The organism is Roseateles sp. FW305-36 (genome assembly GCF_058787015.1).
The window spans coordinates 1-57,503 of the sequence record NZ_JBYSZK010000012.1; the positions used below are offsets into that span (position 1 = coordinate 1).

The following is a 57,503-nucleotide window of genomic DNA, read 5'->3' on the forward strand; positions in this document are numbered from 1 at the left end:
ATCCTCGGTGTCAGGGGCTGGGAATGCGCACCGTGCTCCGGAGTGCAACCGTCAAGGTGTGTTCACCGCCCGCTTACCGACATCCCGCTGCTGCGCGCGCGCAGCGATGCCGCCCATGCAGAGGACCCGGCAGCGATTCTCGAATCGAGCGACTGGGTGCCCGTAGCGGCTGAGGCTGCATGGCTGGAATCAGAGGCTGTGCAGCGGCTGGACTCGATATCGGAGGCACTGTTGCGGGCAGGCGTCCGATGGCCGCGTCATAGGGTCTGGGCGCGGCTGAGACAACGCGTCAGACGGCGGGGCATCCGTCTGACGGCAAGCTCGCGTGGCGAATGGTTGTCGGACGAGATCTGGAAGACATTTCCGTCCAGCTTCCTGATCGACAGATTCCCGAGCTTTCGCAAGAAGGTGTGCGGTCGTCCCATCGCGGCCGTCGACGGGGTGATCTACAACAAGCACCAAGCCCTTTCACCGCACCTCAGCTTGGCCCTCGCCGTACTGTACCGGTCAGCAAACACCGCGCTGCGCGATCTCAGCACCTCGTTTGATCAGAGTGCGGAGAAGAAGGGTCCGCTTCTGAACTGGGAATGACGAGATCATTCAAGTCGCAACCGTGCATGAAAGTCGCGACTAGACAGGAGGCTTAGATATGCAATTGCTGGCGCCAATCGGCTATCCCCCGTCGCCCTCAGCGAAGGCACTGTGGCAGTGGTCTGTGTTGGAGGTGGAGGACGACGATGGCTCTCCCGTGCGCCTGTTGACCGGTCTGCTGGATGGTAGTCAGACCAGAGTGAGGCTTACCAGCCAGATCGAACATGTCGAAGGCGGACAGGTGCTCACCCGGTCCGGGAGCATCTACACACTGCTCGGGCCACCGGCCACCCAGGATCAAGTGGTCGCGCAGGCCAGTCGCCGCAATGCGTTGCTCTGCGGACGATGCGCGAAGGACGTGACACACGACTACGTCGAGCGCTGATAGAGACTGTGGGCTGCTGGAGATGTACGGTAAGGACCCAAAATCAGCGCGAGGCTCTTGAACGCGCAGCAGACGCTCGCAGAGCTGCTGACAGATCCGACGAATCGCGGCAACCTCAGCCCCGCCTTGGCGGATCTCATGCAGGCGAAGGCAGTGGGGGGTGCGGCGATCTCGTTCGGCGTGCGCGAGACATCGAATGCACATGCGGTCGCCTTCTCGTCCGCGTCCGTCACACCATCGACCAGTTGATCGAGCGCGAGCGCCGTTTCGCTCGACACGAATCGGATCTTCCGGAAGTCGATAGGTTGGCCGAGTGGTTGCGACAGCGCGCGCCACCGGCTTGTAGCGTACCTGGGGGAAACACTAAAGCCTCTTTTCAGTCGAAGAACTACCATCGATAGACATTTCAGGCCTCAACGGGTCTTTCTTCTCCCCAAAAATGACCATCGATAGTCAAAGCCAGTTGAGAATCGCGATCCGCGCTTCGACGGCCGGCACCTCCCTAGGCAGCGTTGATCCGCGTGGCATGGTCACTTGCGCATCAATGCCAATTGCTCGCTCAAAATGTCTATCGATAGCCAACCGGTCTGGCGGAGCCTCCTTGTTTATCGTTGCCATAGGTGCTTCACGTGATCTCGGCTGACGACGCCTTGAAGGCGCACGCTCGAACCGGCTCTGAGCCGGCTCATGCGTCGCTGCGCGATCACCTGATGCGAGGCACGCTGGTCACGATAGCGCTGCTGGCATGCGTGACGAGCTCAAACGCCGTCATGGCGGCGCCGACATTGCCTGACCCAGTCATGCACGCCGACTTCGACGAGCTCTCGGCTGGAAAGCTGCCAGGTGGCCTGCAAATCAAGACACAGTTCTCGGCACCTGACGTGGTGCCAGGTGTCGCCGGCAGCGCCTGGCGAACTGACGGTTTCTCCAGCTACGCCGAAGGCAAGCTCTCCCTGAGCCCGAGCAGCGGCCTCACCGTGTCCTTGTGGGTGGCCCTGGAGAGCTATCCGTCGGACCTCGAGGTGCCGGTCAAGGACATGGTGCCGTCATCATTCATTCAGCAGGCCGCAGATGGCAAGGGTTTCGATCTGTACATCGACGCTTACGGACGGTGGGGATTCAAAGTGGCAACCTCCGGCGGCGTTTTGCGCATCCAGGCCAAGTCGAAGTTCCCCCTTCGGCGGTGGGTGCACCTGGTGGCCACGGTCGACGTTTCCACCGGCGTCGCCTCGCTCTATCAGGGTGACGAGCTGATCGGCACCGGACGAGGTGTCCCTGGCATGACGCTGGAGTTGGCGTCGACGCCACTGCGGCTGGCTGCAGCGCCGACTGACACCAAGATCCTGGACTTCACGATCAATCAGCTCAACGGTGCGTTCGACCAAGTCGCCGTGTACGCGGCTGCGCTCAATGCCGAGCAGCGCCGTTTGCTGTCGGGCCCGTCATCAACCACGAGCGCGGAGCCAGCGCTCGTGGTGCCGGCAACACGCTTCGCCAACGACACGTTGCGTCCTCGCGTGCATCCGCTGCCGCCGGCCAACTGGACCAACGAACCTCACGGCCTGATCCGTATTGGCGACACCTGGCACGTCTTCTACCAACGCACGCCCAACGGCCCGTTCAAGACGTTGATGCACTGGGGTCACATGACGAGTCGAGATCTGGTCGTCTGGGAGAGCCAGCCTGACGCGCTGATGCCCGAGTTGCAAAGCGACGACTTCGGCTTCGACATGAAGGGCATCTGGTCGGGGCATGTCATCGCAGATGGCGGCAAGGCCTTCGCCTTCTATACGAGCGTCAACCATGGCGATCGGCTGGCGGCGAGCAACCCGGGCGTGGCGATGGCCATCAGCGAGGACCCGCAGCTGCACGAATGGAAGAAGACCGGCCCCATCCTCAACTCACGTGGCGCCCGGGACATGCGCGACCCTTTCCTGTGGAAGGAAGGCGGCGCCTGGCACATGATCATCGGCGCCGCGCTCGATACCGGCGGTGGCCTGCTGTACTACGTGCTCGAACCGGGCGACAAGGGCGGACGTTGGCAGCCCAGGCCCCGGTTCACGGATCCCAGCTATCGGATGCTGGACATCGGCTCGGAGATCTGGGAAATGCCGGTGTTCGAGCGGCTGTCTGACGATGTGTGGATTCTGTTGGTCAACCCCATCGGCGGCAAGGTCAGCAAGTACGGGGAGCCGAGCACGCGTGCGGTCTACTGGACCGGCACCTGGTCCGACGGCACGTTCAAGCCGTTCTCGCCGACGCCCAAGCTCTTGGATCTCGTCCCAGGCCATCTCGCGCCGACCGTAGGCCGGGCCGACGATGGCAGCTTACGGGCCATTGGCATCATCGATGAGCGCCGAACGCCGCTCGCGCAGAGGCAAGCGGGCTGGGCGCATACCTTCAGCCTGCCGCGGACGTGGTACCTGCTCGGCGACAAGCGCACCTTGGGCCAACGACCCGCGCCCGAGCTGGTAAAGCTGCGTCAAGGCACGGTCGTCGACCGATCCGGCGTATCGATCGGCCGGGATCCAGTCTCCCTCGACGCAGGCCATGGGGCCTACGAGCTGCTGATCGAACTTGACGACGCACCTGCTGATGCGGCGCCCGTCCAACTCGATGTGCTCGCTTCGCCGGACGGCCGGGAGTTCACCCGGCTGATCTTCGACCGTGTACGCGGCGAGGTGATCGTGGACAAGTCGCGTTCGACGTTGTCTGCGGATGGCGAAGGTCCCCAAGTGATGAAGGGTGGCTACGCCGCGGAATCGTTTGGCGCCATGCGCCGCCTAAGGGTGATCGTCGATGGGTCGGCGGTCGAGGTATTCATCAACGACGCGGCGGCCTACTCGGTGCGCAGCTATCCGTCGTTGGCAAACAGCACGGGGATTCGGATCGGCGCAGACACCGTGCCGCCAATGAAGGCGGCGGTCAAGGTCTGGCCACTGCGATTGCCGCAATAGACGCGGCGACCGCCCGCACGCCGAGATGCGGGCATGAACTGTTGATTTATCGGAACGGGCGATTCGGGCCGGGCGAGAAGCGGCTGGCCGACATCGAAGCGCCAAGCACTACAACTAGGAGCGAGACATGAGATTGAAGCGAGGCGCGCTGCGCCTGTTGCCCTTGGTGTTGTCCCTTCAGGTCGCATTTGCGCAGGAGGCGCCCGACACGACTTCGAAGCCGACGGAACGCCTGGATGACGTTGTCGTCACCGGCAGCGTCAAGAAGACGCTGAAGAAGGACTCGACCAACACCATCAACACGCTGTCGGCGGAAGAAATCCGCCGGCTGGCGCCGATCAGCACTGCCGACCTGCTGCAGAACGTGCCGGGCATCTTTGCCGAGGGCAGCACCGCCGGCGAGGCCAGCAACAACATCACGGTCCGCGGCCTGCCGGTCACTGGCGGCTACCGCTACGCCCCACAGCTCATCGACGGTCTGCCCTGGTTCGAGGAGCCGGAAGTACCGTTCATGAACAACGACGTCGCGGTGCGCGACGACCTGATGACCAAGCGCGTTGAAGTGGTCAAGGGAGGCACCGGCGGCATCCTGTATTCGAACGGCCTTGGCGCCACGGTCAACCACATCACCCGTACGGGCGGCCAGACCCTGGAAGGCGGCTACAAGCTGGAGGTCGCCGACTACAACTTCCTGCGCAACGACTTCTTCCTGTCGGGACCGATCAACAAGAACCTGACCTTCGCCGTCGGCGGCTTTTATCGCACGTCGGACGGTTTGCGCAACACCGGCTACACGGCTGACAAGGGTGGGCAGCTGCGCGGCAACCTCGTCTACCAGACAGACGACGGCCGCACCGAGGTCCAGCTGCACGCGCTGAAGATCAACGACCGCACGGCGTTCTATCAGAACGTGCCGTTCCAGATCCCGGCCATCTCGCAGCCCGGCACGCCGGCCAACCCGGTGAAGATTCGAATGGATCAGGTGTGGCCGATCGGTATCGACTTCGCCCATGGGACCGTCGCTTCGCCGTCCAACCGCCGCTTCCGGATGATCGGCGAGTACGGTGAGCGCGAGGTGGACATGGCCGACGGCATCCACCCGAATTTCGATATCTACACAGTCAAGCTCAGCCACGAGTTCGACTCGGGCTGGACCTTCGACGGCGGTGTGCGCCATTCGTCCGGCAGCAGCGGCTTCAATGGCCTGTTCACCGGCAACGACACGACCACGGCGGCGCGCTTCAACAACGCCCGCTACAACAACGATGTGCTGCGCTTCGGTGCCTTCTACCCGACGGCCACCGGTGTGGCGGCCTACGGACTGAACGGCGACGCGCGCGTAGCCGACAACGCATACCTCGACTTCCTGATCCCCTTCATCACCATCACCGACGCCAAGAGCACCTCGGTCGACCTGAAGCTGGGAAAGACGTTGCAGTGGCTGGGCGAGCACCGGGTGACGCTGGGCGGCTACTTCACCGAATATTCCAACAAGCAGAACTTCCAAGCTTCGTTGCTGGTTTCAACGATCGGCGAGCATCCGGAACTCGTGGACCTGCGGGCCATCGATGGGTCCGGAAAGCCGGTCGGCCCGTCCGTCACGTCCAACGGCGTCATGCGATCAGGCTTCTTTGGCTACCTTGCGGACTCCAAGGTCAAGGGGGAGTCCATCTACCTTCACGACCACTGGGAGGCATTGGATCGTCGTTTGAAGCTGGACATCGGGGTGCGCCACCAGACGCAACGCGCTGACGTCGCCTACAACAACCGAGATCAGACCACCAACCTGACGCCCGCCGGCGTGGTGCCCGGCAGCACGGCCGACACCATCTCGGATGACGAGGTGCTGCTGCCTGGCGCGAACCAGTACCTGAAATCCAAGGTCAGTGGCACCGGCTGGTCGCTGGGCGGTAACTATTCGGTCCGCTCCAACCTGGCGGTGTACGGCCTGGTGTCCCGATCCTTCCGTCTGCCCAGCCTCGAGCAGCTCAATCAACTGCAGTTCGACCCCAACGCACCAGGCAGCAAGGTCGAGAGGATCATGCAGTACGAGACGGGCCTCCGTCTCTATGCGGACACTTGGGACACGCAGGTCGCGCTTTTCTACAACAAGTTCAGCCCACGCGACCAGTACGTCGATTACCGCGACTTCACCTCCTCACAGTGCAAGCAGGCCGGCACTGTGGTGGACATCAACAGTTGTCCCCTGGTGCGCGAGTTTTACCGCCGCGGCATCCAGAACATTGGCCTGGAACTCGAAGCGGCCTGGCGGCCGCGCGCCGTGAAGGGGCTCGAGCTCCGCTTCAACGGCGTGATCCAGGACCCCAAGGTCGTCGACGCGAACTACCGGACCGTCAAGGAAATCCGCGTCAACGACGTCGTCACGGGCTACACCTTCGAGCAGATTGGGGAAGACGGCCGGCGCCCGCGTCGTCTCGCCCAGGTCATGGCCAACGTGCAGGCCAGCTGGGACCTGAAGCCCTACACCGGTCTGCCGCTCAAGCCGTATGCCAAGTACACCTACTTCGGCAGCCGCTTCTCTGAGTCGCAGGACGTCAACGTCACGCTGTACCCCGCGTACTACCACCTGGACGGTGGCTTCATCTGGGACTTCAACAAGAACAGCGCGTTCCAGTTCCACGTCTCGAACATCACCAATCGTCTCTCGTTCACCGAGGGCGATCCCGTGTTCATCGACCTGAAGGGCCCCAACGGTGCCACGAACCGAGGCGTGAGTCGTCCCCTGTTCGGCCGCACGGTGCGTGCCATGTACACCTACTTCTTCTGATCCAGGAGAACAACGATGAAAAAGCTCCTGAGCCTTCTCTCCTTGACTGTCGTGCTGGCCTCCTGCGGTGGCGGCAATGGTGGCGACCCCAGCGCGTTGCCGCAGCCCCATTCGCCGGTCATTGCCGACCCTGGCGCGATCAGCGTGCCTGAGCTGACGCGCGACGTGACAAAGCTGTCGGTCACCAGTCCGGACGGCAACGCCTACAAACTGTCGCTGATCGGGCCTGACGCGGCGCTGTTCTCGATCAGCGGCGACGGCTCGATTCGCTTCGCAATCCCGCCGAATTTCCTGGCGCCGGCCGACGCCGACAAGGACAACACATACCAGATCACCGCCGTGGCTGATGACAGCTACTCGACGCCGTCGAAGCTCGCGCTGTCGATCAAAGTCACGTCTTGTCCGACCTGCCACGTCGCCAACAAGTCTGCTCACGTCACGACCGACGACACGACATTCGTCGATGAGAACGTCATCGCCAGTTTCGAGTTCCCGGCGCAGATGCAGCAGGACAAGGTCAAGTTCACGCTGACTGGTGTCTTTGCCACGACCACCAACTGGAACAACCTCGAGTACAACAACGCGACTCTGGCGCCGTTGGCCGCGCGAATTGGTGACGCCTCAGTGACGACTTGCGAGATCGGCGGCGGTGGATGCGATGCGCCGACGGGCAGCATCACCATCAACAACGTCACCATCACCAAGGACTCGATCACCTTCCTGATGTCGGGCGGAAACGGTGGCCCGGACGTGGGCGCGCAGGTGCTCTACACGCCGCCGGGTTCCTCGGTCAGCCAGGTGCTCGGTACCTACAACCCCAATAGCTGCGGCGACCCCGTGCTCAAGGGCGATCAGCACTACGTCAACTTCGACACCAGCGGGCTGATCGGCGAGAAGGTCCAGATCAAGATCTTCGACAACGCCTCCTCGGGCTGCGGTTTCGTCGCCTTCGACCACTTCTACCAGACCGACAAACCGCGAGGCACGAGCGCCGGTGTGCTGACCAAGCCGCTGACGCCCGTCAAGGTCACCGTGGAAGGCGATGTGACCTTCCAGAAGATGATCCCGTTCGCCAGCTTCGAAAATCCGGTCGACATGGTTGCCAAGCGCGGCTGGGTGGGCACGGGTGTCTTTGCCTCGCCGACCGCAACGAGTTGGCAAGGCACCACCGGCACCGACGCGAACGCAGCACGAGTCGGTGACAAGGCGATCAGCACCTGCGAGATCGGAGGACCCGGAACGCCTTGTGACTCGCCCACCGGCACGCTCACGTCGCCGGCGTTCAAGGTCACCGACGCCTATTTCAACTTCCTGATGCATGGTGGCGGCGCGGGCAAGAAGGTCGGCATGCGCATCATGGACACCCTGGGCAACGTCCTGCTGAGCTACAGCCCTGACAGCTGTGGTCCCTCCTTCATCCAAAACGATGACGACTGGACGCATATCGACGTCTCGGCACTCAACACGGCATACATCAAGGCTCAGCTGTTTGACGAGGAAGCCAGCGGATGCGGCTTCGTCAGCACCGACCAGTGGTACCAGTCAGCCAATGCCTGGAATCCCTCCGGCAAGGGTAAAGATGGCGGCAAGGTCACGCTGACGCCGGAAGCCACGGCCAAACTGGGATTCAATGTCACGGTGACGGCCGATGCCTTCACTCAGGTGATTGGCGACTTCGATGACGCCGTAGCCGCAGCTCAGGTGTGGACTGCGACTGGTGACTTCGCCAACCCCGCGAACGCAGATGCCTGGAAAGGGGTGTCCGGCGGCGCGCGAGTGGGGGCACGAGCCGTCAGTACCTGCGAGATGAACGGCAACAGCAAGGGCTGCGACGCGTCAACGGGCACCCTGACCTCGCCTTTGTTCACGGTGGATGCCAGCCGGCCCTTCCTGAACTTCCTCATGTCCGGTGGGAATGCGAACGGCACGGTCGGCCTCAAGGTGCTGGACGCGTCGGGCTCGGTGCTGGCCACCTACGCGCCCAACTCGTGCGGACAGTCCTCCATCAAGGACGACGGCAACTGGGTCACGATCGATCTCACGGCCCAGGCTGGCAAGCAGGCCAAGGTGCAGATCTTCGACAACGAGTCCGGCGGCTGCGGCTTTGTCAGCTTCGACCACGTCTACATGGGCGCGGTCCGTAAGAAGTAGTCGGTGCAGGCTGGGCGGGCGCATTGCCCGCCCTGCAAGTCATCGCAGAGGCGCCGCAAGGCGCCTTTTCGTTGAGGTTCCGGGTAAACCCGCGCAGCGACTTAACGCAGAAGAATTACTATCGATAGACAAATGGCTACCGATGGTCATTTGCTCAAAAAGAATGATGGAGACATGACTTCTTCGGCCACGATATACGAGGTTGCCGCTGCCGCCAATGTGTCGGTGAGGACGGTGTCCCGCTACCTCAATGATCCCAACTGCGTCTCCAAGAAGACGTCGGCCTTGATCGTGGGTGCCATGCAGGCGCTCAAGTACCGGCCTTCGATCGCCGCGCGTTCTTTGAAGGGCGTCAAGACCAACCTGATCGGCGTCGTCTCTGACCGCATTACCACCAGCCCGGATTCATTCGAGCTGATCAAGGGCCTGCAGCTCGCCGCCAAGCAGCAGGGCAAGCGCCTGCTGATTGCCGAGAGCGGCGGGTCGGACGAAGACATCCCCTCCCTCATCGACGAGCTGATCGAGCACCGGGTCGACGCGCTGATCTTCGCCACTCACTTCCATCGTCCGATCGACGCGGCGCTGCTCGAGCGTGCCGACGACCTACGGATGGTCTTGCTGAACTGCTATGCGCAACGCGGCGAGTTGCCGGCAGTCGTCCCCGACGATGAGCAGGGCGCGCGAGAGGGCCTCGCGCACCTGTATGAGCTCAAGCACAAGCGGGTGGTGGTTTTCGAGCTGTATCCGGACATGCGCGCCACGCAGTTGCGCCACAAGGGCTACCTCAAGGCCGCCAAGGACCACGGTGCCCCCGAGCCGATCTTCGTGCAAGGATCGCAGGGCGGCAGCCCGGACGACGAGTTCGCCGCCATCGATGCGTTGGTCGGTGAGGTGCTGCGCGTGCACAAGCCTACCGCCATCGTGGCCGGCAACGACAAGATGGCCGCGCGCATCATCCAGTGCCTTCACAAGCGCCAGATCGCCGTGCCCGATGAGGTGTCCGTGCTCGGCTTTGACGATCACCCGATGCTGGTGCATGCCACCGACCCGCCGCTCACGAGCGTGAAGCTGCCCTACCTGCAGATGGGCATGCGTGCCGCACAGTTGGCCTGCGACCCGTCGCAGACGGGCAAGGTCAAGGAGCGCTGTGATGTTCAAACGCGCGCATCGGTGGCGGGCGTCGCAAGCGGAGGGCGACGGTGAAGTGGTTCATCCCGGCGGCCTTCTTCCTGGCCGTTGGCGCCGCACTGGCAGCCCCTCAAGAGCTGCATGTCTGGCGTCATGAAACAGGCGACAGCGAGATGGTCGCGAGCGCTCACGCCGTGGAGCGCTTCAACCGAAAGCAGAGTCGTTGGCACGTGGTCGTCGAGACGCTGCCGCAGGGGTCGTATCAGCAGGCCGTGATCGCCGCCGCGATGACCAAGAAGCTGCCCTGTGTGCTCGACCTCGATCAGCCCTCGGTCCCCAACTTCGCGTGGGCCGGGCATATCCAGGCGCTTGAGGGGCAGCTGCGCCCGGCCGGTGCCGACAAGCTGATCGCCGGCGGCCGCTCCACGCTCAAGGGCAAGCTATACGCGGTTGGTCAGTTCGATGTCGCGCTGGCCTTGTTCGCCCGCAAGAGCGTGTTGGCGAAATACGGCATAAGGTTGGCTACGCTGGAGCAACCGTACTCGGCCGACGAATTCCGCGAGATCCTGCGCCGGCTCAAGAAGCAAGGCGTGAGGTATCCCCTGGATCTGAACGGTCAGCGCAACGGCGAGTGGGTGACGTACGCCTTCTCCCCTTGGCTGCAAAGCGCGGGCGCCGACCTGATCGACCGACGGAATTTCAAAGTGGTGGACGGCGTCCTGAACAGCGACAAGGCGCTGGCGGTGCTGGACTACTACCGCAGCCTGTTTGATGAGCGCCTTGCGTCACGCAGGCCGGTGGATGAGCAGGCTTTCCTCAGCGGCCGCGCGGTATTCAACTACAACGGATCCTGGGCGGACAGCGAGTACCGCCGGAAGTTCAACGACGACCTGGCTGTGCTGCCGCCGCCGGCGTTCGGCGACAAGCCGCGCATTGGTGCTGGCTCCTGGCAATGGGCGGTCTCCAGCAGTTGCCCTCATCCCGACGGCGCCCGGCAGTTCATAGAACACCTGATCAGCACTGACGAGATTGCCAAGTTCTCGATCGAGACCGGCCTGATGCCCACCAGCGAAGCCGCGGCAGGCGCTACGCCGATGTACCGCGTCGGTGGCTATGGCCGGGACTACTTCGAGTTCGCGCGCCAGTTCGGCGTGCTGCGCCCAGAGACGCCGGCTTATCCCCTCATCAGCAGCAGTTTCGAGCGCGCCTTGAAGGAGGTTCGCGAAGGGGGCGATGCGGCCGAAGCGCTGGACCGAGCCGTCGAGGCCATCCAGCAGGACATGAAGCGGAACCGCGACTATGGCTTCTGATACCCAACATTTCGGCCACGCCCGCTGGGGCGAGGTGGCCACCCTCCTCGGCCCCGCGATGCTGCTGTTCGCGGGCTTCGTGGTGCTGCCGTTCATCATGGCGGTGTGCTTCAGCTTCACCAACGTCAAGCTGCTGCAGACGGACAACGTGGAGTGGGTCGGCCTCGACAACTACGTCCGGATGTTCTCGTTCAAGGTCGTCGAGGCGCCGTCTGAGGCTGAGGCGCAGACGCTGACTCCCTCGCGCCAGTGGCGCCAGCTCAAGCGCGCCGAACCCACGGCGTTTGAAGGCTTCCAGTACCTGACCGACGTCCAGCTGGCCGGGTCGCACTACCTGATCGGCGCCCGGGATCCGCAGTTCCTGCGGTCCATTGCAAACACCTTTTTGTTCGCCCTATTGGTCGTGCCGCTGCAATGCGGCCTTGCTTTCGCGATGGCGCTTTGGGTGAACCAGAAGTTCCGTGGCCGCGTCGGATTGCGAACGGTGTTCTTCTCCCCTGTCGTGACTTCGATGGTCGTCGTCTCAGCGATCTGGGGGCTGATCCTGCACACGGACGCGGGCCTCTTGAACCAGGTGCTCCGCGCCATCTTCGGCGAAGACGCTGCGCAGCCCGACTGGCTCGGCGACCCGCGGCTGGCCATGCTGTCCATCGCCATCATGTCCGCGTGGCAGGGCGCAGGCTTTCAGATGCTGATCTTTCTGTCCGGCCTGCAGGGCATATCGAACGACCAGTACGAGGCGGCGAGCGTCATGGGCGCCAACGCCTGGCAGAAGTTCATCTACATCACGCTGCCTGGCCTAAGGCGCACGCTGGTATTCGTCATGCTGTCCACCACCATCATGGCCTTCGGCCTGTTCACGCAGGTGGATGTGCTGACCGGTGGCGGGCCGCGTGACTCGACCAGCACCATCATCTTCCACGCAGTCCGCGTGGGCTTCAGGGAGCAGGACATTGCCTATGGCTCCGCGATGACGCTGTTCTTCTTCCTGTTCGTGCTGCTGTTCTCCTTCGGTCAGAAGAAGGTCATGGAAAGGTTGGGATCATGAGCCGATCCACCGAAGGGGCGCGGGTGGCCGGTCGGCTCCTACATGTCGCGTTAATGCTGCTGGCCGGCGTCGTGTTCGCCTACCCGATGCTGTTCATGTTCGCCGCCGGCTTCAAACCAAGCGAGACGATCTTCGCGGACCTGGGCAGCCCAACCGCGCTGATCCCCGACGCCAGCTGGACCCTGGACAACTACCGTGCGATGTTCGAGAAAGGCGCTATCGGCTCCTACCTTTTCAACTCGGGCGTGGTGTCGCTGGTGACGGTCGTCGCGGGCATCTTCATCAACAGCGCTGCCGCGTTCGCGCTGGCCAAGCTGAAGTGGCGCGGCCAGGGTCTGGCGCTAGCCATCGTGATCGGCCTGCTCATCGTGCCGTTCGAGGTCTTGGCCATCCCGCTGCTGCTCATCGTGTCCAAGCTGCCCTGGATCGACATCGCCACGGGTGCCGTTGTCGTGGGCTGGCTGGACACCCTGCACGTGCAGTTCATGCCTTTCCTGGCGAACGCCTTCTGCGTCTTTTTGTTCTACCAGTTCTTCAAGGATGTGCCCGACGAGCTCCTGGAGGCGGCGCGCATGGACGGCGCTGGCGCGCTGACGATCTACCTGCGTGTGGTCCTGCCCGTGTGCAAGCCCGTCATCGTGACGGCCGCGATCATCCTGTTCCTGGGCATGTGGAACCAGTACCTCTGGCCGGTGATGACCGTTCACACATCGCAGGCGCGTACCGTGATGGTCGGGCTCCAGCAGTTCTACGGCCGCACGACGCAGTGGGGCGAAATCATGGCTTACGCCTCACTGATCACGTTGCCGGTGCTTCTGTTCTTCCTGGCGTTCCAGAAGCACTTCATCCGGTCGGTCGTGGGCGCGGGCATCAAGGGCTGATACCCCACCTCCAGGCCAACTAGCCCCGTTTTTTTACCTGCCATGTCTATCGGTAGCCATCGCGGAATGTTCCGAGTCTCACCATGCCAAACATAGTTTTCGACCAAGTCGACAAGCGCTACGAGGAGCACTCGGACCGCTACGTCTTCCAGGGGCTGAACCTGCACATTCGCAAGGGCGAGTTCACCGTGCTGGTGGGTCCATCAGGTTGTGGCAAATCCACCCTGCTGCGAATGATTGCGGGCCTCGAAGCCGTCAGCGGCGGCGAGTTGAGCTTCGACGGTGCGAGGGTCAATGAGCTGCCGCCGGTGGAGCGCGGTGTCTCCATGGTCTTCCAGAACTACGCGCTGTATGCCCACATGTCTGTGTACGACAACATCGGCTTCGGCTTGAAGATCCTCAAGACGCCCAAGGCCAAGCGCCACGAGATGATCATGAGCGCTGCGCGGCAGCTCCAGCTCGAGGATCTGTTGCAGCGCAAGCCGACCCAGCTTTCCGGTGGGCAGCGCCAGCGCGTGGCCATTGGCCGAGCGATCGTGCGGGAACCCCGAGCCTTCCTGTTCGACGAGCCGCTGTCCAACCTCGACGCGAACCTGCGTGGGCAGATGCGCACGGAGATTGCACAGCTCCACCGCCGCCATGGCATCACCACGGTCTACGTGACCCATGACCAGGTCGAGGCGATGACGCTCGCGGATCGGATCGTTGCCCTCAGCCGCCAAGGGTTGGAGCAATTCGGCACCCCCGACGAGTTGTTCGATACGCCTGCCAACCTGTTCGTGGCCGGCTTCATGGGAACGCACCGGATGAACCTGGTCAAGGTCGCCCCCACCAACGGTGCTCTGCTGCAAATGCTGACGGGCCGAACACATGCCGAACTGGCCGCGGCCGGTATCGGCACGGTCGGAGCTCGTCCTGAACACATTGATCTGGCGCCCGGCGACGCCACGACCGTGCGGCTGGTGGAGCGGTTGGGTGCTGAGTCCCTGGTGCACTTGGGCATGCCGGAGATGCCCGATGACATCACGGTGCTGACAACCGACAGGACCACAGCCTTTGGCCAGGGCCGATCACTGAGGATCGCGCCCGAACGGCTTCACTACTTCGATGCCAGCGGCGCCCGCCTCGCGCCGTGTTGACCCGGCGCGTTTTCTACCTTGGCACTTTGGCGCTTGCCGGTTGTGGCGGCGGCGCGTCTACCAACTCTCCTGAGACACCCCCCATCGTGAATCCCCCCGCACCGTCGCCCCAGCCCCCGCTCTCGAAGTCGGAGGCCTGGCGCCCCCGCTTTCACTACAGCCCGCAACGCAACTGGATGAACGACCCCAACGGGCTAGTCCTGTTCGACGGTGAGTACCACCTGTACTACCAGTACAACCCGTTCGATGCGCAGTGGGGCAACATCAGCTGGGGCCACGCCGTCAGTACAGACCTGGTGTCCTGGCGAGAACTGCCTGTGGCGATTGCTGCGACCGAGCATGTCATGGCGTTCTCCGGCTGTGCCGTGGTGGACCACGACAACACGGGGGGCTTCGCCCCGGCAGGTTCGTCGAGTCCAGCGCTGATCGCCTTTTTCACGGGCTTCGATCCGGCCACAAAGATCCAGTCGCAGCACCTCGCTTACAGCCTTGATCGCGGACGGACCTTCGTGCCGTACGCCGGCAACCCGATCATCGACATCGGTTCGACCGAGTTTCGCGACCCCAAGGTGTTCTGGCACGAGCCGACGCGCCGCTGGGTGATGCTGGTCGTGGCAGCCTTGCTCCAGGAGGTCTGGTTCTACACCTCGGCCGACCTGAAAAACTGGAGCAAGGTTTCGACGTTCGGGCCAGCAGGCTCGGCGGCGAACAACATTTGGGAGGTTCCGGATCTGTTCGAGCTGCCGGTGGTGGGGGCACCGGGCTTGAAGCGCTGGGTGCTGATCGTCTCGGTCAACCTGGGCTCCATCTGGGGCGGCAGCGGCGTCCAGTACTTCGTCGGCGATTTCGACGGCACGCGTTTCAAGGCCGATGCCAGCGACACCGTCGATGCCGTCACGCCGCCCTCAGGCGACCTGGTAGCCGACTTCGAAGGTGACCGCTTCCCAGCGGGATGGCAGGTCAGCGGCACGGCGTTTGGCACCGGACCTGCCGGTGGTTCGCTCGCAGGGCAGCAGCACGTCAGTGGCTTTCTGGGCCGCGGCTTCGCTTCATCTTTCCATGGCGGCGATGGGAGTACGGGGACGTTGACGTCGCCGGTCTTCACGATCACGAAGCCGTTCCTGTGCTTTCAGATCGCGGGGGGACGCGGTCACGCGACGCGCATCGAGTTGGTCATCGGTGGGCGGGTCCTTCAACAAGCCTCGGGCGACGACACGGAGATTCTGAAATGGGTGTCCTGGGATGTCGCGACGCTCATTGGCCTCGGAGCGCAGCTGCGTATCGTCGACGAGGCGACCGGCGGATGGGGGCACATCAGCGTCGATCACGTCGTCATGACGGACCGGCCGATACGCCAACCCAGCAATGCCGAAATCACGCTATGGGCGGACCATGGACGCGATTTCTACGCTCCGATCACCTTTGCCAACATGCCAGCCGGCCGGGTGGTCTGGCTCGGCTGGATGAGCAACTGGGACTACGCGCGGGTGATTCCCACGCAACCTTGGCGCGGCCAGCAGTCGTTGCCGCGCGAGTTGAGCCTCGCGACCACGCCACGAGGTCTGCGCCTTTGTCAGACCGTCGTCGAAGAGGCGAGGGCGTTGGTCAATCCGCTGCCGCTGCAGCGTGCCTCCGATGCTCCCGCCAGCCAGGTGGCCGCCATGCTGTCGGGCACCGCGGGTGCCGGCCGTCAATTGCGGCTGAAGCTGCGGTTGTCGCGAGCGGCGATCGGCGCACCCATCGGCGTGGAACTGTTCAAAGGCGCCGCCCGCGCGATCAAGGTTGGATTCGACCCGGCGGCGGAATCATTCTTCATTGACCGCACGACAGCTTCGCCCGAGTTCGCGGGCCAGTCCGAGCGACACACGGCGCCGCGCGTGCTGACTTCTGATGAGCTCAGCCTGGAGATCTGGGTCGACGGCAGCACGCTGGAGGTGTTTGCCGACTACGGCCTGGTCGCCCTCTCCGACCTCGTCTACTGCGACCCTGCCGACATCGGCCTGGGCCTATTCCATGGCGCCGAGGACCCGCGCGTCGGGCTCCTTGAGCTCTGTGCCGTCCGCGGCACGATGTACGGCGCAGGCGCCTGACTCAGCAGAAAGGGTTCAACGATGTTCTTGGTTTGTGGCGAAGCACTGATGGATGTCTTCGCGGAGCAGGAGACGGCCTCCGGCGTGGTGCTCGACGCGCGCGTTGGCGGCTCGCCGTTCAATGTCGCTATCGGCTTGGCGCGCCTGGGACAGCCCGTGGCGTTCTTCGGTGGCATCTCGAAAGGCTTTCTCGGAGATCGGCTGCGCAAGGCCCTGACCTCCGAGGGCGTGAATGTCGACTTTTGCCCGCTCGTCGACGCGCCCACGACACTGGGCCTGGTCGGCCTGGGGGCGGACGGTTCCGCTTCGTACGCTTTCTATGGCTCCGGCTGCGCCGACCGCATGGTCACCGCCGATGATCTTCCTGATCTGGGCGACGACATCCGTGCGCTTCACTTCGGTTCCTATGCGACTGTCGTGGAGCCGGTGGCCTCGACGCAGCGCCTGCTGGTGGAGCGTGAGCGAGGCCGGCGTTTGATCGCCTACGACCCCAACTTGCGCCTCAATGTCGAGCCCAACATTGAGCGCTGGAAGGAGATGACAACCTGGATGGCGCGAAGAGCCCACATCATCAAGGTGAGCGCCGAGGATCTGCATGTGGCCTTCCCCGGCGTTCCGATCCAAGAGGTCGCAGCGGACTGGTTGCAGTCTGGGTGCCGCCTGGTCGTCGCCACGAAGGGGGGGATAGGCGTGGCCGCTTTCAACGGGGAGGGCGAAATCGAAGTGGACGCGCGCCGGGTGGATGTCGTCGACACCGTCGGCGCAGGTGATACTTTTCAAGCGGCCCTTCTCACCTGGCTTGCGGAGCGAGGCTTGATGTCAATTGACGCTGTGGAATCGCTCAACATTGACCAGCTGCGGCACGCCCTCGAGTTCGCTGCCACAGCGGCTTCGATCACGTGCACGCGGCGCGGTGCTGATCTTCCGCGGCGAGCTGAGCTTGCATGACCATCAGACCGAACGGTCAGGGTTTACCTGCCAGCGATGCCTTCGCGAAGTACGCGCCTTCACGCATGCGGGACAGGTTGGGTGCTATGTATCACTGTCGCTTGCCCGCCGAAAATTCGGCGGCGACCTCTTTCTGGTACTTGTCGATCAGCCCCTCGGCCTTCATCTGGCGAAGCACCGCAGAGAGTGTGGGCTCCAGATCTGCACGTCGCTTGTTCAAGTAGGCATGGATGGGCACCCGCTCCAGAATACAGACCTTATTGATTCGCTCTCGGCCTGGAAAATCGCTGGCCTTGAGCAAGGACTCGACGTTGTCTTCGAAGTCGATATAGACGTCCGACCTGTCGATGGCCAGCTTCTTGAGCCCCGACAGCGATGTAGGCGCGCTAGAAAGCAGCTCGTGCCGAACCAGGCCGGCCAGTCTGGATGGGGGAATCTGCATTCCGAACCGATGTTCGACACGGTATTCAGTGTTCCTAAAGCTGTCCCAGCTGGTGAGTTTGATGGACGGCGAGGCGGCATAGGCCGCAACGCGCAACGTCATCGCTGATTCGTCGACTCGGACCAGGTTCGGATGCGACGAGGCGTAGTCCCTAGCGCGCCCGAGTTCTCCGTCGACGTTGCCGGTCTCAACTTCGATGCTGCTTCGTTTCGGGGGCAAATAGACGTTGACGAGCGTGAGCCCCATGCGGCCGAAGGCCTCGCGATAGATGCGGAGCGCGAGTTGCCCTTCCGGCGCCTCACCCTCCCGAAACATCATCGTCATGGCGATCTCGTCGCGGGCGAACGCGGGCGTCAGCGTGATCAATAGCCCCCAGCCGACGAGCCCCGCCACAAAGCGGCTCAGCCGCTTAAGACTTGTCCCTGCCATATGGCCTCCGAATCGTTATCGTTTTTGACGCCGTACCCAGACGGTGCGTCCCCGCGCTGCACCAGGTAGAACGCCGCGCGCCCCCCCCGGACGCTACGCGACCAAGGGCCACCGCACGCCGAACCGGCGGCCTGACATCAATCAGATCTGACACTACTACCGCCGGAAGGCCTTGACCACCTTCCCAGCCTTCGCGGCTTCGGCAGCACCGTCTCCATGGCCGTGTCGCCTCAGTACGCCCCTGCTCAAGCGCTTGCAGCCGCTGATAGATATGATGACCGAAATATGATGGGCGTCATGTCTGGAGCAACCACCCGCAAACAGCAGACCCATGACCGCATCCTCGATGTGGCATCCCGGGTCATCCGCCGTGCCGGCTATAACGGTGTCGGTCTTGCCAACATCATGAAAGAGGCGGGGCTGACCCACGGCGGTTTCTACGCGCACTTCCCGTCCCGCAACGCATTGCTGGTCGAGGCCACGCAGCGTGCTGGTCGAGACACTGGGGCCGTACTGCTCGAGCGAATGGGCCAGGCCCAGGCCAAGGGCATGAGCCCGTTCTCGGCGTTGGTCACCACCTATCTGGCCGACGACCAGCTCGACAACGCGGAATGTGGGTGCGTCGTCGTCGCTCTGGCCTCTGAGGTCCCGCGTCAGACTGACGATGTCGCGAGTGCAGCCCGGGCGCGCGTGATGGCACTGGTCGCGCTGGTGCGACGCAGCCTCCCGGCCGGTGCCGAGCCAGGCCACGCCCAGATGGCTGTCGCCACTATGGTTGGCGCACTGCAACTGGCGCGCACGCTGCCGGCCAAGGACGGCAAAGCCTGGTTGGCAAATGCACGGGCAAGCTTGATCCAGCAGTACGACGCCTGAAGTCCAGGCGAACCGCCAGCGCCTCATCGTGCGTCGGCAAATATGACGGTCATCATTTTGGAGCGCAGATTGAAAACAGACGACGCCACCATCCTCGCGTCAGGGATCGCGCCGAGACCTGCATCGCCTTGGCCGGTGTTCTGGGTGGCTAGCGTCGCGACATTCTTAGTCTCCCTGGACACCACCATGCTGTTCGCCGCGTTCGATGCGCTGCGACATGCATTTGCCGATGCCTCGGCCGCCGACCTGTCATGGGTGCTGAACGCCTACACAGTCGTGTACGCCACGATGCTGATCCCGGCGGGCGGCTTGGCTGACACCCACGGACGCAAGCGGATCTTTTTGATCGGTGTGACGCTCTTCCTTGCAGCGTCAGCGGCCTGTGGCCTTGCCGGCACCGTTGGGTGGCTGATCGCGGCGCGCGTGTTGCAGGCCGTTGGGGCAGCGCTGCTCACGCCTGCGTCACTGTCGATCGTGCTTGCCGCCTTTCCTCAGTCCAAGCGTGCAGTGGTAGTCAGCCTGTGGGGAGCGGTCGGGGGGCTCGCGGCCGCGGTGGGGCCAAGCGCCGGCAGCTTCGTCATCGACAACTTTGGCTGGCCTTGGGCCTTCTACATCAACCTGCCGATCGGTGGCCTGGCCCTTTGGCGCGCCGCGTCGCTACTCAGCGAGTCGGCAAAGTCGAGTGAGCGTCGCCGTCTCGACGTTGTAGGCATTGCTTTGCTCATCCTGGCAGTAGGAGCCATCACCTTGGCAATTGTCGAGTCCGACGCCCCTGGCTGGACTCGGTCAGAGCTTGCCATGATGGGACTGACCGGCTTGATTGCAGGCGCGGCTTTCGTGGCCTGGGCGCGCAATGCCAAGGCTCCTTTGGTCGACCTGAGCCTGTTTCAGAACCGCACGTACCGCTACGTGAACCTCGCGACCCTGGCCTTCGGTACGGCTTTCTCGATGATGTTCCTGACGTTCTTCTTCTTCATGATGAACGTCTGGCATTTCAGCTTGCCGCAGGCCGGGCTGGCCGTCACGCCAGGGCCCCTCCTCGTCATGCCGACCGCCATCCTCACAGGGCGATTCGCGACACGGCTCGGCCACCGTCGCTTCCTTGTCGGCGGCGCCGTGCTGTACGCCTGTAGCAGCTTGTGGTTCCTGCTCGTGCCCGGCACGGAGCCGAAGTACTTGTCGCAATGGCTGCCGGGGTTGGTCATGAGCGGCGTGGCCGTTGGCCTGGTGCTGCCGTCGCTCTCGGCCGCGGCCGTGAGTCGACTGCCGGTCGCGCACTACGCCGTTGGCAGCGCGGTCAACCAAGCCACGCGCCAGATCGGCTCGGTTCTCGGCGTTGCGTTCACCGTCGCGTTACTGGGGCACGCGGCCATCCAACGCATCGACTTCAACGCTGTGTACGTCCTGCACGCCGGGCTGGCGCTGCTCACAGGGTTGCTGTGCCTACCCGTCGATACAAGACCACACGCTGCCAAAGCGTGAAGAACACGCTTCGCGCCTGCGATCCCTCACCACCTAACCAAGCAAATGCCATGCACGAGAACCCAGTAGAAACCACTTTGAAGGCCTGGCAGGCCCAGTTGGAGCATGTTCGGGCACGCAGGCTTGCGCGTGGCGGAGGCCAGGCCGGCCTGGCGGATCCAGCGCAAGTGCAAGGCAAGACAGGTCTGGAGATCATGACAGCCCTGCTTGAGGGCGAGCTGCCCCATCCCCACATGGCCGACACCTTCGACTGTGAGCTGGTGGAACTGGGCGACGGCCATGCTGTGTTCCAAGCGACGCCGCAACTCAAGCACTACAACCCGCTGGGCTCGGTGCACGGTGGCTGGTACGCGACCCTGTTGGACTTCGGTCTGGGTTGTGCGGTGCAGACCAAGTTGCCGGCCGGTCGCAGCTACACGACCAGCCAGATCAATCTCCATATCGTGCGGTCCGCAGGAATCAAGACTGGACCACTGCGGTGCGTGGGCTCGGCCCTGCATGTCGGCCGCACGGTGGGCACCGCCGAGGCCAGGATCGTCGGCCCGGATGGCAAGCTGTATGCGCATGCCACGACCACGTGCGCGATCTTCGAGCGGTAGCCGTGCGCGAGCGGCCAGCCTCGTCACGTCGCGGCTGACGCGAATCAAGCTGCCGCCAGACGAGATCGCTCAAGTTGCCTTGCGTTCTCCTTCGCGGTGAGGCGTGGAGAGTCTTCGGTCACAGCTATTCCGAAGCGCTGAAGCCCACGCGCGCATGACTGCCGTCACAGAACGGCTTGTTCGCTGAATGGCCACACCTGCACAGAGTTGGGTTTGGTGCTCCGCTGATCTGCTTGCCACTGCTGCCGATGATCTCAACCGCGCCGTGCACGACAAGTGGACCGTCTGCCATCGGCATGATCGAAATGAGCTGACCTGCAGAGGGTGGAGCAGGCTGTGCACTATCGAGGCATTCGGGCTCCCCACTTGCCATGAAGGCGGCTTTGACGTGGCTGCCGTCGCAGTAAGGCTTCCGGGCTGAATTCCCACAGCGACACAGGGTGGCCCGCAGTTCGGAGCGCCCAGCGATCGAGTACATCCCGTGCACCGCATACGGGCCGTTTTCGCACAGCCGAATGACGGCACGCTCTGGCGGTTCCTCGCCGATACCCTCGGACAGCGGACGCACCTGGATGGCTCCCGACGGGCAGTTGCGCGCAAGTGCAAGCAATTCCTCTGCGCTCGCCAGTTCGGGATGCAGCCATGGTCCCTGCACGTTGGGCACAAACACATCGGGCCGAGACGACACGCAATTCCGCGAGTGGATACAGCGTTCGATGTCGACTTCAAGACGCATGCCATGTGCCTCTGCCACCGAGATGCCATCGACCGCGGCGGCAGCAGGCCTATCCGGCACGGCTGCCTGCGGCAGCAAGAGCCGCCCAGCCGTGACCGGCGGAACGTAGTAATAGCCGCCGGTTTCCGCCTGTGTATGTCCCAAGATGGCATCGGCAACGTCATCCGTAGCGCCGACCATGCGTTCGAGCAACCGATCGGCCTTGTCCAGATTGCTCATGAAGGCAATGAACTGCAGACCATGCCGCCGACCATCGCCCCATGGCATGGACCGGCGAAAAATGAACGCAGGTGGCTCGTACGACTCCTGTTCGGTGCGCCGCACGTGCGCTGAAGGTGGGGCGTCTTCCAACTCCTCGTCTGTTTCGACGCCGCGACCGATCACGTGGTCACGCTCGGTACCGCTGAGGCCATGAAAGCGATCACGGAAGTGCAGCCAGCGTTGCACGAGAGCGAAGCTTGAGCCGGCGGCATCGGCCTGCTCGGCTCCAACCAAGGCAGCGGCAAGCGCCTCGTCGCCCTGCGGATTTGCGCTCCCATCCTTGTAGCCCGTCAGGTCACGCCCTTGCCTGTAGCTGAACAGGCTGGTGCTCTGCACGATCCGCAAGTGCTGGCCGAGTTTGCGCTTCAACCGTTCTACGCGCTCGAACACAGTACCGGGTGAATCTCCGAGGACCAGCGTCCAGAGCGCGTGGGGCGTGGACGGCATGGTGTAGCGGCCGCGCTTGAACTCCCTCATCGACCGATAGCCCGGAACGTTTGCCCGCATCGCCGCCAGCAGGGGTGCCCCCAAACCGACCACCACGTCAAGAACGTCCAACTCCGCCAGCATCGCCCAGAGTGCCGCCAAATCGGTGTCGTCCCGCAGATCCCATTCGAGGGAGGCGCCTGCCACCGCCTCCATCAAGATCGAGGGCTGAAAGTTCGAAGGAGCTGCAGACAAGGGCGAGGTCGGATTCATTGGGTTCACAAGAAGTTGGTTTCCGGGCGCGGTTGTGCGCTCAATGCGAACGGGGCTGGGCAAGCTTCATTGATGCCCTCCTGCAAGGCTGACGTCACCCTCCTGGGCGGCGGCATGACGAATTGGCCGCCGACGAACTTCGGCATCTCAATGCCACCATCGAGGAAGTCCCGAAGCGCAGCCTGAACCTCACCCACGGTTGCGTTCTTGAACTTGAATTTCGTGATGTCCATGTCATGCCGCTATCGCGGGTGGATGTCCCCTAGCGCCCTCGGCGCACCACTTGGTCTTAGGTCTGGATGTGGCGCATGAGGGCGACGCGGGGCGATTCGAGCTGAGCGCAGTCGGGGGCCGACGGCTCAATTGACGCTGATGAAAACGTCCCCGGCCTCCTCACTGACCGCATACGTCGTGAGCGGCTTCACCTTCCAGCGCATGAGCAGCATCTTCGCGTCCTGCACCGACTCGCCGGTCGCTGGGTTGAAGCGCGCCCCATGCCAAGGACAGACGATGGCTCCTTGCTCGATTTTTCCCTTGCAGAGGTCTGCGCCAAGGTGTGTGCATTTTCGGTCGAGCACCGCGACGCCCTGTTCCGTGCGAGCGAGCAGCAGCTTCTTCCCGTCGCATTCAACGGGGATCATTTCATTGACACGGACGTCGCTGGATGACGCGATCTTGATTCTTCTCATGGAGTTTCTTAGGTAGGCGCTGGACGGCCGGGCACTGGCGGTGGAGCCAGTGCTTGGCAAATAGGAACGCGCCGGGCCGGCCGTCGACCGGCGTGGGCGGCGAGGCGCTCAGTGCACGGAGGAGCGTCAGCTGCGCGACTTCAGGCTGAGCATCGGGAAATGCTCATAGTGGCCAACGCCGTTCTTGACGATCGGGTCTTGGGACGTGAAGTCCGAGATTTCCTGGTCGTCAGCGATCTGGTACAGCGAGACGCCGTAGCCGCCGGCTGGGTCCATGACCGGACCGTGAGCGACGATGACCCCCGCGGCCAACAAGTCGTTCATGTAGTCGCCGTGACGCCTCATCAGGTCGCGCTCCTGAGCAGACATCGTAGGCAGGAAGTCGGACCGCGGCGGGATGAATTTGCACAGGAAGTACTTCATCGCATCCTCCGGCTCAATTCGACGACGGGGCGTTGGCCGCCGCCATACGCCGCCCTGCTTCTGCCGCCAGCGCGAGCACCGCGCTGGCGGGCCGGATCATGACCATGAAGTCGGTGATCTTGCCATCGGCATTGAACTCGACCATGTCCATGCCCACCAGTTGCTCGCTGCCCACCCTGGCCGTGAACTCCATGACATACCCCGTCGCGCTGCCGAAGTGGCGCTCGTACTTGAAATCTTCCATCACGCTGAACACCGTGCGAAGGATGGCCACCATCGGAGCCTTGCCGACATAGGCATCGAAGGCGGCCGGGTTGCGGAAGCGGACGTCGTCGGTGAGCAACTGCGGCAGGCTGTCCCAGTCGCGCTCCGCCGCAATGCGATGCCATTCCAGCAAGCCGGATTGGGCAGCGGGATGGGGTTGTCCGGGTTGAAGGCTGATGTGATCAACAGGGGGCTGCGACATGTGACTTCTCGCTGGTTGGTTAAGCGGTTTGGACGCTCTTGAGGATCGAGCTTTCGAACATCTTGGGCGCGTAGCTCTGCAGGAACAGGATCATTCCGGTCATCTTGCCGACCGGGTTGCTGAACTTGGGGTCCTTGCTGGCGATGAGCTTGGAGATGGTGTCGACGACCGCGTCCGGCGCCTGCGCCTCGTCCAGACCCTTCTGGGTGGCAGCGTTGGCCTGCTTGCGATAGGTGTTGTAGTCGCCGATGGCGCGGCCGGTGGCGGCGACAGCGTTGTTGCCCAGGTTGGTCTTGAACCAGACCGGCTCGACCATGCTGACCTTGATGTTGAACTGGCTGAGCTCAAAGCGCAGCGACTTGAAGAAGCCCTGCACTGCGTGCTTGGATGCCGTGTAGAACGACAGGTTCGGCGGGCCAATCAGGCCGACGATGGAGCTGACCGTGATGATCTGGCCCTCGCGCTGGGCGCGGAAATGCGGCAGCAGTGCGTTCGTCACCTTGACCGTCCCCCAGAAGTTCGTCTCGAACTGCTGGCGCCCGACATCCAGCGGCGTCTCCTCGGCCAGGCCAGTAACCATGTAGCCGGCGTTGTTGACCAGCACGTCCAGACGCGGCGTGAGGCGGAACAATTCCTGCACAAACGTCTTGATGGACTCGTCGTCGTCGATGTTCAGCCGGATCAGCTTGAACGGCAGATGGGTGTACTTCTGCGGGTCGCGGCTGGTGCCGATGACGTTGTAGCCCTGCTGTTGCAGGCGGGTGGCTACCATCAGGCCGAAACCGGAAGAGGCGCCGGTGATCAGAACGGTCTTTTTCATGGTCAGTGCTTTCGAGGCTGCAGAGCCGGTGGCTGCTGCTTGGGTTGGGGCGAGCGGGCCTGCGAGCCCGATGACAAAGCGTTTGGAACGAATTCGACTGTGCCGATGTGACGCCTCCCAAGCACTCGCCGAACCCGCCAATCAACACGCGGATTGCGCCAACAAAGGCGCCGAACTTGGCGCGTTTGGCCGGTGCAGCTCATAGGCCTGACTCGTAGACTGAAGCCATGCGAGAAGAAAAGGCAACAACTCCAACCTTGCCGGACGGGCGACCGGCACACGCGGGCACCTTTGCGATCTGGCCCGGCTGGTTGCTGCTGATGCACGACGCGGGCGTGAACGGCACCAACGTGTTGCGCCGGGCGCAATTGCCCGGTGACCTGTTCGCGCGACCCAACACCAGGCTCGATTCGGAGACCTACTTCAAGCTGTGGGCGGCCATTGAGGCGGACGCCGGCACCGAGGACGGCCCAGTGCCTCTTCGCCTTGCCAAGCGCATGACCTCCGACTGGTTCGAGCCGGAGCTGTTCGTCGCCTTGTGCAGCGACAACATGAATGGCGCACTTGCTCGCCTGGCCAAGTACAAGCGCCTGGCAGGCCCAATGGCCTTGCATATCGAGCGCACCGAGCGCCGGACCACGGCGACGCTGGAGTTCCTGGACCACGCGATGCCGCCGCCGCCCGTGCTCATGGCCTTCAAGCTGGTGTTTCTCGTGCAGCTGGCGCGACTTGCGACCCGCAGCAAGCTGCATCCCCTGCGAGTCGGCTGGCCGCAACCAACGCAGTCGGCCCAGGAAGCGCGGGCCTACGCCGACTACTTCGGCGTCTCGGTGGAGAAGGCACCAGTGCCAACCCTGGTGTTCTCGGCAGAGGATGCGCAACAGCCCTTCCTGACCGCCAATCACGGCATGTGGTCATTCTTCGAGCCGGCGCTGCGCCAGCGGCTTGCCGACCTGGACCGGCACGCGACGACGGCCGACCGCGTGCGCAGCGCGCTGCTCGAAGCCCTGCCTGCGGGCGGCCTGTCGATGCAGGCGGTTTGCCGCAAGTTGGGCGTCAGCGGTCGCACGCTGCAGCGTCGACTGCAGGAGGAAGGTACGAGCTTCCAGCAGACGCTGGACAACCTGCGCAACGCGCTGGCCCACCACTACCTGCAGAACTCGCTGATGTCGGGCGCAGAGATCGCCTTCCTGCTTGGCTTCGAAGACCCGAACTCCTTCATCCGGGCTTTTCAGGCCTGGACGGGCACTACACCGCACGCAGTTCGGTCGGCGCACGCCGCGTCCAAGGGCGTCCCGGCGGAGGCCTGAGCCCATCCGTCCGGCAAGCGACCGGCGCCTCAAACTCAGATGACTACCAGGCCGTCTAGCCGGGCCTGGCGATTGTTGGCAGCCGGCTGGGCAACGGAGCCCTTGCCGAGGTGTTCGGCCCGCACCAGCCTGGTCAGTTCCTTGATCCGGCCTTGCAGCGCTGCAAGGCCCGACGAGCCGCCCACTGGCTGACCAGAAGGTTCCAAGAGGGTTCCGATTCGCGGCAACGTTGGCTCTGTCAGCCGCCCGATCCGGCTTCGCTAGGCATGCAGGGCCTGCGCTGAACGGCAGGCGGATTGCCGCTGATGTGCCAATCGACCTCCCCCTCGCGTCGAGCCCTCTCCAATTCCGCGACCACTTCCTCGCGTGTGACTGGTTTGTCCGAGCGCTGCAACGGCACGTTGCGGCACTTGGCCTGAGTCGGCTTGGGCGAGTCAGCCTTCTTGTCTTGAGCTGCAGGTGCGCTCGACGTAGCGCTGGCGGTCTGGGCATGAGCCTGGGCCAGCAGAGCCAGCATCGCAGCCGCAGCCATGAACGGTTTCACTTGCATGGGATGTTCTCCTGAGGGTTAGATCTCGACAACGCACTTGCATCACGGCTATCGATCGCGCTCGACGCGGCGCCGATTCACTTTGCCGGCGCGCCATGAATAGGCACTAGCGCATGGCGCCAAATGGCTGCCGAATGCGCCACGCAGCGGTCTTGAGGGACTCAACCTGTAGCGCCAGTGACGCCGGCCGACCGAGCGACCAGCGTGCGCCAGGAGCGATCCCATCGCTGCAGTGCCGAGCCGTCCCTGCCGAAGGTCTGGTTCACGAAGGCCAGCGAAAGTTCGCGCGTGGCCGTCTTGATCTGCTGGTTGAGCTGCGGTCCACCCGGGCCTGCGCGGTCGGTGAAGATGCTGTGAGACCCACCCTGGTACATGACAAGCGCCTTGTGGTGGTCCGGCATCGCGTCGTAGACGGCCACGCGGTCTTCGACGCCGGAGTGCCGGCCCGGGATCCAGATCACGTCTTCCGTCGTGGTGACATGCAGCGTGGGAATTGCCACTGGGCTCAGGATGGCCGGCAGGTCCGGCTCGCCGTAGAACGGTGGCGCTGACATGATGACGGCCGCGCTGATGCGGTCGTCCTGGAAGGCACGCCACTGGCCGTTGCGCTGCACCCTGGCGCCGATGGCGAGCAGCACCGTGTTGGCCCCGTAAGAGTGCCCCGCTGCCACGATGCGCCGCTGGTCGATGTTCAGGCCGGGCACGGGGCTGTCAGAGGCCAGAAGACGGTCCAGCGCAAACCGCAGATCGTGCACCCGGTGGACCGCCTCTGCCTCGTTGGCCGCGCTTTGAAGGCGGCTCACGAGCGTCAACGGGTTGCCACCCCAGACGGAATAGTCACTGCCTACATGCTGCACATGAAGGCTCGCCACACCATTCGACGCCCAGTGGCGGCCCAGGTAACCGTAGTTGCCGCGCGACCCGCCCATGCCGTGCGAGAAAAGCATCAAGGGCATGGGCCCGGCCGCCGCAGCGTCTACGGGGAGGTAGAGCCTGACAGGCACCTGGCGGCCGCGCATCAGGTCAGACCATTCCATGTCGATCGAACGGAAGCTCGGCGGGGCTGCCGTGAGCTGACCTTGGGCCCAGGCCCAGGGAGCAGCGATCGCAGCGAGGATGGCGGCGACGGCGCCCCTGCGCCCGACGATGGACGATGTGCCCGTCCCCATCTGCGGCCCCTGGATCACGGCTGCGCCTTGCGCGTGTTGCGGATGAAGGCAGCGATCTGTGCCGCTGCCATTTCGGGATGCTGGTGATGCGGCGCATGCCCGGCGCGCGGATAGGTGATGAGGTTCAACGTCGGCAGCTGGCCGCCGAGCGCATACCAGTTCTCCACCGGCAAAGAGATGTCGTGATCGCCCCCGAGGTGCAGGATCGGAACGTTGGTGTTCTTCAAGGCCTGCAGCACCTCTTCGGAGGGAAAAATCGGGTTCGGCGGAGACTTCGGCACCTGGGCCATCGCCCACTCAACCGGCACCTCGGGGCTGCGGCCTGTCTTGCGGGCAAAGATGCGCTCGAAGGAGCGCTTCGACGCGGCGCGGCTGCTCGCGTCGCTGGGCTCGAAGAACAACGTCGTGTATTGCTCCAGCGAGGCGGGCCCCTGCGCCGCCGTGTCGTAGAACAGTTGCTCGCCCGTCTTGACGAGCTTGCCCGGCGGCGTGGTGGAGATCAGAACGGCATGGCTCACGCTCTGGCCAAACATCGCGACGTAGATCTGCGCCACGATGCCGCCGAAAGACCAGCCGCCGATCACGACATCCTTCAGCCCCAGCCCGTCGATCAGGTCCTTGGCGTCCTTCACCATGTTGGGTGGGCTGTAGGAGCGCTCGCCTGTCGAGAGCCCCATGCCTGAGTGGTCGAAGGTGATGACCTGAAAGCCTTGCGCGGCGAGCGCGTCGATGAAAGCCGGATCCCACAGGTCCAGCACGCCGCGGAACCGGTGTGCCAGGACGATCGGCTTGCCTTTGCCCACAGAACGGTAGGCCAGCTTGCGGCCGCCCACCTCGACGAACTGCGTGTTCACGGTGTCAGCACTGACGCCCTTGGCGGCGGCGGGCGCGGCGCGCGACAGGCCGGCCAGCACGATGGCGCCTCCCAAGAGTGCGTGCCGGCGCGAGGCGGCCGGAAGGTCGGATGTGGAGGATGCTGCGCGAGAGGACGGGTCGATAGGCATGACTGCTCCTTTGGCCTGTTGATGGTGCGATTCACTGTGCCGAGGGCCGGGGCCCGTCGCACTCGCCCATTGCGCCAATCAGCCAGCCAAACGCGCCAGCCGCCCGTCCAGGTTGGCGCGTTCGGCTGATGCCTGGCCCAGACCCGATGCCTAGACTGAATCTGACCGACATCACTCGCGCCACCGCGCGTTCCCACGAAAGCTCCTCATGAAGATCCAAGGTTCAGTCGCTCTTGTCACTGGCGCCAATCGCGGCCTCGGCGCCGCCTTTGTAGAGGGCCTGCTTGCCGCGGGCGCGTCCAAGGTCTACGCCGCGGCGCGGACCCCCGCAACCGTTACGGTGCCCGGTGTCATTCCCGTTCTGCTGGACGTCACTCGACCCGATCAAATCGAACGTGTGGCCAGCGAACTGACTGACGTGAACTTGCTGGTCAACAACGCTGGCATCGGTGAGATGGGCCCGATCCTGGCGCCCTCCTCAGTGGAGGCGCTCCGTCGTCAGCTGGAGACCAACGCGTTTGGTCCGCTGCTGTTGACGCAGGCTTTCGCTTCCACCTTGGCGTCCAACCAGAACAGCGCCGTTGTCAACGTCCTCTCAGCGCTGACGTGGTTCACACTGCCATCGGCCAGCGGCGCATACAGCGCGTCAAAGGCCGCAGCGTGGGCGCTGAGCAACGCACTGCGACAGGAGCTGTCTTCGCAAGGCACCTCGCTCGTCGCTGTACATGCCGGCTACATCGACACCGATTTGGTCCGCGGGATCGCCGCCCCAAAGATCGCACCGGCAGAGGTCGTGCGCCAGACGCTGGCTGCGCTGGAAGCCGGCGCGCCCGAAGTGTTCGCAGACGATACCGCTCGCCATGTCCATGCGGGACTCACGGCGAAGCCGCCGATGTATGTCGGGATGGGTGCCTAAGCCGTCTGCGTTGCGTTGGCCAGGGGTTGACTTGGCCAGCTCGCGCACGATTGCTCGACTGTGAACCGCGTGTCGAACGAGACCTGCACGCTCAACTGAAAGCTGAAACATGAAACTGACCGTCAACGGCAAAGTCCAGGAGATCGGCGCCGAGCCCGAGATGCCCTTGCTCTGGGTGCTGCGGGATGAGCTCGGCATCACGGGCCCGAAGTACGGCTGCGGCATGGCGCAATGCGGCGCTTGTACCGTGCACGTCGACGGCACCGCAATTCGGTCCTGCGTCACTCCGGTGGGGAGCGTTCAGGGTGCCGTGACGACGATCGAGGGGCTTGGCCAGCCTGAGGCCCTGCACGCGGTGCAGCGCGCCTGGATCGAGCATCAGGTGGCGCAATGCGGGTACTGCCAATCGGGCCAGATCATGGCCGCTGCTGCGTTCCTGGCGACACAGCCCAATCCGACGGACGAGCAAATTGATCAGGCGATGTCGGGAAACCTGTGCCGCTGTGGCACCTATCCGCGCATCCGCCAGGCTGTGAAGACTGCCGCGACTCACTTGAAGGGGGCCTGAGGCATGGCCAACATCGCTCGCATTGCCCGTCGCACTTTTCTCGTGGGCGCTGGCGCCGTAGCCGCTGGTTTGGCCGTAGGAACCTACCTCTACAAGCGCGACCCTGCCAACCCGCTTCTGAAGGACTTGCCTGAGGGGGCTCACGCCCTGAACCCATATGTGCGCATCGACTCGACTGGCATCACGTTGATCACGCCACGCGCGGATCTGGGCCAGGGCGCTTATTCGGTGCAGGCAGCGCTGATCGCCGAGGAACTGGACGTGGCCTGGGGCCAGTTCAAGGTCGAGCCTGGTCCGCCAAGCGCGGCCTACTACAACGGTACTGTGATGGCCGAGGCCTTCCCCATCGCAGCGACGGCGGACACCTTCATGGCTCGCACGGGTCGCGATGCTGCCGGGGTGATGGGAAAGTTGCTCGGGATGCAAATCACAGGTGGCTCTTCCACCGTGTCTGATGCGTTTGACCGCCTGCGCGTTGCAGGAGCAGTCGCACGCCAGATGCTGCTGCAAGCCGCAGCGCAGCAGACCGGCGTGCCGATAGCCCAGCTGAAGACGAACGAGGGCAATGTCGTGCTGCCCGACGGCAAGCGCCTGTCGTACACCTCTCTCGCCGCGGCCGCAGGCAAGCTCACGCCATCGTCCGACGTCGCACTCAAACCGGCAAGTGAATGGCGCCTGCTGGGCAAGCCCATGCAGCGGCTGGACGTCAAAGCAAAGTCGACAGGTACGGCCACCTATGGCATTGACCTGAGGATGCCCGGCATGGTCTACGCCACTGTTCGCACCAATCCGAGACTCGGCGGCGGCATCCGGCACTTCGACGGCAAGAAGGCTGCCGCCTCTAAAGGCGTTTTGAAGGTCCTGCCGATCAGCGGCGGCGTGGGCGTGATTGCTGACAACACCTGGCGTGCATTCCAGGCCGCCAACCTGCTGGAGATCGAGTGGGGCGCCGCGCCCTACCCACTGACGACCGAGGCCATGTTCGAGCAAGCGGGCGCCTCGTTCGTTGACGAGCGTCGCAACAGCCGCCAGAAGGATGAAGGCGACGTCGAGTCTGCGCTCAAGTCCGCTGAGCCCGCCAAGGTGCTGCAGGCGGAATACCGCGTGCCCTATTTGGCCCATGCGCCGCTGGAGCCGATGAACGCGGTGGTCCAGCTCAAGGACGGCCGCTTGGACATTTGGACCGGAACCCAGATCCCGCGCTTTGTTGTGGCCGGTGCCGCCGCGGTAAGCGGCGTCGCGGAGGACAACATCCACGTTCACGTACAAATCATGGGCGGCAGCTTCGGCCGACGCCTGGAAGACGACTACGTTCGCCAGGCGGTGGAACTGGCCAAGGCGCACCAGGGCGTACCGATCAAGATGACCTGGAGCCGCGAGGAGGACATGACGCATGACTTCCCGCGCCCACTGGCGATTGCGCGTGCGCGAGGCATGGCGTCCAACGGTCAGGTGCATGCCTATGACCTCAGCATCGCGGCGCAGTCCGTCAACGGCTCGCAGTTGGGGCGCCAGGGGCAACCTGCTATGGGGCCCGACATGGCCATCGTGGCAGGGGCGTGGGACCAGCCGTTTGCCATCCCGCACTACCGCGTCACCGGCTACAAGGTGCCGGAAATGGTGCCAGTGAGCTCGTGGCGCTCGGTCGGAGCCTCAGGCAACGGCTTCCTGCACGAGTGCTTTTTGGACGAGCTGATCCATTCAGCTGGCGGAGATCCGCTGGCTGAGCGAATTCGGCTGTGCTCGCACGAGCCCTCAAAGCGGGTCCTCCAAGCGGTCGGCGAGCTGTCGGGCTGGGGCACGCCGTTGCCCAAGGGCAGCGGGCGGGGTCTTGCCTTCACCCTGTCGTTCGGCGTTCCCGTCGCAGAAGTGATCGAAGTGACCGCCACGCCCAAGGGCATTCGCATCGACAAGGCCTTTGTCGTCGCTGAAGTCGGGCAGGTGCTCGATCCGGTGAACCTGGAAGCGCAGATGACCGGCGGCGTCATCTGGGGCTTGAGTCACGCCATGCTCGGCGAGCTGACCTACGCTGACGGTGCACCCCAGGAGACCAACTTCCACGCGTACCAGAGCTTGCGGCTGTACCAGACGCCCCAGGTCTTCACCAAGGCGCTGCAAACCACAGGCCGCATCAAAGGCATTGGCGAGCCAGGCGTGCCACCGGCCGCGCCAGCACTGGCCAACGCGATTTTCGCGGCCACCGGCAAGCGCATCCGCGAACTGCCACTGCGCAAGCACATCGACTTCGTCTGAACCCCGTTTGGGGGCGCCGGCCGCACGGTTACCGCCGTGCGCAGCCGTTGGTGCTCGGACCGGCTGCGCACAAAAGTCGGCACTGATGCACCGGCCATGTGGGAACCTGGGCCGGCTACCGGCCCAGGTTCATCACTCTTCAGAGGCAGCCCGCGCGGAAAATCGCGCCGGCTGCGTCGAGGGTCAGTCTTTGCTGACGACCACCAGTTTGCGGTTGGCAAACTCCTTGAGGCCCTGCTCGCCGAGTTCACGCCCAAAGCCCGATCGCTTGATGCCGCCAAACGGAAGCTGCGGGCGAGAAGTGGTCGCCGTATTGATGAACACCATGCCCGTCTCGATGCGAGAAGCCATGGAACGCGCGCGCTCGATGTTGCTCGAGAAGATGGTGCCGCCCAGGCCGAACAGCGAGTCGTTGGCCTGCTTCACGATGGCATCGTCATCGTCAGCGACAAACAGCTGCGCCACTGGGCCGAAGAACTCCTGGTAGTAGGCCGGGTTGTCCGATTTGATGTCGGCCAGCACGGTCGGCTCGAAAAAGAAGCCAGTCCGCTGTGCCTGCTTGCCGCCGGCCAGCACCTTGGCGCCATGGCTGATGGCGTCTTCCACCTGCTGCTTGAGCCCTTCAAGCGCGTCACGCGAGGACATGGGACCGAGCACCGTTTCCTGCAACATGGGGTCGCCCATGGGAACGCTCTTCATGCCCTCAACGAAGGCCTGCGTGAAAGCTTCGGCCACGCCACGCTGCACGATGAAACGCTTGGCGCCCGTGCAGACTTGGCCGGCGTTGGCGAGCCTGGCGAAGATGGCGGCCTGGACTGCCTTGGCGATATCTGCATCATCCAGCACCACGAAGACGTCGCTACCGCCGAGCTCCATGGTGGACTTCTTGAGCATCTCGGACGCACGTGCACCGACCTTGCTGCCTGCACCTTCGGAGCCGGTCAACGCCACGCCCTGGATGCGCGGATCTCCGATCAGCTCCGCGACCTTGGTCGAAGAGATGTAGAGGTTCGTGACGGCACCGTCAGGCGCACCGGCTTCACGCACGATCGATTCGAACAGCGCAGCGCATTGCGGCACGATGCCGGCGTGCTTGAACATCACCGGATTGCCGACTGCGATTGCCGGTGCGACAACGCGGGTCAGCTGGTAGATCGGGAAATTCCACGGTTCCACGGCGAGCAACACGCCGATCGGGTGGAACTCCACCCACCCTTGACCGACGTCGCTGTCGGCAGGCTGGGGCTTCAGCAGATCTGCGGCGCTGGTGGCGTAGTACTTCGCGATCCACGCGCACAGGTCGACCTCCATTTGCCCTTGCGCGACAGGCTTGCCCATCTCCAGCGCCATGGTCTGGGCCAGAACATCCCGCTTGGACGTCAGCACCTCAGCCAGCTTTTCAAGGACGGCCAACCGCGGCGAGATATCGCCTTTTGACCAGTTGGACCGGTACAGCGCATCGGCCTTGCTCAGTGCCGCGGCCACCTCTTCATCGGTGTGCTCGGCATATTCCGCGACAACTTGCTCGGTGTAAGGATTGAGAGTTCGGTAAGCCATGATGGGTTTGCAATAGATGGGGGAAGGGGAAGGAGCGTTACCTGGTGGCACCGTGGGTGAGGTGCTCCTACTTGTCTGGAAGTCGCGCCTTTGAGCAGCGATCAAGGCGCCAAACCGGGTTGCGGTTGAGCTCATATCGAGCGTCTTTCCGAACCCGGCTTTCGAGGCTCCGGCCAGTCTCTCGACCGGGAGCCTGCGGACCTGCTTACTTCTTGGCGGGCTGCTGGGCGTACACCTGCTTGTTGCCTTCGCCAACGTAGTGGCCCAGGTTGCTTTCGACCTTCACGGGGCCGAGTTCCTGGTACATCTTGCCGAACACCTGCATGCGAGGCTGCAGGCCGGGCCATGCCAACGACTTGGCGAACTCGCCCTGGGAGGCCAGCAGCGCGGCCTCCGGCGGGAAGTTGGAGGCGTTCACATGCTTCTTGGTCGCAGCCAGCGCCGTCTTGTCGAAGGTGGCCAGGCGACCGGCAAGCTTCGTGACGAAGTCGTCGAGTTGTGCGTCAGGGAGCGCGCGCGTCACCCAGCCGTACTTTTCGGCCATGTCGGCGCTGTAGTCATCGGCGGTCAGAAGGATCTCGAGCGCGCGGTCGCGTCCCACCAGGCGTGCCAGGTGGTCCGTGCTGCCACCGCCCGGGAACAGACCGATGCCTACCTCGGGCTGACCGAACACCGCCTTTTCCTTGCTCGCGTAGCGCAGGTCGAATGCCAGGGTCAACTCGTCGCCGCCTCCCTGAGTGCGCCCTCGGATAGACGCGATGGTGATGAAAGGCGCGTTGCCGAGGTTGTTGATCAGGTCCACCCACATCGGCTTGGAGTTGTCCGCGAACTGGCTCATGAAGTTCGGGAACTCGCCCAGGTCGAAGTGGTTGATGAAGAAGCCGGGCATGTCGCTGGTGACGATCACCACCTTCACGCGCTCGTCCTTGCTGAGGCTCTTGACCGTCTCGTTGAGCGCGGCCAGCGTCTCGGGCACGATGAAATTCAGCGGGGGATTGGAGAACCTGATCTTCCGGATCTCGGGGCTGACGGTTTCGACAGTGATGGTGCTTTTTTGCGCTTGTTTTGCAGCCGCGGGCGGAGGGGTTTTGGCTTCCTGGGCCCAACTGGCATTGGCCGTCAAGATGGCTGCCGCTGCAAACAGAAGCGACGATGATTTTCGGAGGTTCATGAAATGCTTTCCAAATTAGGCGAAACGAATTTCCAATCGATCAGCCACAGGGGCGCCGTCGATGTGCGTCTCAGTTCAAACCCTCTATCAGGGCCAGATAAACTTTGCCGCCGATTAAGTTCGCACCGTCTCGCTGAACGCGCCAATCAACTCGCGTATCACGCCAGCCGCTTCAACTCTGTGCGGCCACGGGTCCCCGCGACCTTTAGCCTGTCAGCGACGGCGGGTGGCCAAATTGAGCATGGGAAAAACCTCGAATTTCCCTACACCGCTGCTGATGACGGGATCCTGTGAGGTCAACGCCTCGATGTCCTGCTCATCGGCAATCTCGTAGAGCGTCACGCCATAGCCAGTCGCTTCGTTCATCAGGTCGCCGTGGGCGACGATGAGGCCCTTTTCCAGCAAATAGTCCAGGAAATGCCCATGCTCTTCCATGACCTCGCGTTCATCGGGCGTCAAGGTCGAGTGGAAATTCCCTCGCGGCGGTATGAATTTGCAAAGGTAGTATTTCAAGGTGCACCTCCTGATAAGGATTTTTTGCACTCTGAATGATTTGCGCAGCGCCCGCACGAGCAAAACACGCCAGCGATCTAGCAACTTGCGCCAAGACCATCCTGGCTGCTTGCTGCGCCATGTGCATACGCCGATGCGACCTGAGCACGACGTCCAGCGTCTTCTAAGCACGGAATCAGGCGCCTGATGAGCACCTTGTCCGGAGGTGTCATGCAGGGCAGCGTGTCCGGCGAATTGACCACTCAGTCCAGCACCGCGAGCAGAGACGCTTACTACTTCGGGCTGATCTCGGACGTTCGCGATTCAGAATCGAGTGTCCGACGGACATTATTTGTAGACGTGCAACGGCGGCCGTCCGATTCAGAATCTCCGACGGACTTTCGCGGTGAACACGGATGTCGAAAAATCAACAACTTAAGAGTGGCGAGCCCGACGGACTTTATTTGTTGGACTCACTCCAACAAATAAAGTCCGTCGGGCCTGAATAAAGTCGGTCGGGCTTTTCCCGCATTGCGAGAGCTGACGTCGTCCCGGGCCCTGCTACAAGGGCTAGGCAGCTTTATCGCTCCGGCCGCTGTGGATTGATGTCCTCCGAGAAGCTTCGGTGACTAACCGATGTCTGTGCGGTTGCCGACTTGACGCCTCAAGGTTGCACCAGGACTTCACCGACCGCGCTAAGGCGCAAACGGTGGCCGAAACGGCTTTTCGTCCACAACGAGCTGTGCAGCGAAGTTCTACGACTCCGACGCCTGTGAAATCCGCTGGGCAGGCATTCACCGTCGCAGAAGCGAGATCTCCGCCAATGACGAGCACATCGTCTGCGCCGAGGCTTCCGCAGAGAAGGGTACGGGCAATCGAGGGTGGCTCATTGTGGGCGGAGATTGATTTTGGTTTCTGCCCGTGGCCGTGGGTCTCGGCCGCAATTTCCCTCGCGTGAGGCTTTCCTGTCCGGCTTTCGGGGCTAGCTATGGAGACGTGCCAACCGTGCGTTTGCGCACCATCAATAGTGATGATGTCCGGTGACCCGGCGTGGGCCTTGCTTCGCGCAATCCAGGCCTCGCCGGCTGGCTCGCCATGGAATGACCAGTACGAGGTCCTTCGGCCATGGTTGAGGGGTGAAACGTCACCGGCTCCAGACGGTGATTTCGAGCCCGACACGCGCCGCCTCTTCTTCAAGCTTGATACGCCGATGGGTTGGAGGTTGAAGGAGGCGGCGATGACAAGAGACGAGCTTGGCGCCGCCGTACCGGCGACGTTCGTCGACTATTTCGAACTGCCGCCTTCTGAAGGCGGTGGCGTGCAGCCGTCCCTGGGTGAAGTGTCCGTGCGCTATCGCGCGTTCAAGGCGACCGATCTCATGCCAGACGCGGGGGCACCTGATCCGGCCAAGATCGAGTCCCGATTTCTCTTCTCGGGACCATCTGCCTGGACAGGTTGCCGCTGCGTCGCGTGCAGAACTCAAGGTTGTCGGCTCGATGCAGCCGTGCGAGGGCACATGGCGTGGGCCTTCTAGGTTGCAGGTGGATGGATGCGCTCGTAGCGCCTTGACCAGCACGCGAATCTTTTGCGGCCGATACCGCATGGCAGGGAACACGGCGAAGACGCCGCCGCTCGCCACCGACCACTTAGGCGGCACAGGCACCAACCGGCCCTCCCGGAGGTCCTTGGCCACGGCGAAGTCCGGGAGGATCGAGAAGCCCGCCCCTGCAAGCCAGCCCTGGGCCTCGATGCTGGCGGGTGATCCGAGCTTTGCGCACTCGCCGAACCCGCGGCATCTCCGCTTCGGGGGCTATCCCTTGCCGGCTCGGTCAGATTGCTCTGCAGAACATGGGCCGTTGAAGCCAACCCCACGCGGACACGCTCGCCGCGAAAGGTAACCTCCTTCTATGACTGCAAAAGATCGAAGGATCGGTTTTCGCCGAAGGAGAGGAAAGCCAGATGCACATGTTCAAAGGGAGCATTGGATCTACCTGCTTATGGCAGATGGGGCTGTTTATGTAGGTCAGACCACTAACTTCCGCCGTCGCATGCGGGAACATGTGAAAAGGAGCGATGAGTCGCAGAATCGGGCATCTCACGAGCTAGTCGAGGAGGCCGGTTTGCGGCAGATTGCCGTGGCAGTAGTCGCCCAGTGCAACTCACATCATGAAGCGCTCGTGCATGAGGCCGCCTGGTTCTTCTCCGTAAGAGCTGCGGGCTACTGCACTCCTGGTCACGAACGTTGGGCGAACTTCCCCTCATATGCAATGCAGGGCAAAGCTTGCTACCAGTGGAGCGTTGGCGCTGAACGTGAGCTTCCTCGGCTGGTTGACGTAGTGTCCAGCAAGACAGACCCCGCCGTTCTGATGTCGTTGACCCATTCGCTTTTTTGCGTTTGCGATCGGCAAGCCTGGGCTGGCGCTGATGTCGAAGGTTGAGCGTCAGCTTCGGACGACTATGACTACCCTTTCGTCTGACTCCGTTTTGTAGACCTCCGCCGGGTGCCTTGGCCGCCCACGTACAAGATGCCGACGGAGGTCTCGGCTGCTTCCTTGGATGGAATGAGGTCGTGGGGGGCAAAGACCTTGGGCTTCTTGCTGCCATCGGGCTGAGGCGCTGCCAATTTTGTTGATTCGCTCATCGCGAGATGGTGCCACGACCCTCATGCCCTGCCGCAGCATCTGACTCCAGGGTGCCAGTTCGTTAGCGCGATTGCCCCAGATTCCGGCCTCCGCTTCCTTTGTGTTCGACAGACCTTCTTCGGCGCTGGGCGAGCGCAACCGTCTAGCTGAGGGGCTCCGACAGACTTTCATGCAGTGCTCGCGTTTCGAAGAATCAACGACTTACGAGTGCTCACTCCGACGGACTTAATTTGCTGCAGTCATGCGTCTGATTGAGCTGCGCAAGCAGCTTCAGCGGCGTAGCCGATGACGGGGTTTGGTCGTGGCGCGAAGCGACACGACACAAGCTCCGCAATGAGGCCAGGTCCGTGACGGGTGAATGACCGGCGCGGGCTGGGGCAGTTCTGTTCTGCGCCAATGGAGTCACTGACACGGCAAGGGCTGTCATGGCAGAGCGGTCGGCTGGCGACAAGTGAACGCTCGGGCGGGAGCGGTCCTCCGGGCGAGGTCTGCCCTGAACGGCAGCGCTCAAGCCAGCAGCGCCACCTCCCGGCTCACCCTCACCATCTCCGACGGCTGTTCCCCGTCGGGTTGGCTTTGAAAGCCGAGCGACTTCGTGAGCTCCAGCATCGCGCGGTTCTCGCGCAGCACGTAGCCGAACAGGCGACGGGTGCCGCGTGACGCGGCGTAGTCGAGCAGGGCCTGCATCAGCAGCCGCCCCAGGCCCTCGCGCTTGCGCTTGCTGCGGACCATCACGGCGAACTCGGCCTCGACGTTGTCAGGATCGCGGACCATGCGCGCGACGCCCAGCATGCGGTGGCCGTCCTGCGCCAGCGGATCGACAACGACGAAGGCCATCTCGCGCTCGTAGTCGATCTGCGTCATCTTCGCCAGCTCGTCATGGGACAGCGCATGCGGCGCCTCGAAGAAGCGCATCCGCAGGTCTTCGGGGTCGGCGGTCTCGAGAAACTCGCGCTCCATGGCCTCGTCCTCGGGGCGGATGGGCCGCACGACGACGGGCTGGCCGCGCCAAAGCTCGGTTCGCTCCAGTTCACCGGGATAGGGACGCACCGCGAAGTTCGCCACGCCGGCGGGGCGCGTCGCGGACAGGCGGACGCGCGCGTCCAGGGCAAGCACGCCACGGTCGTCGGCCCAGAGCGGGTTGATGTCCAGCTCCGCCAGCTCCGGCAACTCGGCCAGCATCCGGGCCACGGCGACCAGGGCGTCGCAGAGGGCGTCCATATGGGCCGGGGGGCGGTCGCGAAAGCCCTTGAGCAGCCTGGCGACGCGGGTGCGATCGATCAGGTCACGTGCCAGGGCGCGGTTCAGCGGGGGCAGGGCGACCGCGCGGTCCGCCAGCACCTCGACGGCGGTGCCGCCCTGGCCGAACAGCAGCACCGGCCCGAAGATGGGATCGACATGCGCGCCGACGATGAGCTCCTGCGCCTGCGGCCGCCGGGCCATGGCCTGGACGCTGAAGCCCTCGATGCGGGCGGTGGGGTGCTCGCTCTGCAGGTGCGCGCGCATGCCTCGGGCGGCTGCGGCCACGGCCTCCTCGCCGTCGAGATTGAGGCGCACGCCGCCCGCATCCGACTTGTGCAGGATGTCGGGCGAGACGATCTTCAAGGCCACCGGCCCGCCGATCTCGCGCGCCGCGGCGGCGGCCGCTTCGGGGGTCGGGGCGACGCGCAGCGTCCTGACGACAGGGATGCGGTAGGCCGCCAGCAGCGCCTTGGCATCGATCTCGTCCAGCCATTCGCGGCCGGCCGACAAGGCGGTGTCGATGATGCGGCGGGCTTCGGCCAGGTCCGGCTCGCTCATGGCGCCCGCCGCGGGCGTCTGGCGCAGCACCGCCTGGTTGCGGCGGTAGGTCTGCATCAGCGCGAATGCCTGCACGGCCTCCTCGGGCGTCTCGTAGCCCGCGATGCCCGCCTCTTCGAACAGCCGCCGTGCTGCAAGAATGGTTTCACCACCGAGCCAGCAGCTCATCACCCGGCCGGGCCGGGCGGCGATGCGGGGGGCGCAGGCGCGCGCGATGTCCTGGCTTGGCACGATGGCCGTCGGTGCGTGCACGAACAGCACGGCCCCCGCCTCGGGGGCCTCGAACAAGGCATCCAGCGTGTCGACGTAGCGCTGGATGGGCGCATCGCCAATGATGTCGATGGGGTTGTCGTGCGACCAGTTGGCGGGCAGCACGGCGTTGAGCCGGCGCATCAATGCGCCGCCCGGCCGCGCCAGCTTGACGCCGAGGGCCGAGGCTGCGTCGGCCGCCATGACGCCGGCGCCGCCGCCATTGGTCACCACCATCAGCTCGTCGCTGGGGTTGTCGCGGAAGCGCGCCAGCGTCTGTGCCGCCGTGAACAGGTCCTTCAGCGTGTCGACCCTGAGCATGCCGGCGCGGCGGATGGCGGCGTCGAAGACGACGTCTTCGCCGGCCAGGGCGCCGGTGTGCGAGGCGGCGGCCCGCATGCCCGCCGGTGCCCGGCCGGCCTTGACCACGATGACGGGCTTGACGCGCGCGGCCGCACGTGCCGCCGACATGAACTTGCGGGCCGACTTGATCGACTCGATGTAGAGCAGGATGGCCTGGGTACTGCGATCGGTGGCCAGATAGTCCAGCAGGTCGCCGAAGTCGACGTCCATGTTCTCGCCGAGCGAGATCAGATGGGAGAAGCCGATGCGCTCCGCGTTGGCCCAGTCCAGCAGCGCCGTCACCAGGGCCCCGGACTGCGACACCAGCGCCAGGTTGCCGGGCCGCGCGTGGGCCTGGGTGAAGCTGGCATTCAGGCCGAGGTGGGGGCTGAGCAGGCCGATGCAGTTGGGGCCGAGCAGCCGCATCGAATGGGGGCGCGCGGCATCGAGGGCGGCCTGCTTCTGCTGCGGTGTCAGCCCGGCCGTCACGATGATGGCGGCCCGCGTTCCGCGCGCCGCCAGTTGCGCGACGAGCTCGGCGATCGTGGCGGGGGGTGTGCACAGCACCGCCAGGTCCGGCACGAACGGCAGTTCACCGGCCGTGCCGAAGCAGGGGGCGCCGTCCAGGGTCTCCAAGCGCGGGTTCACGGGGGCCAGCGCGCCCTTGAAGCCGGCCGTGGACAGGTTGCGCCAGACTGTCGTGCCCACGCGCGCAGGCTTGTCGGACGCGCCGAAGACGGCGACTGACCGGGGCGAAAGCAGGCGGTCGAGATGGCGTTGGGTCATGGGCGGCATCGTCGACGGGCGACGTCGCGCCGACCTTGCGCGAGATCAAGCCAGCGCCCCCTTCCCCGGTGCAGCATCCCGACGTCGCCCGCAGCGGGCGAAAGGAGCTTCCATGAAGATCGTGCTTGCGGTGGACGGCAGCCCCTACACCAAGCGCATGCTGAGCTATCTCGCGGCCCACGAGGAACTGGTCGCCGGGGACAACGAGTTCGTCGTGCTGAACGTCACCGGCGAAGTGCCGCCCCATGCCGCCCGCTATCTGGCGCACGACGTGCTGCACCAGTACTACGCCGACGAGGGCGAGAAGGTGCTGAAGCCGGTGCGGGAGTTCGCGCAGATGCAGGGCTGGAAGCTGCGCGAGCGCCACGCCGTCGGTTTCCCGGGGGATGTGCTGCCGGACATCGTCGAAGCGGAGAAGCCCGACCTGCTCGTGATGGGATCGCATGGCCACGGCGCCTTCGCCAGCGCCGTGCTCGGCTCGGTGTCGGCGCGGCTGCTGGCTCGGACCAAGGTGCCGGTGCTGCTCATCCGCTGATCGACTCCGGGAGCTTGACATGCCCGTCTTCGAACACCTGCTCGTCGCCACCGACGGTTCCCGTCCGGCCGACAGCGCGCTGGAACTGGCCTTGCGCGTCGGCCGTCAGTCGCGCATCACGGTGCTGCTGGTTGTCCACGACTATGGGCTGCCGGAGTATCTGCGCGCCGCTCTGGGCCGGCGCCCCGACGCGCAGCAGCTGCGCGAGGAGATCGTCGCCGAGGGGCGGCGCACCCTCGATGAGGCCCTGGCCCGGGTCGGCTGCGAGAACCTGTCCATCGAACGCTGTGTCGTGCTCAGCGACAAGGCGCCCAGCCACGAGATCGTGGCGCTGGCGCAGCGCGAGCACTGCGATCTCATCGTCATGGCCCCCCATGGGCCGGGTGGCCGCCTGGCCGGCCTCGTCGGCAGCCAGACGCAGGCCGTGCTGGCGCTCGCGACCGTGCCCGTTCTCGTGGCGCGCTGAAGCGCCGGCGGCTAGGCGCGGCGCAGGCGGCGGCTGATGAGGGCGCCGGCGACGACGCTGGCGGCGACGCTGGCGAGGGCGAGTGCGAGGTCGGCTGGCGACGGCACGCCGAAGTGCAGCACTTGCCGGGCCGCCGGCCACGCCACCGCTCCGGTCAATGCCAGCGATGCGGCGCCACAGACCCCCCAGAAGGCTCCCGTGCCCGGCTGGGTCAGCATGCGCGGCCCTGTGCCCGCCGCGAGGTTGGCGGCCACCAGCAGCAGATTGCCCACGGTCAGACCCACCACGGCCAGCGTGCGCGCCACCTCGCCGTCCCGCCCGGCGTGCAGGGCCACCCCGTAGACGGCCAGCGTGGCCGCCAGCAGGCAGATCCCCTGGACCAGACCCTGCCAGAGCATGGGCCAGCCGACGATGCCGTCGTCGGCGCGCCGTGGCGGGCGCTGCATCAGGCCGGCGGCCTCGGGCGCGCCCTCGAAGGCGAGCGAGCAGACCGGATCGATGACCATCTCGGTGAGCACGACATGGGCCGGCAGCATCAAGGGGGGCAGGCCGAACAGCAGCGGCAGCAGGGCCAGGCCCGCCACGGGGACGTGGATGGCCGTGATGTAGACCATGACGTTGCGGAGGTTGTCGAAGATGCGCCGGCCCATGCGCACACCGCCGACGATGCGGCCGAAGTCCTCGTCCAGCAGCACCAGGCCGGCGGCCTCCCGTGCGACGTCGGTGCCGCGCACCCCCATCGCGATGCCGATGTGCGCGGCCTTCAGCGCGGGAGCGTCGTTGACGCCGTCGCCGGTCATGGCGACGACCTCGCCGTTGCGGCGCAGCGCCAGCACCAGCCTGAGCTTGTGCTCCGGCATGACGCGCGCGAAAACCCGCACCCGCCGCACGGCGTCGGCGAGTGCCGTGTCGTCCATCGCGTCGATGTCGCGGCCGAGCAGCGTGCCGGCCTCGGTGTCGATGCCGGCCTGCCGGGCCATCGCCAGCGCCGTCGCCGCGTGGTCGCCGGTGATCATGGCAACGCCGATGCCGGCCTGCCGGGCCCGCGCGACGGCGTCTGGCACGCTGGCTCGCAGCGGGTCCTGGAAGGCGACCAGGCCCAGGAACTCGAACTCGCAGTCGCGTGGGTGTTCGACGGCTGCGCCAGCGCGCGCAGCTCCCTGGGCCACGGCCAGCACGCGCAGGCCTTCGCCCGCGAGTCGTTGCACCTGGCGCTGCAGCCGCTCGACCCGCTCGGCGGGCAGGCGGCACAGGCCGAACACGGCTTCCGGTGCCCCCTTGGTGGCGATGCGCGTCATGCCGTCCGGATCCGTCCATTGCTGGGACAGGGCCAGCAGTTCCGGGCTGACCGGGAACTCCCGCACCAGGCGCCAGTCGGGATGGAGATGCGCGGTGGCGGCCAGGGCTGAATCGCCGACGGACAGCAAGGCCCTGTCCATCGGATCGGTGCTGCCCCGCCGGGATGAAAGGCTGCCGTACTCCAGCAGTCGGCGTGCCGCTTGCGGCAGGGGGGCGGTGGACTGCAGGCTGATGTCGGCGCCGTCGGGCACGACGAGGCGGCTCAGCTGCATGCGGTTCTCGGTCAGGGTGCCCGTCTTGTCGACGCACAGCATCGTGGCGGCGCCGAGGGCTTCGATGACCGCCGGGCGCCGGGCCAGCACCTTCGCGCGCGCCAAGCGCCAGGCACCCAGCGCGAGGAAGACCGTCAGGGCCATCGGGAATTCTTCCGGCAGCATGGCCATGCCGAGTGCGATGCCCGACAGCAGGCCCTGCATCCATTCGCCATGTGCGAGGCCGTAGCCGACGACGATGGCCAGGCTCGCCAGCAGGGCGAGAACGCCGAGGGCCTGCACCAGCCGACGCAACTGCTGCTGCAGGGGCGTCGGCGCGGTCTCGATGCCAGCCAGCGATGCGCCGATGCGGCCCACCTGGGTGGCCTGTCCCGTGGCCACCACCTCCACCACGGCATGGCCGCTCACGGCCAGCGTGCTGGCATAGACGAAGGCGGACCCGTCGGCGCCGGGCGGTTGCATCGCCGTCACTTCGCCAGACGGCGCGATCTGCTTGCGCACGGGGACCGACTCGCCACTGAGCAGGGACTCGTCGACCGCCAGTCCCGCGCCCTCGCGGATCACGCCGTCGGCGGCGATGCGCTCGCCCTCGCCGAGCAAGAAAACGTCGCCCGGCACCAGGTCGCGAGCGGGCATGCGCCGGCTCCGGCCCTCGCGAACCACGCGCACCTGGGGCGAGGCGAGCTCGCGCAGCGCGTCCAGCGCGCGCTCGCTGCGACGTTCCTGGAAGATCACCAGGCCGACCGTCACGAGCGCGAAGCAGGCGAGCAGCAGGCCCTCGCTCAGGTCGCCGAGCAGCAGGTAGACCGCCGCGGCCACCAGCAGCAGCAGGAACATGGGTTCGGTGAGGATGCCGGCGAGTGTGCTGGCGAAGCCGTGCCGCTCCTGATCCGCCAATTCATTGGGTCCGTGTCGGGCGGCGCGGCGCCTGGCTTCCTCCTCGCTGAGGCCGGGCCACGCCGTTTCGATGCCCGCCTCGGCCGCCGTGTCCTTCGCGTTCAAGGCGGCACCAGCGCGACGTCGCGGCCGCCTCGGTAGACGACGATGCGGGTGTCGGCCAGGCTGCGCCACGCCAGCAGGGCGATCACCAGGTCGGCGCTGCTGTCGATGGGCCGGCCGTTCATCGTCTTCACGATATCACCGGCGCGCAGCTGCAGCTGCTCCGCCAGGCTGCTGCGGGGCACCGACAGGATCAGCGCGCCGCTCGTTTCGCGGCGTCCGGCCGACCAGGCCGTCAGCGGCGGCACGTCGTCGAACAGCGCGCCCAGTCGTGGCCGGGCCGGCGCCGTGCCGTCGCGGCGCAGTTCGCCGATGATCTGCAGGACGATGTCGATCGGGATGGCCAGGCTGGCGCCTGGGGTGCCGATGGGGCCGACGATGGTGCGGGCATTCATGCCCACGATGGCGCCCGTGGCGTCCAGCAGGGGACCGCCCGAGTTGCCGGGGTTGAGGGCGACATCGCTCTGGATGAACATCAGCTCGCCGTCGTCGCCGAAATGCCGGTCCTTGCCGCTGACGATGCCGGCCGACATGGAGTGCTCCAGGCCGAAAGGTTCGCCGACGGCCAGCACCCAGTCACCCACCCGCAGATGGCCCGAGCTGCCGAACACGGGGCGCATGTGGGTCGGCGCCGTGATGCGCAGCAAGGCGATGTCGGCGGCGTCGTCGCGCCCCTCCAGCTCCGCGACCAGCAGCCGCCGGTCGGGCAAGGCGATGAGGATCTGCTGCGCCTCGCCGAGCAGGTGGGCTGCCGTGGCGATGCTGCCGTTGCCATCGACGAAGAAGCCCGCGCCGACGCGCGGCTCTTCTTCGCCAGCCACGAACATGTAGACGCCGACGGCCCAGGCCGAGCCGCGCTGGTAGGCCGCCGCGAAGCCTGCCGGTGCGGGGCCGGATGGTGCATGGCCGGCGGCGTCGGCGGCGACTGCGCCGATGGCGAGGCAGGCGGCGAGCAGCGCCTGCAGGATGCGCCTGTGCGGGGGCCTGCCCGGCGATGCCGGCCCTGGGGTGGTGGCGCGGGGCATGAAGATCAATGCGACATCAGCACCGGCACCGTCATGGTTTGCAGCAGCGTCTTCGAAACACCGCCAAAGAGTTTCTCGGCCCAGCGGGCATGGCCGTAGGCGCCCATGACGACCAGGTCCGAACCCAGGTCGGACGCCGCGTTCAGCAAGGCATCGCCGATCGCCAGCGACGTCACCTCTTCCCGGATCTCGGCGTCGACACCCTGGAACGCGAGCCATTGCCGCAGGCAGGCGAGGCGCTCCGAGGGATGGGCCTCGTCGTCCTCGCGACGCCAGTGCATCAGCGCCACGCTTTCGGCGCGACGCAGGAGCGGCAGGGCGTCGGTCATCGCCCGCACCGACTGGCGGCTGCCGTCCCAGGCCAGCAGGGCGTGACGCGCATGGATGGGTTGGCGCTGCACATAGGGGAGGAGGAGCACCGGACGCGCGCAGGACAGCAGCACCTCTTCAAGATCGGCCAGGTGCTGGCGATGATCGGCCTCGGCGGGGTCGGGCTGGCTCATGACCAGCAGATCGGCGCACTGGGCATGCCCGGTCAGCGATCCGGGGAGCGGCGTCTCGTCGGCCAGCGCCTCGAAGGACGTCAGCCCGGCGGCTTCGCATCGTTGGTGGAAGCGCTGCGCAAGGTCGCGCGCCTGGTCCAGCATCTCGGCGCTGGCGCGAGACACGAAGTCATACATCGCCGTGGCGGCTTGCAGACCCTGGGGGGTGACCGGTGCGACCGGCGCGAGGCCGATCAGATGCGCTTCGAAATCCCTGGCCAGCGCGATGGCAATGTCGGCTCGTGATGCGTTGGTCGACCTGGCGTCCAGGGCCACCAGCATGCTGCGGTAAGTCATGGTGTGACGTCCTCAAAGTGGATGGGCTGTTCAGGCAAGGCTCCGCACGGCTGGCCCGTCGACGCGGTGCGATGTGGTGCTGGTCAGCAGCGTAGTGAGGGGGCCGGCGTGGCGGCTTGCGCTTGATCAAGTCGTCGCCAATTGGTCTCGGGGTGGAGCGGCTGCTCACATGCTGTATCAACTTCCGGGGTCAACCGGGCCGGCGGGCCGACGTTCAAGGAGGGCCGGCGGCAACAACTCGCCGGCACTCGACGAAAGCTCAGACCATGACCACGCTGACACTCACCTTCAACGGCCCTCCCAGCCAGGCGCGCCAGGCCCTCGGGGGGCTGCTGCAACGCTACCGCTCGGCCTACTTCGTGGAGCGCAGCAGCAACGAATATGCGGTCACGGCCGATGACGCCACGGCCGCTGAACTGGCGCGGCAACCCCTGTGGTCGACGCGGTTGGCACAGGCCTCGAGCGGCGCTAGCCGATGAGGCGCTGAAGAAGCAAGCCGGGAGTTCTTGACAGGGCGTGTAGGTGGATCACCTGGGACGCCACAGATGTCAATACGGTGGGCCTTCCCACCTCGGCAAATTCCGTGAACAAAGCGGCGTTGTGGCCTGCCGCTTGACTGGTGGCAGTGACACCGCCTGCCGCGCTTCCTACCATTTCGTCAGGACGTTAGCAAAGTCGCTGAAATGGACAAGGTGCTGTTGTGGCGGGTGATCTATACCCCGCGGGTCACACTGCAAAGTGACAGTTTCTGCTCGGGGCCCTGGCATCCGAGCAAGGTCTATGTCGAGCAATGTGCGGCCGAGCTGGGCAAGACGAGGCCGGTGGGCGTTCAAAGCAACCGGCAGGCCACGAATGGCAGTTGCACCTGGCCCGCGCCCTGAAGTTCATCAGCCCTTGGCGGGCAGGGGCCAGAGCAGGCCCTCCAGATCGGCAGGGCTGGGGATGGTCCGGATGACATCGAAAATGGTTGCGATACCATTTTTGAATGCGCAACGCTCTCCCATCCAGGCTGTACCTGTTCATCGCCACCCTGCTGCTGGTCGGATGCGCCAGCGCACCGCGCAGCGACAGCGGCTGGCTGGCGGCCTGGGCCAGCGCCCAGCTGGAGCAGGCACCACCGCCTAGCGCGCAAGCCCCATGGCGCCAGCCGATGCGCGACGTCAGCCTGCGGCAGATCGTGCGCGTCGACGCCGCCGGTCCGGCGCTGCGGGTGCGCATCAGCAATCTCTTTGGCGCCGAACCGCTGACCCTCGGTGCCGTCACCGTGGCGCTGGCGGATGGCATTGCAGTCAACGCCTCCAGCTTGCGCCCGCTGAGCTTTGGCGGTCGACGTGAGGTGACCGTGCCAGCCCACGGCGAACTCTGGAGCGACCCCATCGATTTCGCGGCGGCGCGTCAGGCCGACCTCGCCGTGCAGATGTATGTGCAGGCCGGGCCGGGCGTGGCCACAGTTCACCCGGGTTCGCGCATCCGCAGCTGGGCCGTCGAAGGCAACCGCGTCGTTCTGGCCGACTGGCCCGATGCGATTGCCCAGGAAGGTTGGTGGCATCTCGCCGCCATCGATGTGCGCGCCGCCAAGCCGGCGCCCGTGCTGGTCGCGACGGGCGACTCCATCACCGACGGCTATGGCGTGCCCTCGGGCAGCTACCAGCGCTGGACGGATCTGCTATCGCGCCGCCTCGTCGCCGAGAAGCGCGAGGCTGTCGTCGTCAACACCGGCATTGGCGGCGGCCGCCTGCTGCGCGACGGTCTTGGTCCCCACCTGGTGTCGCGCTTTGAGCGCGATGTGCTGGCACGCACCGGCGTGACCCATGCCTTCGTGCTGATCGGCGTCAACGACTTGGGCGTCAGCCACCGTGGCAAGCCGACGACGCCGGAGTCACGCGCGGCCTTGCTGGCCGAGCTGAAGAGCGGCTTCACCGATCTCGCCACGCGCGCCCGGGCCCGCGGTGTCTGCCTGATCGCCTCCACCGTCATGCCCTACTCGGGCAGCGGCTATTACGCGCCCCAGGCCGAGAACGAAGCCGACCGGCAGGCGTTGAATGCCTGGCTGCGCGAGCCGGGCCGCGTCGATGTGCTGGTGGACTTCGACGCGCTGATGCGCGATCCGGCGCGTCCGGCTTATCTGCGCGCCGAGGTCGACAACGACGGCCTGCATCCGTCGCTCGCCGGCTATCGCGCGATGGCCGAGGCCTTCCCGGTCGAGGTGCTCGACCGGAAGTGCCCGAAGGTCCTCAACGCCCCTTGAGCTGCCGCCAGGCCGCGAAGTCCGCGGCCACGTCGGCGTCGGTCGGCGGGTAGAGGCCCAGCACGCTGCGGCCGCCCATGACCTTGTCCTGCACATAGTCCTCGAAGACCGTCATCTCGACGGCCTCGCCGGCGATTTCATCGGCCAGGTGAGCCGGGATGACGATGACGCCCTCGGCATCGCCAACCACGATGTCGCCGGGGAAGACCGGCGCATCACCGCAGCCGACAGGCTCATTGATGGCGATGGCCTGGTGCAGGGTCAGGTTGGTCGGCGCGCTCGGCCGCGAGTGGTAGGCCGGCATCGTGTACCTGGCGATGTCGGGGCTGTCGCGAAAGCCGCCATCGGTGACGACGCCGGCCACGCCGCGCACCATCAGCCGCGCGACCAGGATGCCGCCGGCCGAGGCGGCGCGCGCGTCCTTGCGGCTGTCGATGATGAGCACCGCGCCTTCCGGGCATTCCTCAACCGCCTTGCGTTGCGGATGGGCGCGGTCCTTGAACACGCTGATGTCGTTCAGGTCCTCGCGCGCCGGGATGTAGCGCAGCGTGTAGGCGGGACCGACCATGTTGGGCAGGCCGGGGTTCAGCGGCAGCACACCCTGGATGAACTGGTTGCGCAGGCCGCGCTTGAACAGGGCGGTGCAGAGCGTCGCGGTGCTGACGCCCATCAGCTTTTGTCTGGTGTCGGGATTCATGGCGCCTTCAATCTAAGAAGAGGAACACAGCCACAGAGGCACAGAGACACAGAGGCAATGGTGCTTTCTCTGTGCCTCTGTGTCTCTGTGGCTGTGTTGTATTGCTTGCTCAATAGATGACGGGTTCAGGCACCGGAGCGCCGAACTGGGTTTCGAGGAAATCGAAGTCGCAGCCCTCGTGGGCTTGCAGGATGTGGCGGCCGAACATCCAGCCGTAGCCGCGCTCGTAGCGCGGCGGCGGCGGTGTCCAGGCGGCGCGGCGGGCGGCCAGTTCCGCGTCGCTGACTTCGAGATGGATGCGTCGGGCAGGCACATCGACGCTGATGCGGTCGCCCGTCTTGACCAGGGCCAGCGGGCCGCCGATGAAGGCCTCGGGGCTGCAGTGCAGCAGGCAGCCGCCGTAGCTGGTGCCGCTCATGCGCGCGTCGGACAGGCGCAGCATGTCGGTCACGCCCTGCTTCAGCAGCTTGGTCGGGATGGGCAGCATGCCCCACTCGGGCATGCCGGCGCCTTTGGGGCCGGCGTTGCGCAGCACGAGGATGTCGTCACCGGTCACGTCGAGATCCGGGTCTTCGACGGCGGCCTTGAGGCTGGGATAGTCGTCGAACACCAGCGCTCGCCCGGTGTGCTGCAGCAGATGCGGTGCGACGGCGCTGGGCTTGATGACGACGCCGTCCGGCGCGAGATTGCCGCGCAGCACGGCCAGCGCACCTTCGGCGTAGATAGGGTTGGCCAGCGGGCGGATGACGTCGTCGTTGAAGACTTCGGCGCCTTCGATGTTGTCGGCCAGCGTGCGGCCATTGACGGTGAGTGCCGACAAGTCCAGCTTGCCGCGCATGACGTTCATCAGCGCCGGCAGGCCACCGGCGTAGAAAAAATCTTCCATCAGGTACCGGTCGCCGCTGGGCCGGATGTTGGCGATGACACCGACATGACGGCTGGCCGCGTCGAAGTCGTCCAGCGTGACGGCCAGGCCCGCGCGGCGGCTGATGGCAACGAGGTGGATGATGGCGTTGGTGCTGCAGCCCATGGCCATGGCGACGGCAATCGCGTTGGCGAAGCTGCCGCGGCTGAGCAGCCTGGCTGGCGTCAGGTCGTCCCACACCATCTGCACGATGCGACGACCGCATTCGGCCGACATGCGGATGTGGTTCGCGTCCGGCGCGGGGATGCTGCTGGCGCCAGGCAGCGTGAAGCCGAGGGCTTCCGCAATGCCCATCATGGTGGCCGCCGTGCCCATGGTCATGCAGGTGCCGTGGCTGCGCGCGATGCCGGCTTCCATCTCGGCCCAGGCCTGGTCGGAGAGGCGCCCGGCGCGTCTCTCGTCCCAGTACTTGAAGGCGTCGCTGCCCGAGCCCAGCACCTGGCCGCGCCAGTTGCCGCGCAGCATGGGGCCCGCGGGCAGGTAGATGCAGGGCAGGCCCATGCTGATGGCACCCATCAGCAGGCCCGGCGTGGTCTTGTCGCAGCCGCCCATCAGCACGGCGCCGTCGACGGGATGGCTGCGCAGCAGCTCTTCGGTCTCCATCGCCAGGAAGTTGCGATACAGCATGGAGGTCGGCTTGACCATGCTCTCGCTCAGGGAGATGGCCGGCAGCTCCAGCGGCCAGCCGCCCGCCTGCAGGATGCCGCGCTTGACGTCCTCCACCCGCTGCTTGAAGTGGGTGTGGCACTGGTTGGCATCGCTCCAGGTGTTGACGATGGCGATGACCGGTTTGCCGATGAAGTCCTCACCGGCATAGCCCATCTGCAGCACGCGGCTGCGGTGGCCGAAGGAGCGGAAATCGTCCTTGGCAAACCAGCGCGCGCTGCGCAGGTCCTCGGCGTTCTTGTTCGTCATGCCTGCCCTCTGTGCTGGATCAGCCAGCCTGGCGCGTCCTGCAGCGCGACCGGGCGCAGGAAGCGGCTCAACGCTGCATAGCCTACGCTGGTGCTGGAGGCGTTCGTCGACGATGGCCACGGCCCGCCGTGCTGCTGGGCGGCTGTCACCGCCACGCCGGTCGGCACACCGCTGAACAACACGCGGCCAGCGATGCGTTCGGCGGCGGCGACAAGGCGATGGTTGTCCGGTGTGTCTTCGTCCACGCCCCACAGCGTGACGGTCAGGCTGCCTTGGACGGCGGCAAGCACATCCAGGGTCTCGTCCAGGTCCTGGACGGTGACGATCACGCAGGCCGGGCCGAAGACTTCTTCGCGCAAAGTCTCGTCGGCAATGAAGCTCGCTGCAGCGACCGAGAACAGATGGGCGCCGGGCGTCTCGCCACCCGCGGGCGCGGCCACCAGCGTCTTCACGGCTGCATGGCCATGCAGGCGGGCCACGCCGGCGTTGAAGCCGGCGCGGATGCCGGCATGCAGCATGGCGTGCGGCGTGGCCGCGGCCAAGCCTTCGGCGAGCTGGCGCACAAAGGCCTGGCCCAGTTCGTCGTCGCGCACGATGACGATGCCCGGGCTGGTGCAGAACTGACCGCAGCCCAGGGTGATGCTGCCGGCCAGGGACGTGGCCAGTGCCGGGCCGTGGGCCTGCAGCGCCGAGGGCAGGGCGACGATGGGATTGATGGAGCCGAGTTCGCCGTAGAACGGGATGGGGCGCGGCCGCGCATTCGCCTCGCGCCACAGCGCCTGGCCGCCGCGCAGGCTGCCGGTGAAGGCGACGGCCTCGATGTCGGGATCGCGCACCAGGGTCAGGCCCACGTCGGTGCCGCCGCCCTGCACCAGTTGCAGCACGCCCTCGGGCAGCATCAGCTCGGCCAGGCATTGGGCGGCGAGTTCGAAGACGGCACGCGACAGCGCGGGGTGGCCGGGGTGGGCCTTGACGACGACGGGGCAGCCGGCGGCCAGGGCCGAGGCCGTGTCGCCGCCCAGCACGCTGAAGGCAAAGGGGAAGTTGCTGGCCGAGAACATCGCCACCGGCCCGACCGGCACGGCGATGCGCGTCAGCCGCGGGCGGCCCAGCGGCGGTGCGCCCGGAATGGCGGGATCGTCAAGCAGCGGTTGGGCCGCACCGTTCTCGACCTGGGTCGCGAAGCCGCGCAACTGGAAGACGGTGCGGTCCAGTTCGCCGTTCAGCCGCGTGCCGCCGAGGCGGGTCTCGCGATCGGCCAGGGGCACCAGGGTTTCGCGGGCGGCGAGCAGGGCGTCGGCCAGGGCGCGCAACAGCGCTGCGCGTTGCTTGACCGGCCGATGGGCATAGACCGGTGCGGCTGCGGCGGCCGCGGCGCAGGCCGCTCTGACCTGGGCGGCGGTGCTGTCGGTGAGGTTCATGGAGAGGACCACCGAAATGCTTGAAATGGGAGCGCTATCATAAATGCATGACGACCCCAGGCGATCAGCGTTTTCACCAGAAAGAGGCGCCAACCGCACCAGCGCTGGTCATCAGCCTTGGCATCGCCTTGCTGATGGGCGGGCTCTGCCTGCCGGTGTCGGCCCAGCGGCTGCTGCCGGATCGCGCGAGCGAGCAGCTCGCACCGCGCGAGCGCATCGCCCTGGACGCGGGCTGGCGGTTTCGCCGCGGTGATCCGGATGCCTCATCGGCCGCGCTGATCTACGACCGAAGGCCCGAGGTCAGGCAGTCGGCCGACGGCCAGGTGGCCGACGCGCGGCCGCAAGCCGCGGAGCAAATCGAGGGCGGTGGCGAAGCGGCTCTCAAGCCCTGGATATTGCCGAGCGGCAATGCCTTCATCCGCGACCCCGCCCGTCGCCATTTGCGCCCCGCGGGCGACCCCGGTGGCGATCTGCCCGTCATGCAGGCCGGCTTTGACGACAGCGCCTGGCGCGCCGTCACGCTGCCGCACGACTGGGCCATCGCAGGACCGTTTCTGGAGCGGGGGCCTTACGGCGGCATGGGCCGGCTGCAGACCTGGGGGCCGGTCTGGTACCGGAACAAGCTCAGCCTTCCGGCGAGTGATCGCGGCCGTTCCCTCTTTCTCGATGTCGACGGCGCGATGGCCTATGCAACGGTCTGGCTCAATGGCCATCTCGTCGGCGGCTGGCCCCATGGCTACAACTCCTGGCGTTTGAACCTGACGCCGCACGCGGTGCCCGGCGGCGTGAACCAACTCGTCATCCGCCTGGACAACCCGCCGGAGTCGGCGCGCTGGTATCCGGGCGCGGGCTTGTACCGCAGCGTGTGGTTGACGAAGACGGATGCGCTGCATGTCGGCCACTGGGGAAGCGTCGTGCGCACGCCCGAGGTGTCGGCGGCCCGGGCGAAGCTGAGCCTCGAGCTGAATGTCGACAACGATGGCGACAAGCCGGCGCGTGTCGATGTGCGGACCGAGTTCATCGCACCCGGTGGGCAGGTCGTGGCTCGCATCACGCGCAAGGGCCTGACCGTGCCGGCTCGAGGTCAGGCCAGCACCACGGCCTGCGTCGTCATCCTCAAGCCTCGCCTCTGGGGCCCGCCGCCCTATCAGCAACCGCATCGCTATCTCGCCCGCACGACGCTGTCAGGCGAGGGCCGCGTCGTCGATCGCTACGAGACCCGCTTCGGCATCCGCGAGCTGCGCTGGGACCCGAACACAGGCCTGCACGTCAACGGCCAGCCGGTGCGACTGCAGGGCGTCAACCAGCACCACGACCTCGGCGCCCTCGGTGCCGCATTCAACTACCGCGCCGCCGAACGCCAGCTGGAGATCCTGCAGGCCATGGGTGCCAACGCCATCCGCCTGGCCCACAACCCGCCCGCGCCCGAGTTGCTGGAGTTGACCGACCGCATGGGCTTCCTCGTCATCGACGAGATCTTCGACGCCTGGGAGCGCAAGAAGACGCCGCTGGACTTCCATCTGATCTTCCCGGACTGGCACGAGCCCGACCTGCGCGCCATGCTCAGGCGCGACCGCAACCACCCGTCCATCGTCATGTGGAGCCTCGGCAACGAGGTGGGCGAGCAATACACCGGCGAGGCGGGTGCGGCGGTCGCGCGGCGGCTGCACGCCATCGCCCGCGAGGAAGACCCGACCCGCCCGACGACGACGGCGATGAACTACGCCAAGCCCGACATGCCCCTGCCCGCCGAGGTCGACGCCATTGGCCTGAACTACCAGGGCGAGGGCATACGCCAGGACGCCGAGTTCGACGGCACGGACCGCATCCGCACGCCGCCGCAGTACCCGAGCTTCCACCAGCGCTTCCCGAACAAGCCGGTGTTCAGCAGCGAGACCGCCTCGGCCTTCAGCAGCCGCGGCGTCTATCTCTTTCCGGTCACGCCGGCCAACAGCTCGATCACGCGTGACGGCCGCGGTGGCGACTCGGTGGCGCGCCAGGTCAGCGGGTACGAGCTGCATGCGGTGGACTTCGGCGCCTCCGCCGACAAGGTCTTCGCGGCTCTGGACCGTCACCCCTTCGTCGCCGGCGAGTTCGTCTGGACCGGCTTCGACTATCTCGGCGAGCCCACGCCCTATTACGACTCGCGCTCGTCCTACTCGGGCGTCGTGGACCTGGCCGGCTTTCCCAAGGACCGCTACTGGCTCTACCAGTCGCGCTGGCGGCCCGACCTGCCCATGGCCCACATCCTGCCGCACTGGACCTGGCCGGAGCGCGTCGGCCAGGTCACGCCGGTGCACGTGTTCACCAGTGGTGACGAGGGCGAACTCTTCGTCAACGGCCGTTCGCAGGGAAGGCGCAAGAGGGGCGCCTTCGAATACCGGCTGCGCTGGGACGAGGTGGTCTACGAACCGGGCGAGCTCAAGGTCGTGACCTGGCGCGGCGGCCAGCCTTGGGCGACCCAGACGGTGAGCACGGTGGGCGACGCTGCGGCGTTGGTGCTGGAGGCGGATCGGGCGGTGATCCGCGCCGGTGGCGATGACCTGGCTTTCGTCACCGTGCGCGTCGTCGACGACCAAGGGCGCAACGTGCCGCGGGCGGCTTCACCCATCCGCTTCAGCCTTGAAGGCGACGGCGACATCGTCGCCACGGACAACGGCGATGCGACCAGCTTCGAACCCTTCCCATCGACGAGCCGCATGGCCTTCAGCGGCCAGGCCCTGGTCATCGTGCGTGGGCGTGGGGGCGCCCTGAAGCTGCGTGCCGACGCCGAGGGCCTGAAGGCTGGCGAGTTGCGGCTCGGCGCGACTAGCGTGCCTTGAACTTCAGCCGCATCCAGCGCGACAGCGGCTGGCCCGGCCTGACGATGCAACCCTGCTCGCGCCAGGCCGGATGGTTGGGCGCATCGGGGAAGAACTGCGGCTCCAGCGCGATGCCGGCATGGCGTTCGAAGGGCTGGCCATCGCGGCCGCGCGAGTTCTGCACGAAGTTGCCGCTGCAGACCTGCAGGCCGGGGTAGTCCGTGAAAAGCCGCATCGCCAGGCGCTCGTCGGTCGACGTCAGCTCTGCCGCGGCCAGCTCGCCGCGGGCGGCGGCCTCGTCCAGCACGAAGCAATGGTCGTAGCCGTGCGCCAGGCGCTGCTGCTCACCCCGGCCCAGGCCGTCGCCGATGCGGCGCGCCGGGCGCAGATCGAACGCGCTGCCGTCGACGGGGGCGAGCTCGCCGGTCGGGATCATGTCGGGCCGCACGGGCAGCATATGGCCGGCCGCGACATGGAGCCGGTGGCCGAGGACGGGTGCCGTGCCGCCATCGAGATTGAAATACGGGTGGCTGGTCAGGTTGACGGGGCAGGGCGCCGAGGTGCGCGCACCGAAGCGCAGCGCGACGGCCGAGCCCGCCGGGTCGACGCGGTACTCGACCTCGGCGTCCACATTGCCCGGGTAGCCCTGGTCGCCGTCCGGCGAATGCAGGGCCAGGCGCAGATGCAGGGGGCCGTGGTCGACGACGGTCCAGGTGCGGCGGTCAAAGCCCTCGGGTCCGCCGTGCAGCTGGTTGACGCCTTCATTGGCAACCAGCCGATATTCATGGCCGTCGAGGGTGAAGGCCGAGCCGCCGATGCGGTTGGCATAGCGACCGACGACGGCGCCGAAGAAGCCCGGCTCGCGCGCGTGGTCGGCCAGCGTCGCATGGCCCAGGATGGCCTCGCGCACGCTGCCG

49 protein-coding genes and 1 pseudogene (1 of these 50 running past the window's edge) are annotated in these 57,503 nt (G+C 65.5%); 28 read left to right on the top strand and 22 right to left on the bottom strand.

Annotated elements, in window-relative coordinates; translation table 11 throughout:
• From AC3WOE_RS20705 to AC3WOE_RS20765, 13 genes are all read left to right on the top strand, one after another.
• Positions 1-591 (top strand): hypothetical protein (locus tag AC3WOE_RS20705; protein WP_492693140.1); only part of this gene is annotated, 591 nt, incomplete at its 5' end.
• Positions 592-649: 58 nt separating this feature from the next.
• Complete coding sequence (locus AC3WOE_RS20710; RefSeq protein WP_492693141.1) at positions 650-976, top strand: hypothetical protein; 327 nt, start codon at positions 650-652, stop codon at positions 974-976.
• Between the two features lie 57 nt (positions 977-1,033).
• A complete protein-coding gene (locus tag AC3WOE_RS20715) occupies positions 1,034-1,225 on the top strand; it encodes a hypothetical protein (protein WP_492693143.1) in 192 nt (63 codons plus the stop codon).
• 380 nt (positions 1,226-1,605) lie between these two features.
• Positions 1,606-3,933, top strand: coding sequence for a GH32 C-terminal domain-containing protein (locus AC3WOE_RS20720; protein ID WP_492693145.1), 2,328 nt, complete (start codon positions 1,606-1,608; stop codon positions 3,931-3,933).
• A gap of 127 nt (positions 3,934-4,060) precedes the next feature.
• Entirely contained in the window at positions 4,061-6,721 is a 2,661-nt protein-coding gene (locus tag AC3WOE_RS20725) for a TonB-dependent receptor (RefSeq protein WP_492693146.1), read from the top strand.
• A 15-nt stretch (positions 6,722-6,736) separates the two neighbouring features.
• Positions 6,737-8,872, top strand: coding sequence for a hypothetical protein (locus AC3WOE_RS20730; protein WP_492693148.1), 2,136 nt, complete (start codon positions 6,737-6,739; stop codon positions 8,870-8,872).
• Between the two features lie 174 nt (positions 8,873-9,046).
• On the top strand, positions 9,047-10,075 hold the full coding sequence (locus AC3WOE_RS20735) for a LacI family DNA-binding transcriptional regulator (protein ID WP_327573923.1): 1,029 nt from the start codon (positions 9,047-9,049) through the stop codon (positions 10,073-10,075).
• Complete coding sequence (locus tag AC3WOE_RS20740; RefSeq protein ID WP_327573922.1) at positions 10,072-11,310, top strand: sugar ABC transporter substrate-binding protein; 1,239 nt, start codon at positions 10,072-10,074, stop codon at positions 11,308-11,310. The genes AC3WOE_RS20735 and AC3WOE_RS20740 overlap by 4 nt, the downstream gene beginning before the upstream one ends.
• A gap of 34 nt (positions 11,311-11,344) precedes the next feature.
• Positions 11,345-12,358 (top strand): carbohydrate ABC transporter permease, encoded by a 1,014-nt coding sequence (locus AC3WOE_RS20745; protein WP_492693150.1) that lies wholly within the window; start codon positions 11,345-11,347, stop codon positions 12,356-12,358.
• Positions 12,355-13,239 carry a carbohydrate ABC transporter permease gene (locus AC3WOE_RS20750; protein WP_327573920.1) on the top strand — a complete coding sequence of 295 codons (885 nt, stop codon included), beginning with the start codon at positions 12,355-12,357 and terminating at the stop codon, positions 13,237-13,239. Before AC3WOE_RS20745 ends, AC3WOE_RS20750 begins: the two co-directional genes overlap by 4 nt.
• Positions 13,240-13,322: 83 nt before the next feature.
• Positions 13,323-14,378, top strand: a complete 1,056-nt coding sequence (locus AC3WOE_RS20755) for an ABC transporter ATP-binding protein (protein WP_327573919.1) — start codon at positions 13,323-13,325, stop codon at positions 14,376-14,378.
• Between the two features lie 86 nt (positions 14,379-14,464).
• Positions 14,465-16,468 carry a glycoside hydrolase family 32 protein gene (locus AC3WOE_RS20760; protein ID WP_492693151.1) on the top strand — a complete coding sequence of 668 codons (2,004 nt, stop codon included), beginning with the start codon at positions 14,465-14,467 and terminating at the stop codon, positions 16,466-16,468.
• A 21-nt stretch (positions 16,469-16,489) separates the two neighbouring features.
• Positions 16,490-17,416 (top strand): carbohydrate kinase family protein, encoded by a 927-nt coding sequence (locus AC3WOE_RS20765; RefSeq protein ID WP_327573917.1) that lies wholly within the window; start codon positions 16,490-16,492, stop codon positions 17,414-17,416.
• Positions 17,417-17,507: 91 nt separating this feature from the next.
• On the opposite strand, the gene AC3WOE_RS20770 is transcribed toward AC3WOE_RS20765, so the two are convergent.
• A complete protein-coding gene (locus AC3WOE_RS20770) occupies positions 17,508-18,287 on the bottom strand; it encodes a hypothetical protein (protein ID WP_327573916.1) in 780 nt (259 codons plus the stop codon).
• A 297-nt stretch (positions 18,288-18,584) separates the two neighbouring features.
• Here AC3WOE_RS20770 and AC3WOE_RS20775 point away from each other — a divergent pair, with 297 nt between their 5' ends.
• From AC3WOE_RS20775 to AC3WOE_RS20785, 3 genes are all read left to right on the top strand, one after another.
• The gene (locus AC3WOE_RS20775; protein WP_492693152.1) at positions 18,585-19,160 is read left to right on the top strand and encodes a TetR/AcrR family transcriptional regulator; all 576 of its coding nucleotides are present in this window, start codon (positions 18,585-18,587) and stop codon (positions 19,158-19,160) included.
• A gap of 42 nt (positions 19,161-19,202) precedes the next feature.
• A complete protein-coding gene (locus AC3WOE_RS20780; RefSeq protein WP_327573914.1) occupies positions 19,203-20,642 on the top strand; it encodes a DHA2 family efflux MFS transporter permease subunit in 1,440 nt (479 codons plus the stop codon).
• A gap of 194 nt (positions 20,643-20,836) precedes the next feature.
• Complete coding sequence (locus AC3WOE_RS20785) at positions 20,837-21,241, top strand: PaaI family thioesterase (protein ID WP_492693153.1); 405 nt, start codon at positions 20,837-20,839, stop codon at positions 21,239-21,241.
• 124 nt (positions 21,242-21,365) lie between these two features.
• On the opposite strand, the gene AC3WOE_RS20790 is transcribed toward AC3WOE_RS20785, so the two are convergent.
• From AC3WOE_RS20790 to AC3WOE_RS20815, 6 genes are all read right to left on the bottom strand, one after another.
• Positions 21,366-22,937, bottom strand: a complete 1,572-nt coding sequence (locus tag AC3WOE_RS20790; RefSeq protein ID WP_327573912.1) for a Dyp-type peroxidase — start codon at positions 22,935-22,937, stop codon at positions 21,366-21,368.
• Positions 22,938-22,942: 5 nt separating this feature from the next.
• Positions 22,943-23,170 carry a hypothetical protein gene (locus tag AC3WOE_RS20795; RefSeq protein ID WP_327573911.1) on the bottom strand — a complete coding sequence of 76 codons (228 nt, stop codon included), beginning with the start codon at positions 23,168-23,170 and terminating at the stop codon, positions 22,943-22,945.
• 126 nt (positions 23,171-23,296) lie between these two features.
• A complete protein-coding gene (locus tag AC3WOE_RS20800; RefSeq protein WP_327573910.1) occupies positions 23,297-23,626 on the bottom strand; it encodes a Rieske (2Fe-2S) protein in 330 nt (109 codons plus the stop codon).
• 126 nt (positions 23,627-23,752) lie between these two features.
• The gene (locus tag AC3WOE_RS20805) at positions 23,753-24,049 is read right to left on the bottom strand and encodes a YciI family protein (protein WP_327573909.1); all 297 of its coding nucleotides are present in this window, start codon (positions 24,047-24,049) and stop codon (positions 23,753-23,755) included.
• A gap of 13 nt (positions 24,050-24,062) precedes the next feature.
• Positions 24,063-24,446: a nuclear transport factor 2 family protein gene (locus AC3WOE_RS20810; RefSeq protein WP_492693156.1), complete on the bottom strand. Its 384-nt coding sequence runs from the start codon at positions 24,444-24,446 to the stop codon at positions 24,063-24,065.
• Positions 24,447-24,534: 88 nt separating this feature from the next.
• Positions 24,535-25,335 (bottom strand): SDR family NAD(P)-dependent oxidoreductase, encoded by an 801-nt coding sequence (locus AC3WOE_RS20815; protein ID WP_492693158.1) that lies wholly within the window; start codon positions 25,333-25,335, stop codon positions 24,535-24,537.
• Positions 25,336-25,562: 227 nt separating this feature from the next.
• On the opposite strand from AC3WOE_RS20815, the gene AC3WOE_RS20820 reads away from it, so the two are divergent.
• A complete protein-coding gene (locus AC3WOE_RS20820) occupies positions 25,563-26,645 on the top strand; it encodes an AraC family transcriptional regulator (protein WP_327573906.1) in 1,083 nt (360 codons plus the stop codon).
• A 238-nt stretch (positions 26,646-26,883) separates the two neighbouring features.
• Here AC3WOE_RS20820 and AC3WOE_RS20825 read toward each other — a convergent pair whose 3' ends face one another.
• The 3 genes from AC3WOE_RS20825 to AC3WOE_RS20835 all read right to left on the bottom strand — a co-directional run bounded on the left by AC3WOE_RS20825 (position 26,884) and on the right by AC3WOE_RS20835 (position 29,368).
• Positions 26,884-27,195, bottom strand: a complete 312-nt coding sequence (locus AC3WOE_RS20825) for a DUF4148 domain-containing protein (RefSeq protein ID WP_327573904.1) — start codon at positions 27,193-27,195, stop codon at positions 26,884-26,886.
• A 161-nt stretch (positions 27,196-27,356) separates the two neighbouring features.
• On the bottom strand, positions 27,357-28,382 hold the full coding sequence (locus AC3WOE_RS20830) for an alpha/beta hydrolase family protein (RefSeq protein WP_327573903.1): 1,026 nt from the start codon (positions 28,380-28,382) through the stop codon (positions 27,357-27,359).
• Positions 28,379-29,368 (bottom strand): alpha/beta fold hydrolase, encoded by a 990-nt coding sequence (locus AC3WOE_RS20835; RefSeq protein WP_492693160.1) that lies wholly within the window; start codon positions 29,366-29,368, stop codon positions 28,379-28,381. Before AC3WOE_RS20835 ends, AC3WOE_RS20830 begins: the two co-directional genes overlap by 4 nt.
• A gap of 208 nt (positions 29,369-29,576) precedes the next feature.
• Between AC3WOE_RS20835 and AC3WOE_RS20840 the strand changes: the two genes are divergently transcribed.
• The 3 genes from AC3WOE_RS20840 to AC3WOE_RS20850 all read left to right on the top strand — a co-directional run bounded on the left by AC3WOE_RS20840 (position 29,577) and on the right by AC3WOE_RS20850 (position 33,105).
• Positions 29,577-30,284, top strand: a complete 708-nt coding sequence (locus AC3WOE_RS20840; protein ID WP_492693162.1) for an SDR family oxidoreductase — start codon at positions 29,577-29,579, stop codon at positions 30,282-30,284.
• 109 nt (positions 30,285-30,393) lie between these two features.
• Positions 30,394-30,852 carry a (2Fe-2S)-binding protein gene (locus AC3WOE_RS20845; protein ID WP_327573900.1) on the top strand — a complete coding sequence of 153 codons (459 nt, stop codon included), beginning with the start codon at positions 30,394-30,396 and terminating at the stop codon, positions 30,850-30,852.
• Positions 30,853-30,855: 3 nt separating this feature from the next.
• Entirely contained in the window at positions 30,856-33,105 is a 2,250-nt protein-coding gene (locus AC3WOE_RS20850; RefSeq protein ID WP_492693164.1) for a xanthine dehydrogenase family protein molybdopterin-binding subunit, read from the top strand.
• A 183-nt stretch (positions 33,106-33,288) separates the two neighbouring features.
• Here AC3WOE_RS20850 and AC3WOE_RS20855 read toward each other — a convergent pair whose 3' ends face one another.
• From AC3WOE_RS20855 to AC3WOE_RS20865, 3 genes are all read right to left on the bottom strand, one after another.
• Entirely contained in the window at positions 33,289-34,662 is a 1,374-nt protein-coding gene (locus AC3WOE_RS20855; protein ID WP_492693166.1) for an NAD-dependent succinate-semialdehyde dehydrogenase, read from the bottom strand.
• Between the two features lie 205 nt (positions 34,663-34,867).
• On the bottom strand, positions 34,868-35,833 hold the full coding sequence (locus AC3WOE_RS20860; RefSeq protein ID WP_492693168.1) for an enoyl-CoA hydratase/isomerase family protein: 966 nt from the start codon (positions 35,831-35,833) through the stop codon (positions 34,868-34,870).
• Between the two features lie 213 nt (positions 35,834-36,046).
• Positions 36,047-36,346, bottom strand: coding sequence for a YciI family protein (locus AC3WOE_RS20865; protein ID WP_492693170.1), 300 nt, complete (start codon positions 36,344-36,346; stop codon positions 36,047-36,049).
• Between the two features lie 1,009 nt (positions 36,347-37,355).
• On the opposite strand from AC3WOE_RS20865, the gene AC3WOE_RS20870 reads away from it, so the two are divergent.
• Positions 37,356-37,859: a hypothetical protein gene (locus AC3WOE_RS20870; protein ID WP_492693172.1), complete on the top strand. Its 504-nt coding sequence runs from the start codon at positions 37,356-37,358 to the stop codon at positions 37,857-37,859.
• Positions 37,860-37,886: 27 nt separating this feature from the next.
• Here the strand turns inward: AC3WOE_RS20870 and AC3WOE_RS20875 are convergent.
• Positions 37,887-38,075: pseudogene (locus AC3WOE_RS20875) on the bottom strand (LysR substrate-binding domain-containing protein); the annotation flags it as partial.
• 157 nt (positions 38,076-38,232) lie between these two features.
• On the opposite strand from AC3WOE_RS20875, the gene AC3WOE_RS20880 reads away from it, so the two are divergent.
• Positions 38,233-38,763: a GIY-YIG nuclease family protein gene (locus AC3WOE_RS20880; RefSeq protein WP_492693174.1), complete on the top strand. Its 531-nt coding sequence runs from the start codon at positions 38,233-38,235 to the stop codon at positions 38,761-38,763.
• Positions 38,764-39,474: 711 nt separating this feature from the next.
• Here the strand turns inward: AC3WOE_RS20880 and AC3WOE_RS20885 are convergent.
• Entirely contained in the window at positions 39,475-42,144 is a 2,670-nt protein-coding gene (locus AC3WOE_RS20885) for a bifunctional acetate--CoA ligase family protein/GNAT family N-acetyltransferase (protein ID WP_492693176.1), read from the bottom strand.
• 112 nt (positions 42,145-42,256) lie between these two features.
• On the opposite strand from AC3WOE_RS20885, the gene AC3WOE_RS20890 reads away from it, so the two are divergent.
• Together AC3WOE_RS20890 and AC3WOE_RS20895 are read left to right on the top strand one after the other, a co-directional pair.
• Positions 42,257-42,679: a universal stress protein gene (locus AC3WOE_RS20890; protein ID WP_492693177.1), complete on the top strand. Its 423-nt coding sequence runs from the start codon at positions 42,257-42,259 to the stop codon at positions 42,677-42,679.
• Positions 42,680-42,698: 19 nt separating this feature from the next.
• Positions 42,699-43,145 (top strand): universal stress protein, encoded by a 447-nt coding sequence (locus tag AC3WOE_RS20895; RefSeq protein WP_492693178.1) that lies wholly within the window; start codon positions 42,699-42,701, stop codon positions 43,143-43,145.
• A gap of 11 nt (positions 43,146-43,156) precedes the next feature.
• Here the strand turns inward: AC3WOE_RS20895 and AC3WOE_RS20900 are convergent, their stop codons facing one another.
• The 3 genes from AC3WOE_RS20900 to AC3WOE_RS20910 are packed head-to-tail and all read right to left on the bottom strand — an operon-like array spanning position 43,157 to position 47,564.
• Entirely contained in the window at positions 43,157-45,718 is a 2,562-nt protein-coding gene (locus tag AC3WOE_RS20900) for a cation-translocating P-type ATPase (RefSeq protein WP_492693179.1), read from the bottom strand.
• Positions 45,715-46,740 (bottom strand): S1C family serine protease, encoded by a 1,026-nt coding sequence (locus AC3WOE_RS20905; protein WP_492693181.1) that lies wholly within the window; start codon positions 46,738-46,740, stop codon positions 45,715-45,717. Before AC3WOE_RS20905 ends, AC3WOE_RS20900 begins: the two co-directional genes overlap by 4 nt.
• A gap of 5 nt (positions 46,741-46,745) precedes the next feature.
• Entirely contained in the window at positions 46,746-47,564 is an 819-nt protein-coding gene (locus AC3WOE_RS20910; RefSeq protein WP_492693182.1) for a universal stress protein, read from the bottom strand.
• A 281-nt stretch (positions 47,565-47,845) separates the two neighbouring features.
• Here AC3WOE_RS20910 and AC3WOE_RS20915 point away from each other — a divergent pair, with 281 nt between their 5' ends.
• The 3 genes from AC3WOE_RS20915 (at position 47,846) to AC3WOE_RS20925 (ending at position 49,827) form a co-directional block, all read left to right on the top strand.
• Entirely contained in the window at positions 47,846-48,058 is a 213-nt protein-coding gene (locus AC3WOE_RS20915) for a hypothetical protein (protein WP_492693184.1), read from the top strand.
• A gap of 204 nt (positions 48,059-48,262) precedes the next feature.
• Positions 48,263-48,460, top strand: coding sequence for a hypothetical protein (locus AC3WOE_RS20920; protein WP_492693186.1), 198 nt, complete (start codon positions 48,263-48,265; stop codon positions 48,458-48,460).
• A gap of 104 nt (positions 48,461-48,564) precedes the next feature.
• Positions 48,565-49,827, top strand: coding sequence for a GDSL-type esterase/lipase family protein (locus AC3WOE_RS20925; RefSeq protein WP_492693188.1), 1,263 nt, complete (start codon positions 48,565-48,567; stop codon positions 49,825-49,827).
• Here AC3WOE_RS20925 and AC3WOE_RS20930 read toward each other — a convergent pair.
• The 3 genes from AC3WOE_RS20930 to AC3WOE_RS20940 form a co-directional block, all read right to left on the bottom strand.
• Positions 49,814-50,524 carry a ribonuclease activity regulator RraA gene (locus AC3WOE_RS20930; RefSeq protein WP_492693190.1) on the bottom strand — a complete coding sequence of 237 codons (711 nt, stop codon included), beginning with the start codon at positions 50,522-50,524 and terminating at the stop codon, positions 49,814-49,816. The genes AC3WOE_RS20925 and AC3WOE_RS20930 overlap by 14 nt on opposite strands.
• A gap of 109 nt (positions 50,525-50,633) precedes the next feature.
• Positions 50,634-52,364 (bottom strand): L-arabinonate dehydratase, encoded by a 1,731-nt coding sequence (gene araD / locus AC3WOE_RS20935; RefSeq protein WP_492693191.1) that lies wholly within the window; start codon positions 52,362-52,364, stop codon positions 50,634-50,636.
• Positions 52,361-53,785: an aldehyde dehydrogenase (NADP(+)) gene (locus AC3WOE_RS20940; RefSeq protein WP_492693193.1), complete on the bottom strand. Its 1,425-nt coding sequence runs from the start codon at positions 53,783-53,785 to the stop codon at positions 52,361-52,363. The genes araD and AC3WOE_RS20940 overlap by 4 nt, the downstream gene beginning before the upstream one ends.
• Before the next feature lie 47 nt (positions 53,786-53,832).
• Here AC3WOE_RS20940 and galB point away from each other — a divergent pair, with 47 nt between their 5' ends.
• Complete coding sequence (gene galB, locus AC3WOE_RS20945) at positions 53,833-56,607, top strand: beta-galactosidase GalB (RefSeq protein WP_492693195.1); 2,775 nt, start codon at positions 53,833-53,835, stop codon at positions 56,605-56,607.
• On the opposite strand, the gene AC3WOE_RS20950 is transcribed toward galB, so the two are convergent.
• A protein-coding gene (locus AC3WOE_RS20950; RefSeq protein ID WP_492693196.1) for an aldose epimerase family protein crosses the window boundary here: on the bottom strand, positions 56,594-57,503 show its 3' portion. 101 nt of this gene lie beyond the right edge of the window; only the last 910 of its 1,011 coding nucleotides appear in the window; its start codon lies beyond the right edge, outside the window; its stop codon occupies positions 56,594-56,596. The two genes, galB and AC3WOE_RS20950, sit on opposite strands and share 14 nt — an antisense overlap.

Excerpts from the sequence above, each read along its gene's own strand:
- AC3WOE_RS20710 (WP_492693141.1), top strand. The coding sequence starts at position 650 with ATGCAATTGCTGGCGCCAATCGGCTATCCCCCGTCGCCCTCAGCGAAG.
- AC3WOE_RS20725 (WP_492693146.1), top strand. The coding sequence starts at position 4,061 with ATGAGATTGAAGCGAGGCGCGCTGCGCCTGTTGCCCTTGGTGTTGTCC.
- AC3WOE_RS20730 (WP_492693148.1), top strand. The coding sequence starts at position 6,737 with ATGAAAAAGCTCCTGAGCCTTCTCTCCTTGACTGTCGTGCTGGCCTCC.
- AC3WOE_RS20735 (WP_327573923.1), top strand. The coding sequence starts at position 9,047 with ATGACTTCTTCGGCCACGATATACGAGGTTGCCGCTGCCGCCAATGTG.
- AC3WOE_RS20750 (WP_327573920.1), top strand. The coding sequence starts at position 12,355 with ATGAGCCGATCCACCGAAGGGGCGCGGGTGGCCGGTCGGCTCCTACAT.
- AC3WOE_RS20755 (WP_327573919.1), top strand. The coding sequence starts at position 13,323 with ATGCCAAACATAGTTTTCGACCAAGTCGACAAGCGCTACGAGGAGCAC.
- AC3WOE_RS20765 (WP_327573917.1), top strand. The coding sequence starts at position 16,490 with ATGTTCTTGGTTTGTGGCGAAGCACTGATGGATGTCTTCGCGGAGCAG.
- AC3WOE_RS20770 (WP_327573916.1), bottom strand. The coding sequence starts at position 18,287 with ATGGCAGGGACAAGTCTTAAGCGGCTGAGCCGCTTTGTGGCGGGGCTC.
- AC3WOE_RS20775 (WP_492693152.1), top strand. The coding sequence starts at position 18,585 with ATGTCTGGAGCAACCACCCGCAAACAGCAGACCCATGACCGCATCCTC.
- AC3WOE_RS20780 (WP_327573914.1), top strand. The coding sequence starts at position 19,203 with ATGACGGTCATCATTTTGGAGCGCAGATTGAAAACAGACGACGCCACC.
- AC3WOE_RS20785 (WP_492693153.1), top strand. The coding sequence starts at position 20,837 with ATGACAGCCCTGCTTGAGGGCGAGCTGCCCCATCCCCACATGGCCGAC.
- AC3WOE_RS20790 (WP_327573912.1), bottom strand. The coding sequence starts at position 22,937 with ATGAATCCGACCTCGCCCTTGTCTGCAGCTCCTTCGAACTTTCAGCCC.
- AC3WOE_RS20795 (WP_327573911.1), bottom strand. The coding sequence starts at position 23,170 with ATGGACATCACGAAATTCAAGTTCAAGAACGCAACCGTGGGTGAGGTT.
- AC3WOE_RS20800 (WP_327573910.1), bottom strand. The coding sequence starts at position 23,626 with ATGAGAAGAATCAAGATCGCGTCATCCAGCGACGTCCGTGTCAATGAA.
- AC3WOE_RS20805 (WP_327573909.1), bottom strand. The coding sequence starts at position 24,049 with ATGAAGTACTTCCTGTGCAAATTCATCCCGCCGCGGTCCGACTTCCTG.
- AC3WOE_RS20815 (WP_492693158.1), bottom strand. The coding sequence starts at position 25,335 with ATGAAAAAGACCGTTCTGATCACCGGCGCCTCTTCCGGTTTCGGCCTG.
- AC3WOE_RS20820 (WP_327573906.1), top strand. The coding sequence starts at position 25,563 with ATGCGAGAAGAAAAGGCAACAACTCCAACCTTGCCGGACGGGCGACCG.
- AC3WOE_RS20825 (WP_327573904.1), bottom strand. The coding sequence starts at position 27,195 with ATGCAAGTGAAACCGTTCATGGCTGCGGCTGCGATGCTGGCTCTGCTG.
- AC3WOE_RS20835 (WP_492693160.1), bottom strand. The coding sequence starts at position 29,368 with ATGCCTATCGACCCGTCCTCTCGCGCAGCATCCTCCACATCCGACCTT.
- AC3WOE_RS20840 (WP_492693162.1), top strand. The coding sequence starts at position 29,577 with ATGAAGATCCAAGGTTCAGTCGCTCTTGTCACTGGCGCCAATCGCGGC.
- AC3WOE_RS20845 (WP_327573900.1), top strand. The coding sequence starts at position 30,394 with ATGAAACTGACCGTCAACGGCAAAGTCCAGGAGATCGGCGCCGAGCCC.
- AC3WOE_RS20850 (WP_492693164.1), top strand. The coding sequence starts at position 30,856 with ATGGCCAACATCGCTCGCATTGCCCGTCGCACTTTTCTCGTGGGCGCT.
- AC3WOE_RS20855 (WP_492693166.1), bottom strand. The coding sequence starts at position 34,662 with ATGGCTTACCGAACTCTCAATCCTTACACCGAGCAAGTTGTCGCGGAA.
- AC3WOE_RS20860 (WP_492693168.1), bottom strand. The coding sequence starts at position 35,833 with ATGAACCTCCGAAAATCATCGTCGCTTCTGTTTGCAGCGGCAGCCATC.
- AC3WOE_RS20870 (WP_492693172.1), top strand. The coding sequence starts at position 37,356 with ATGATGTCCGGTGACCCGGCGTGGGCCTTGCTTCGCGCAATCCAGGCC.
- AC3WOE_RS20880 (WP_492693174.1), top strand. The coding sequence starts at position 38,233 with ATGACTGCAAAAGATCGAAGGATCGGTTTTCGCCGAAGGAGAGGAAAG.
- AC3WOE_RS20885 (WP_492693176.1), bottom strand. The coding sequence starts at position 42,144 with ATGACCCAACGCCATCTCGACCGCCTGCTTTCGCCCCGGTCAGTCGCC.
- AC3WOE_RS20890 (WP_492693177.1), top strand. The coding sequence starts at position 42,257 with ATGAAGATCGTGCTTGCGGTGGACGGCAGCCCCTACACCAAGCGCATG.
- AC3WOE_RS20895 (WP_492693178.1), top strand. The coding sequence starts at position 42,699 with ATGCCCGTCTTCGAACACCTGCTCGTCGCCACCGACGGTTCCCGTCCG.
- AC3WOE_RS20905 (WP_492693181.1), bottom strand. The coding sequence starts at position 46,740 with ATGCCCCGCGCCACCACCCCAGGGCCGGCATCGCCGGGCAGGCCCCCG.
- AC3WOE_RS20910 (WP_492693182.1), bottom strand. The coding sequence starts at position 47,564 with ATGCTGGTGGCCCTGGACGCCAGGTCGACCAACGCATCACGAGCCGAC.
- AC3WOE_RS20915 (WP_492693184.1), top strand. The coding sequence starts at position 47,846 with ATGACCACGCTGACACTCACCTTCAACGGCCCTCCCAGCCAGGCGCGC.
- AC3WOE_RS20920 (WP_492693186.1), top strand. The coding sequence starts at position 48,263 with ATGGACAAGGTGCTGTTGTGGCGGGTGATCTATACCCCGCGGGTCACA.
- AC3WOE_RS20925 (WP_492693188.1), top strand. The coding sequence starts at position 48,565 with ATGCGCAACGCTCTCCCATCCAGGCTGTACCTGTTCATCGCCACCCTG.
- AC3WOE_RS20930 (WP_492693190.1), bottom strand. The coding sequence starts at position 50,524 with ATGAATCCCGACACCAGACAAAAGCTGATGGGCGTCAGCACCGCGACG.
- araD (WP_492693191.1), bottom strand. The coding sequence starts at position 52,364 with ATGACGAACAAGAACGCCGAGGACCTGCGCAGCGCGCGCTGGTTTGCC.
- AC3WOE_RS20940 (WP_492693193.1), bottom strand. The coding sequence starts at position 53,785 with ATGAACCTCACCGACAGCACCGCCGCCCAGGTCAGAGCGGCCTGCGCC.
- galB (WP_492693195.1), top strand. The coding sequence starts at position 53,833 with ATGACGACCCCAGGCGATCAGCGTTTTCACCAGAAAGAGGCGCCAACC.